Annotated in this window: 58 protein-coding genes and 1 pseudogene (2 of these 59 only partly in view); 24 read left to right on the plus strand and 35 right to left on the minus strand. The window is 51.3% G+C overall.

What is annotated here, in order from left to right:
- A protein-coding gene (locus AC0MA3_RS09795) for a BMP family lipoprotein (RefSeq protein ID WP_379155355.1) crosses the window boundary here: on the minus strand, nucleotides 1-1033 show its 5' portion. The gene continues 47 nt to the left of window position 1, outside the view; 1033 of the gene's 1080 nt are visible here — the first part of the coding sequence; its start codon is at nucleotides 1031-1033; its stop codon lies off the left edge, out of view.
- Between the two features lie 305 nt (nucleotides 1034-1338).
- On the opposite strand from AC0MA3_RS09795, the gene AC0MA3_RS09800 reads away from it, so the two are divergent.
- Nucleotides 1339-1881, plus strand: a complete 543-nt coding sequence (locus AC0MA3_RS09800) for an acyl-CoA thioesterase (RefSeq protein ID WP_379155352.1) — start codon at nucleotides 1339-1341, stop codon at nucleotides 1879-1881.
- Nucleotides 1882-2029: 148 nt separating this feature from the next.
- Here AC0MA3_RS09800 and rplT read toward each other — a convergent pair whose 3' ends face one another.
- From rplT to AC0MA3_RS09820, 4 genes are all read right to left on the minus strand, one after another.
- Nucleotides 2030-2389, minus strand: coding sequence for a 50S ribosomal protein L20 (gene rplT, locus AC0MA3_RS09805; protein ID WP_379155349.1), 360 nt, complete (start codon nucleotides 2387-2389; stop codon nucleotides 2030-2032).
- A 32-nt stretch (nucleotides 2390-2421) separates the two neighbouring features.
- The gene (gene rpmI, locus AC0MA3_RS09810) at nucleotides 2422-2622 is read right to left on the minus strand and encodes a 50S ribosomal protein L35 (RefSeq protein WP_036696104.1); all 201 of its coding nucleotides are present in this window, start codon (nucleotides 2620-2622) and stop codon (nucleotides 2422-2424) included.
- A 57-nt stretch (nucleotides 2623-2679) separates the two neighbouring features.
- Nucleotides 2680-3177 carry a translation initiation factor IF-3 gene (gene infC, locus AC0MA3_RS09815; RefSeq protein ID WP_039301536.1) on the minus strand — a complete coding sequence of 166 codons (498 nt, stop codon included), beginning with the start codon at nucleotides 3175-3177 and terminating at the stop codon, nucleotides 2680-2682.
- A 286-nt stretch (nucleotides 3178-3463) separates the two neighbouring features.
- Complete coding sequence (locus AC0MA3_RS09820; protein WP_379155345.1) at nucleotides 3464-4705, minus strand: glycosyltransferase family 2 protein; 1242 nt, start codon at nucleotides 4703-4705, stop codon at nucleotides 3464-3466.
- Between the two features lie 408 nt (nucleotides 4706-5113).
- On the opposite strand from AC0MA3_RS09820, the gene AC0MA3_RS09825 reads away from it, so the two are divergent.
- Both AC0MA3_RS09825 and AC0MA3_RS09830 read left to right on the plus strand, forming a co-directional pair.
- Nucleotides 5114-5641, plus strand: a complete 528-nt coding sequence (locus AC0MA3_RS09825; RefSeq protein ID WP_379155342.1) for a phosphatase PAP2 family protein — start codon at nucleotides 5114-5116, stop codon at nucleotides 5639-5641.
- Between the two features lie 56 nt (nucleotides 5642-5697).
- Entirely contained in the window at nucleotides 5698-6813 is a 1116-nt protein-coding gene (locus tag AC0MA3_RS09830; protein ID WP_474656026.1) for an MGDG synthase family glycosyltransferase, read from the plus strand.
- A gap of 133 nt (nucleotides 6814-6946) precedes the next feature.
- Here AC0MA3_RS09830 and trmB read toward each other — a convergent pair whose 3' ends face one another.
- Both trmB and AC0MA3_RS09840 read right to left on the minus strand, forming a co-directional pair.
- Nucleotides 6947-7663 carry a tRNA (guanosine(46)-N7)-methyltransferase TrmB gene (gene trmB / locus AC0MA3_RS09835; protein WP_379155335.1) on the minus strand — a complete coding sequence of 239 codons (717 nt, stop codon included), beginning with the start codon at nucleotides 7661-7663 and terminating at the stop codon, nucleotides 6947-6949.
- Between the two features lie 249 nt (nucleotides 7664-7912).
- Nucleotides 7913-8095 (minus strand): hypothetical protein, encoded by a 183-nt coding sequence (locus AC0MA3_RS09840; RefSeq protein WP_379155331.1) that lies wholly within the window; start codon nucleotides 8093-8095, stop codon nucleotides 7913-7915.
- 310 nt (nucleotides 8096-8405) lie between these two features.
- Here AC0MA3_RS09840 and mnmL point away from each other — a divergent pair, with 310 nt between their 5' ends.
- The 5 genes from mnmL to AC0MA3_RS09865 all read left to right on the plus strand — a co-directional run bounded on the left by mnmL (nucleotide 8406) and on the right by AC0MA3_RS09865 (nucleotide 12481).
- Nucleotides 8406-9362, plus strand: a complete 957-nt coding sequence (gene mnmL / locus AC0MA3_RS09845; protein ID WP_379155328.1) for a tRNA modification radical SAM protein MnmL/YtqA — start codon at nucleotides 8406-8408, stop codon at nucleotides 9360-9362.
- Nucleotides 9362-9967, plus strand: a complete 606-nt coding sequence (gene mnmM / locus AC0MA3_RS09850) for a tRNA 5-(aminomethyl)-2-thiouridylate-methyltransferase MnmM (protein WP_474656027.1) — start codon at nucleotides 9362-9364, stop codon at nucleotides 9965-9967. Before mnmL ends, mnmM begins: the two co-directional genes overlap by 1 nt.
- Nucleotides 9968-10360, plus strand: a complete 393-nt coding sequence (locus tag AC0MA3_RS09855; protein ID WP_474656028.1) for a VOC family protein — start codon at nucleotides 9968-9970, stop codon at nucleotides 10358-10360.
- Nucleotides 10361-10405: 45 nt separating this feature from the next.
- Nucleotides 10406-11374 carry a type I phosphomannose isomerase catalytic subunit gene (locus tag AC0MA3_RS09860; protein WP_379155319.1) on the plus strand — a complete coding sequence of 323 codons (969 nt, stop codon included), beginning with the start codon at nucleotides 10406-10408 and terminating at the stop codon, nucleotides 11372-11374.
- Nucleotides 11375-11521: 147 nt separating this feature from the next.
- Nucleotides 11522-12481, plus strand: a complete 960-nt coding sequence (locus AC0MA3_RS09865; protein ID WP_474656029.1) for an alpha/beta fold hydrolase — start codon at nucleotides 11522-11524, stop codon at nucleotides 12479-12481.
- Between the two features lie 244 nt (nucleotides 12482-12725).
- Here the strand turns inward: AC0MA3_RS09865 and AC0MA3_RS09870 are convergent, their stop codons facing one another.
- Nucleotides 12726-14681, minus strand: a complete 1956-nt coding sequence (locus tag AC0MA3_RS09870; RefSeq protein WP_474656030.1) for a B12-binding domain-containing radical SAM protein — start codon at nucleotides 14679-14681, stop codon at nucleotides 12726-12728.
- Between the two features lie 15 nt (nucleotides 14682-14696).
- The gene (gene recQ, locus AC0MA3_RS09875) at nucleotides 14697-16532 is read right to left on the minus strand and encodes a DNA helicase RecQ (protein WP_379155310.1); all 1836 of its coding nucleotides are present in this window, start codon (nucleotides 16530-16532) and stop codon (nucleotides 14697-14699) included.
- A gap of 110 nt (nucleotides 16533-16642) precedes the next feature.
- Between recQ and AC0MA3_RS09880 the strand changes: the two genes are divergently transcribed.
- The 9 genes from AC0MA3_RS09880 to AC0MA3_RS09920 all read left to right on the plus strand — a co-directional run bounded on the left by AC0MA3_RS09880 (nucleotide 16643) and on the right by AC0MA3_RS09920 (nucleotide 25328).
- A complete protein-coding gene (locus tag AC0MA3_RS09880; RefSeq protein WP_474656031.1) occupies nucleotides 16643-18298 on the plus strand; it encodes a spore germination protein in 1656 nt (551 codons plus the stop codon).
- The gene (locus tag AC0MA3_RS09885; protein ID WP_474656032.1) at nucleotides 18246-19346 is read left to right on the plus strand and encodes a GerAB/ArcD/ProY family transporter; all 1101 of its coding nucleotides are present in this window, start codon (nucleotides 18246-18248) and stop codon (nucleotides 19344-19346) included. Before AC0MA3_RS09880 ends, AC0MA3_RS09885 begins: the two co-directional genes overlap by 53 nt.
- A complete protein-coding gene (locus tag AC0MA3_RS09890) occupies nucleotides 19339-20556 on the plus strand; it encodes a Ger(x)C family spore germination protein (protein ID WP_474656033.1) in 1218 nt (405 codons plus the stop codon). The genes AC0MA3_RS09885 and AC0MA3_RS09890 overlap by 8 nt, the downstream gene beginning before the upstream one ends.
- Nucleotides 20557-20574: 18 nt before the next feature.
- Nucleotides 20575-20760: a CLC_0170 family protein gene (locus AC0MA3_RS09895; protein WP_379155297.1), complete on the plus strand. Its 186-nt coding sequence runs from the start codon at nucleotides 20575-20577 to the stop codon at nucleotides 20758-20760.
- Nucleotides 20761-20832: 72 nt separating this feature from the next.
- Nucleotides 20833-21855 (plus strand): RluA family pseudouridine synthase, encoded by a 1023-nt coding sequence (locus AC0MA3_RS09900; RefSeq protein ID WP_379155294.1) that lies wholly within the window; start codon nucleotides 20833-20835, stop codon nucleotides 21853-21855.
- Nucleotides 21856-22045: 190 nt separating this feature from the next.
- Nucleotides 22046-22561 carry a hypothetical protein gene (locus AC0MA3_RS09905; protein WP_379155290.1) on the plus strand — a complete coding sequence of 172 codons (516 nt, stop codon included), beginning with the start codon at nucleotides 22046-22048 and terminating at the stop codon, nucleotides 22559-22561.
- Nucleotides 22562-22589: 28 nt separating this feature from the next.
- Complete coding sequence (locus AC0MA3_RS09910) at nucleotides 22590-22985, plus strand: hypothetical protein (RefSeq protein ID WP_474656034.1); 396 nt, start codon at nucleotides 22590-22592, stop codon at nucleotides 22983-22985.
- Nucleotides 22986-23017: 32 nt separating this feature from the next.
- Nucleotides 23018-23599, plus strand: a complete 582-nt coding sequence (gene dhaS / locus AC0MA3_RS09915) for a dihydroxyacetone kinase transcriptional activator DhaS (protein WP_474656035.1) — start codon at nucleotides 23018-23020, stop codon at nucleotides 23597-23599.
- Nucleotides 23600-23747: 148 nt separating this feature from the next.
- The gene (locus AC0MA3_RS09920) at nucleotides 23748-25328 is read left to right on the plus strand and encodes an oleate hydratase (protein ID WP_474656036.1); all 1581 of its coding nucleotides are present in this window, start codon (nucleotides 23748-23750) and stop codon (nucleotides 25326-25328) included.
- 186 nt (nucleotides 25329-25514) lie between these two features.
- Here AC0MA3_RS09920 and AC0MA3_RS09925 read toward each other — a convergent pair whose 3' ends face one another.
- Nucleotides 25515-26237, minus strand: a complete 723-nt coding sequence (locus AC0MA3_RS09925) for a DsbA family oxidoreductase (RefSeq protein WP_474656037.1) — start codon at nucleotides 26235-26237, stop codon at nucleotides 25515-25517.
- 322 nt (nucleotides 26238-26559) lie between these two features.
- On the minus strand, nucleotides 26560-27846 hold the full coding sequence (locus AC0MA3_RS09930; protein ID WP_474656038.1) for a glycosyltransferase family 4 protein: 1287 nt from the start codon (nucleotides 27844-27846) through the stop codon (nucleotides 26560-26562).
- Nucleotides 27847-28195: 349 nt separating this feature from the next.
- Between AC0MA3_RS09930 and AC0MA3_RS09935 the strand changes: the two genes are divergently transcribed.
- Entirely contained in the window at nucleotides 28196-29128 is a 933-nt protein-coding gene (locus AC0MA3_RS09935; protein WP_474656039.1) for a glycosyltransferase family 2 protein, read from the plus strand.
- On the opposite strand, the gene AC0MA3_RS09940 is transcribed toward AC0MA3_RS09935, so the two are convergent.
- The 3 genes from AC0MA3_RS09940 to AC0MA3_RS09950 form a co-directional block, all read right to left on the minus strand.
- Nucleotides 29125-29529: a hypothetical protein gene (locus tag AC0MA3_RS09940; protein WP_474656040.1), complete on the minus strand. Its 405-nt coding sequence runs from the start codon at nucleotides 29527-29529 to the stop codon at nucleotides 29125-29127. The genes AC0MA3_RS09935 and AC0MA3_RS09940 overlap by 4 nt on opposite strands.
- Nucleotides 29530-29755: 226 nt before the next feature.
- Nucleotides 29756-31849, minus strand: a complete 2094-nt coding sequence (locus tag AC0MA3_RS09945; RefSeq protein ID WP_474656041.1) for a YhgE/Pip family protein — start codon at nucleotides 31847-31849, stop codon at nucleotides 29756-29758.
- Nucleotides 31850-31952: 103 nt separating this feature from the next.
- Nucleotides 31953-32525 (minus strand): TetR/AcrR family transcriptional regulator, encoded by a 573-nt coding sequence (locus AC0MA3_RS09950; RefSeq protein WP_379155261.1) that lies wholly within the window; start codon nucleotides 32523-32525, stop codon nucleotides 31953-31955.
- A 250-nt stretch (nucleotides 32526-32775) separates the two neighbouring features.
- Between AC0MA3_RS09950 and AC0MA3_RS09955 the strand changes: the two genes are divergently transcribed.
- The gene (locus AC0MA3_RS09955) at nucleotides 32776-33885 is read left to right on the plus strand and encodes an FAD:protein FMN transferase (protein ID WP_474656042.1); all 1110 of its coding nucleotides are present in this window, start codon (nucleotides 32776-32778) and stop codon (nucleotides 33883-33885) included.
- Between the two features lie 97 nt (nucleotides 33886-33982).
- Here the strand turns inward: AC0MA3_RS09955 and AC0MA3_RS09960 are convergent, their stop codons facing one another.
- From AC0MA3_RS09960 to AC0MA3_RS09980, 5 genes are all read right to left on the minus strand, one after another.
- Complete coding sequence (locus AC0MA3_RS09960; protein WP_474656043.1) at nucleotides 33983-34696, minus strand: HAD family hydrolase; 714 nt, start codon at nucleotides 34694-34696, stop codon at nucleotides 33983-33985.
- A gap of 2 nt (nucleotides 34697-34698) precedes the next feature.
- Nucleotides 34699-35178 (minus strand): N-acetyltransferase family protein, encoded by a 480-nt coding sequence (locus AC0MA3_RS09965; RefSeq protein ID WP_474656044.1) that lies wholly within the window; start codon nucleotides 35176-35178, stop codon nucleotides 34699-34701.
- A gap of 39 nt (nucleotides 35179-35217) precedes the next feature.
- Nucleotides 35218-35724, minus strand: coding sequence for a metallophosphoesterase family protein (locus tag AC0MA3_RS09970; protein ID WP_379155249.1), 507 nt, complete (start codon nucleotides 35722-35724; stop codon nucleotides 35218-35220).
- A gap of 125 nt (nucleotides 35725-35849) precedes the next feature.
- Nucleotides 35850-37040: an anti-sigma factor gene (locus AC0MA3_RS09975; RefSeq protein WP_474656045.1), complete on the minus strand. Its 1191-nt coding sequence runs from the start codon at nucleotides 37038-37040 to the stop codon at nucleotides 35850-35852.
- Complete coding sequence (locus tag AC0MA3_RS09980; protein ID WP_379155242.1) at nucleotides 37033-37536, minus strand: sigma-70 family RNA polymerase sigma factor; 504 nt, start codon at nucleotides 37534-37536, stop codon at nucleotides 37033-37035. Before AC0MA3_RS09980 ends, AC0MA3_RS09975 begins: the two co-directional genes overlap by 8 nt.
- 462 nt (nucleotides 37537-37998) lie before the next feature.
- Here AC0MA3_RS09980 and AC0MA3_RS09985 point away from each other — a divergent pair, with 462 nt between their 5' ends.
- Nucleotides 37999-38343 carry a PH domain-containing protein gene (locus AC0MA3_RS09985; protein WP_474656046.1) on the plus strand — a complete coding sequence of 115 codons (345 nt, stop codon included), beginning with the start codon at nucleotides 37999-38001 and terminating at the stop codon, nucleotides 38341-38343.
- A 238-nt stretch (nucleotides 38344-38581) separates the two neighbouring features.
- On the opposite strand, the gene AC0MA3_RS09990 is transcribed toward AC0MA3_RS09985, so the two are convergent.
- From AC0MA3_RS09990 to AC0MA3_RS10015, 6 genes and pseudogenes are all read right to left on the minus strand, one after another.
- Nucleotides 38582-39520, minus strand: a complete 939-nt coding sequence (locus tag AC0MA3_RS09990; protein ID WP_474656047.1) for a phosphotransferase — start codon at nucleotides 39518-39520, stop codon at nucleotides 38582-38584.
- A 121-nt stretch (nucleotides 39521-39641) separates the two neighbouring features.
- Nucleotides 39642-39758, minus strand: a pseudogene (locus AC0MA3_RS09995) (DUF2441 domain-containing protein); the annotation flags it as partial.
- Between the two features lie 90 nt (nucleotides 39759-39848).
- Complete coding sequence (locus AC0MA3_RS10000) at nucleotides 39849-41135, minus strand: ATP-binding protein (RefSeq protein WP_474656048.1); 1287 nt, start codon at nucleotides 41133-41135, stop codon at nucleotides 39849-39851.
- A gap of 2 nt (nucleotides 41136-41137) precedes the next feature.
- Nucleotides 41138-42589: an RtcB family protein gene (locus tag AC0MA3_RS10005; protein WP_474656049.1), complete on the minus strand. Its 1452-nt coding sequence runs from the start codon at nucleotides 42587-42589 to the stop codon at nucleotides 41138-41140.
- 19 nt (nucleotides 42590-42608) lie between these two features.
- Entirely contained in the window at nucleotides 42609-42857 is a 249-nt protein-coding gene (locus AC0MA3_RS10010; protein WP_474656050.1) for a hypothetical protein, read from the minus strand.
- 87 nt (nucleotides 42858-42944) lie between these two features.
- On the minus strand, nucleotides 42945-43205 hold the full coding sequence (locus AC0MA3_RS10015) for a YqkE family protein (RefSeq protein WP_379155222.1): 261 nt from the start codon (nucleotides 43203-43205) through the stop codon (nucleotides 42945-42947).
- Between the two features lie 212 nt (nucleotides 43206-43417).
- On the opposite strand from AC0MA3_RS10015, the gene AC0MA3_RS10020 reads away from it, so the two are divergent.
- On the plus strand, nucleotides 43418-43762 hold the full coding sequence (locus tag AC0MA3_RS10020; RefSeq protein WP_379155219.1) for a winged helix-turn-helix transcriptional regulator: 345 nt from the start codon (nucleotides 43418-43420) through the stop codon (nucleotides 43760-43762).
- Between the two features lie 45 nt (nucleotides 43763-43807).
- Here AC0MA3_RS10020 and AC0MA3_RS10025 read toward each other — a convergent pair whose 3' ends face one another.
- A complete protein-coding gene (locus tag AC0MA3_RS10025; protein WP_474656051.1) occupies nucleotides 43808-44311 on the minus strand; it encodes an N-acetyltransferase family protein in 504 nt (167 codons plus the stop codon).
- A gap of 36 nt (nucleotides 44312-44347) precedes the next feature.
- Nucleotides 44348-45193 (minus strand): SDR family oxidoreductase, encoded by an 846-nt coding sequence (locus tag AC0MA3_RS10030; protein WP_379155204.1) that lies wholly within the window; start codon nucleotides 45191-45193, stop codon nucleotides 44348-44350.
- Nucleotides 45194-45361: 168 nt separating this feature from the next.
- On the opposite strand from AC0MA3_RS10030, the gene AC0MA3_RS10035 reads away from it, so the two are divergent.
- The gene (locus tag AC0MA3_RS10035; RefSeq protein WP_474656052.1) at nucleotides 45362-46093 is read left to right on the plus strand and encodes an MBL fold metallo-hydrolase; all 732 of its coding nucleotides are present in this window, start codon (nucleotides 45362-45364) and stop codon (nucleotides 46091-46093) included.
- 86 nt (nucleotides 46094-46179) lie between these two features.
- Nucleotides 46180-47274 carry a M24 family metallopeptidase gene (locus tag AC0MA3_RS10040; RefSeq protein ID WP_474656053.1) on the plus strand — a complete coding sequence of 365 codons (1095 nt, stop codon included), beginning with the start codon at nucleotides 46180-46182 and terminating at the stop codon, nucleotides 47272-47274.
- A 164-nt stretch (nucleotides 47275-47438) separates the two neighbouring features.
- On the opposite strand, the gene AC0MA3_RS10045 is transcribed toward AC0MA3_RS10040, so the two are convergent.
- Nucleotides 47439-48164 (minus strand): queuosine precursor transporter, encoded by a 726-nt coding sequence (locus tag AC0MA3_RS10045; RefSeq protein WP_379155195.1) that lies wholly within the window; start codon nucleotides 48162-48164, stop codon nucleotides 47439-47441.
- Nucleotides 48165-48549: 385 nt separating this feature from the next.
- Here AC0MA3_RS10045 and AC0MA3_RS10050 point away from each other — a divergent pair, with 385 nt between their 5' ends.
- Nucleotides 48550-50238 carry a methyl-accepting chemotaxis protein gene (locus tag AC0MA3_RS10050; protein WP_474656054.1) on the plus strand — a complete coding sequence of 563 codons (1689 nt, stop codon included), beginning with the start codon at nucleotides 48550-48552 and terminating at the stop codon, nucleotides 50236-50238.
- A 144-nt stretch (nucleotides 50239-50382) separates the two neighbouring features.
- Here AC0MA3_RS10050 and AC0MA3_RS10055 read toward each other — a convergent pair whose 3' ends face one another.
- The 7 genes from AC0MA3_RS10055 to AC0MA3_RS10085 form a co-directional block, all read right to left on the minus strand.
- On the minus strand, nucleotides 50383-50709 hold the full coding sequence (locus tag AC0MA3_RS10055; protein ID WP_474656055.1) for a YnfA family protein: 327 nt from the start codon (nucleotides 50707-50709) through the stop codon (nucleotides 50383-50385).
- A gap of 2 nt (nucleotides 50710-50711) precedes the next feature.
- Nucleotides 50712-52319: a cobyric acid synthase gene (locus tag AC0MA3_RS10060; RefSeq protein WP_474656056.1), complete on the minus strand. Its 1608-nt coding sequence runs from the start codon at nucleotides 52317-52319 to the stop codon at nucleotides 50712-50714.
- A gap of 117 nt (nucleotides 52320-52436) precedes the next feature.
- The gene (gene cobS, locus AC0MA3_RS10065) at nucleotides 52437-53243 is read right to left on the minus strand and encodes an adenosylcobinamide-GDP ribazoletransferase (RefSeq protein WP_474656057.1); all 807 of its coding nucleotides are present in this window, start codon (nucleotides 53241-53243) and stop codon (nucleotides 52437-52439) included.
- Nucleotides 53240-53788: a bifunctional adenosylcobinamide kinase/adenosylcobinamide-phosphate guanylyltransferase gene (gene cobU / locus AC0MA3_RS10070; protein WP_474656058.1), complete on the minus strand. Its 549-nt coding sequence runs from the start codon at nucleotides 53786-53788 to the stop codon at nucleotides 53240-53242. The genes cobS and cobU overlap by 4 nt, the downstream gene beginning before the upstream one ends.
- Nucleotides 53785-54846 (minus strand): nicotinate-nucleotide--dimethylbenzimidazole phosphoribosyltransferase, encoded by a 1062-nt coding sequence (gene cobT / locus AC0MA3_RS10075; protein WP_474656059.1) that lies wholly within the window; start codon nucleotides 54844-54846, stop codon nucleotides 53785-53787. The genes cobU and cobT overlap by 4 nt, the downstream gene beginning before the upstream one ends.
- 151 nt (nucleotides 54847-54997) lie before the next feature.
- Entirely contained in the window at nucleotides 54998-56203 is a 1206-nt protein-coding gene (locus AC0MA3_RS10080) for an aminotransferase class I/II-fold pyridoxal phosphate-dependent enzyme (protein ID WP_474656060.1), read from the minus strand.
- Nucleotides 56204-56205: 2 nt separating this feature from the next.
- Nucleotides 56206-56761, minus strand: partial view of a D-alanine--D-alanine ligase gene (locus AC0MA3_RS10085; RefSeq protein ID WP_474656061.1) — the 3' portion only. The gene runs 398 nt beyond the window's last position; 556 of the gene's 954 nt are visible here — the last part of the coding sequence; its start codon lies off the right edge, out of view; it ends in the stop codon at nucleotides 56206-56208.

Below are 56761 nucleotides of genomic sequence, written 5' to 3' on the forward strand. Positions count from 1 at the left end.
ATTCATCAACTTTGGCAAGAATTTCAGCGGATACGTTGGCTTTGGATGTTTCAGGAAGGCCTACACCGTTGTCTTTCAGACCCAGTACAGTTGTAGTGCCGCCTTTGAATGTTCCATCAACGACCTGTTGGGAAACTTTCTTAACCGCTTCGTCAACACGTTTGATCATGGAAGTCAGAGTTACATCGTCGCCAAATTCCAGGGATTGGTCTTTGTCTACGCCGATTACCCATACTTTATCGCCGCCAGCTTTGTTACGGGATTTAGCTTCGTTGAATACACCGTTACCAGTTGCGCCAGCAGCTGGGAAGATGATGTCATTGCCGTCATTGTACAGAGTAGCTGCCAAAGACTTACCAACGTCTGGCTTGTCATAAGCACCTGCATAAGTAACTTTTACGGCTGCATTAGGGTTAACAGCTTTTACACCAGCAATGAACCCTACTTCAAAACGTTTGATTACTGGGCTTTCCATACCGCCAATGAAACCTACTTTGTTGGTTTTGGTAGTCAAACCTGCAACTACACCCACCAGGAAGGATCCTTCATTCTCGGAGAACGTAACGGATTCTACGTTTGGAGCTTCTACCACACTGTCAATGATCGCAAGATTGGCATCCGGATTCTCGGTTGCAACTTTCTTAACAGCATCGCCAAGGTCAAAACCAATACCCCAAGTCAGGTTGTAGCCGCCTTTTACGAATTGGTTAAGGTTTGGCTCATAGTCTGAATTGGATTTACTTTGCAGATACTTGATTTCAATACCGGATTCTTTCTCAAGAGCCTGCAGAGCTTCCCAAGCTGATTGGTTAAACGACTTGTCGTTAACGCCGCCTACGTCGGTAACCAGACCGACTTTGACGTCAGTTTTTGGAGCATCCGTTGGAGCTGCTGTTGCTTCAGCCGGTGCGTTGGTTGCTGTTCCAGCGTTGCTTGCTTCATTGCCGGAGTTGTTATTGTTCTTGCCGCAGCCTGCCAGAATGACAGTGAACGCAAGCAACATAACAAGAGATAGTTGGTATACCTTTTTCATTGAGTGTGATCCCCCTTAAAAAATTGGATGTCTTCTGTGTATTCCTTGGACATACCATTAGATCAAATTATAACTGGTAAAAACCTTAAAATCCAGTCAATTAATGACCTCAGGTCAATAATAATTTGCATTTTTTCACAAGAAACCGTTTACTATCACATCACACGTCAGCAAAACATTCAAACCATGTCAGAAGCGCTCGAATTGCATGGTTGTGGTTAGTACAATATAATTATTATTGCACGGTTATGTGTTTTCTATTATCATGAATGTTTACATAATGTAATAAAAGGGAGTATTGAAAAATGGATGATCAAAACAAACCAGAAGCTGCACCAGACTTCAAATACTGCCGGGAGTCCCGTGTATTCAAAACAGGCCGCGTATTCCCGAATGATGTCAACAATCATAAGACGTTGTTCGGTGGCAAGCTAATGAGCACTATTGATGAAGTTGGATCGATCTCTGCCATGCGTCACTGCCGCACCAATGTGGTTACCGCTTCAGCGGACTCTGTTGACTTCCTACTGCCTATCAGACCTACAGATTCAGTATGCTTCGAGTCCTTCGTCTCCTGGACGGGCAGAACCAGTATAGAGGTATTCGTCAAAATCATATCAGAGAATCTATATACCGGCGAGCGAGCTGTTGCAGCGACATCTTTCCTCACCTTTGTAGCTGTCCATGAAGACGGCACACCGGCACTGGTACCCGCCATCATTGCTGAAACCGATGAGGAAAAGCTGATCAGCGCCTCTGCAAATGAGCGTTCCGAGCTGCGGAAGATTAGAAGAACCAGTAGCAAGCTGCTGGCATCCCAGCTAAGCACCACCAAGTACTGGGAGTAGAGCTTCGCTTAGGGATTCACTCCCTCTTCCAGACACATTGAAACCTTGGCCTTAAGTTCAATTAACTGAAAAACCTTTGCAAGACTCAAAAAAAAGCACCGTCAAACGGGAGATCCCGCAGGCGGTGCTTTTCGGTTACTTCTAATACTTATGCGTTAATCTTCTCTTTGGCAACAACAGCCAGGGAGTTGAATGCGTTAAGATCGTTAACTGCCAGGTCAGCCAGCATCTTGCGGTTCACTTCTACTCCAGCCAATTTCAGGCCGAATACAAGCTTGCTGTAAGACAGGCCGTTCAAACGGGCTGCAGCATTGATACGGACGATCCACAGTCTGCGGAAGTTACGTTTAGTCTGACGACGGTCACGGTATGCGTAAACCATCGATTTCATTACCTGCTCTTTAGCAGTTTTGAAAATGCGGTGCTTGGAACCGAAATAACCCTTTGCCAGCTTCAATACTTTTTTATGTCTACGACGAACTACAAATCCGCCTTTAACTCTTGCCATATTAATAAACCTCCCAAAAATGTGTGATAAAACTATTTCAAGTTAGCGAGTCCTTGTTTCAAACGTCTTACATCCCCAGGGGCCATAACCGGATTTCCGTTCAGTACGCGTTTTGCGCGCTTGGATTTGTGGGAAAGCAAGTGGTTCTTGTGAGCTTTGTAACGCAGTACTTTGCCCGTTCCAGTAATCTTGAAACGGCCTTTCAGACTGCTGTGAGTTTTCATTTTAGGCATGGTGTTTCCTCCTTGAATATTATGCGGCGCCAAATTGCTGTGCAAGTGACTCCAAATTTATTGGGCTTTGGGAGCCAAGATCATAATCATGCTGCGTCCTTCCAGCTTAGGCTGGCGTTCCACAACAGAAATATCTTCAACTTCGTTCTTCACCCGTTCCAAAATCTTCTGACCGATGCTGGCATGTGTAATCTCACGTCCGCGGAAACGTACGGAGCATTTCACCTTGTCACCTTCGCCCAGAAACTTGATAACGTTGCGGAACTTGGTCTGATAATCATGTTCCTCAATGTTGGCACGGAACCAGACTTCCTTGATGTCCACGATCTTCTGGTTCTTGCGTGCTTCTTTCTCTTTCTTTTGTGTTTCATAACGGAACTTGCCGTAATCCATGATGCGGCATACTGGCGGTTTCGCCTGCGGTGCTACGTTGACTAAATCCAGATTAAGATCAATCGCCATCTGCAACGCTTCGCGGATCGGTTTGATACCGATTTGTTCGCCTTCCGCTCCAACCAACCGAACTTCTTTGGCCCGAATTTCATCATTGATCATATGTTCCTTACTGATAATACTCCACCTCCGGATCTACTTGGGAAATCACTTATGCGGTTCTCCATAAAAAAGGGGTGCCGGTAACTCCCGACACCCCGTTTGATCAACGTTCATGAATTATAACATCCATAAAGCATTGAGATCAAAACCAGCTGGCTTAGAGCCAGTCAGGTGAGAAGCCGGTGCTTCTGCTTGCAATCCCTATGTTTTGCATACTTGAATACTATACAACACTATGCACACTGTGTCAACAGTGGCCAAATTCTTTTTTTCCAAAAAATCTTCTTTAAGAAACCTGTTTGCTCTGAACTTCTTCAAGCCGTACGACACGCGTATGCTTGGTATGGCTCCACTGCTTGTTGTTCTGCGTAAAGAACGCATAGAACGTAATGGGATACCAGGAGATCAGGTAAATTGGGAATACCAGTAAATACAGATATACCTTTTTGAACTTCACCTTCTCCAGCGCCATCGCGAGCAGGAAGGTCAGAATATTGGCTCCCACAGCAAAGTAGCTGAGCCACAGTGGCAGGCTACCATAAATATTCGCTATATGCGGGCCTCCGAAGATGGAATTGTCGATAAACATGACTGCTGTCATCAAGAATGTCAGCAACACGATGTAGACATTGACACCATATAGAGCCAGGTCAAATTTCGTCAGACTGCGTTCTTTAATGCTTTGCCACAGCAAAGGAAAGAAATAACGGCGGGCTACAGTAAAGTGACCCTGCATCCAGCGCAGACGCTGTCTGGAGGAAGCCTTGAATGTCAGTGGCTTCTCGTCAAATACCTTGGCATCATAATTAAATCTTGGATAGACGCCTTTGGAGGCACTCCGCATGGTAAATTCCAAATCCTCTACCAGACTTGTTGCTCCCCAGCCCATTTCCTTCAGCAGATTAGTCTCGAAACACATACCTGTTCCACCCAGGAAGTTCGCCATATTGAGATTGTGGCGTGACAGCTGCCAGAGCCGGTTGATATACCAGTAGGACACACCATAAGCCGCAGTGATCCAAGAATCCTCAGGATTCTTGGTATCGATGTAGCCCTGAATAACTTGAGCGCCTGAGCAAAGATCCTTGTTCATCTCCATTAAGAATTCCGTGTGAGCAAGATTGTCGGCATCGAACATGACGACGGCGTCATATTGTCTAGGCATCGCCCATAATTCCTTGAGCATCCATTCAATGGCATAACCCTTACCGCGCAGGTTGTTGTTGGTGCGGACACAGGCATTCATTCCGTGTTCTCTTACAATCTTGGCTGTACCATCCGTACAGTTGTCGCAGATGACAAATACATCGTACAGTTCCTGGGGATAATTAAGTTGTTTCAAATTCTCCATCAGTGCACCGACGACTTCTTCCTCATTGTGAGCGGCAACCAGTACAGCAAATGATTTTTGCGGAGCGATATGTCCCTTATTCTTTTTCTTGTGCAGTCCAAATAACGAAAACGTAAACTGATAGACTGCGATAGCCGCCAAGATCACTTGGAGCGTAACAAACAGTGCGTCTGTCATGACCTTTGATGCCCCCTTTTCAATCTTGATGTTCTTTTTTTTTCTCTCTCTCTGGCATTGCTGACGTTCGTACTGACCCTTTTGTTGCATCCCTTACAGTAAGACCAAGGACTTCCCTTTGTGCTAAGGCAGGCTTGCCTGTATGTGTATACGTCACAAGATACGATCCGGATGCTCTGTATTCGGCTCCTCTTTTTCTCTGTTACCTTATAAACGCGTTCCGCCTGCTTGAATCATTGTACGGCGTAAGTGGTGATGAAGTCAAAACTGTTGATTTCCAAACGAACCCGAGCTTTTACCTTGAAATGGACTACCTTAAAAAAGTATGATAAAGACAGCTTTATGGCATAGACCGGATTGTAGCAGCTGCGCCAACCAACTTCAGCCGGACTATCGGAGGGACAAGATATGAGACATTTATTCATGAAATTGCATCTCTTGGAGCAGCGCCTGTTCAAATGGATTAACGGACGATTGCATAACCCTTTTCTGAACTTTTGGCTTTTTTATCTGACTCATCTAGGCGGAGCCACAAGCGCCATCGGCATTAATCTGCTGATCTGGGCCCTGTCTCCTGAGCCTTTGAGAACTACAGGGCTTAAGGCCCTGACTGCCCTGGCTGTCAGCCATCTGCCTGTTGCCATTGCCAAGAAACTCTATCCGCGTATGCGGCCGTACCTGGCGCTTCCGGGCACGAATACGTTTCACAATCCGCTTAAGGATCATTCTTTTCCATCAGGCCATACGACCGCTATCTTCGCATCTACAGTGCCTTATATGATGGTCTTTCCTGCCCTAACCTTCATACTGCTGCCCCTGGCCTGCATTGTCGGATTTTCCCGGATCTATCTCGGACTGCACTATCCGTCTGACGTTTTTGCAGGGGCAGTAATTGGTTCCGGAGTCGCTGCAGGCACAGTAGTCTTGTGGTTCTAAAGTCCGAGATGTTCTAACACGGCGAATACCCTTTACGAAAACAGGTGGATTATACATTGCGTAAAAAAAGAGTACTATTGCTGTCAGAAGGTTTTGGCGCAGGGCATACGCAAGCAGCTTACGCGTTGTCGAGCAGCCTGCGCAAATTGTCGCCTAATCTGCAAACGAAGGTGCTGGAGCTAGGAAGCTTTCTCAATCCCAAAATGGCACCTTTGATTGTCTCGGCATACCGCAAGACGGTAACCTCAAAGCCCAGGCTGATGGGCTATGTGTACCGTCACCAGAAATCATTCAACCGTCTTACCACACTTGCCCTGCACCGGATATTTTATACACATACGCAAAATATTGTGAAGCAGCTGAGGCCGGACATTATAGTCTGCACCCATTTCATTCCCAGTGCCGTCGTTTCCCGTCTCAAACGGCTCGATCCGGCCTTCAAAGCCCCGCTGATCACCGTTATAACCGATTACGACGCCCATGCGACCTGGATCAGCCCCGAAGTAGACAGATACCTGGTTTCCACTCCCGAGGTCAAAGCCAAGCTGCGCACCCGAAGCGTCACTGCCGCCAAAATCCAGGTCACCGGCATGCCGGTTCACCCGAGCTTCTGGGAGCATCCAAGCAGAGCAGATATTCTCAAACGTTTCACACTGCAGAATATGCCAACTGTTCTGGTCATGGGCGGCGGCTGGGGGATGATGAACGACGAGGTCATTAACGAAGCTTTGGCCGGTTGGCGGGATAAGGTGCAAATTATTTTTTGCGTCGGCAAAAATGAAAAGCTGCTTCATGCGATGCGGGAGAATCCCCTTTACAGCCACCCTAACGTTTCCTTGATAGGCTTCACACGTGAAATTGACAAACTGATGGAAATCTCCGATCTGCTGGTCACAAAACCGGGTGGGATGACCTGCAGTGAAGGACTGGCCAAAGGAATTCCCATGCTGTTTTATGACCCACTCCCCGGGCAGGAGGAAGAAAATTGCCGTTATTTCACAGCAGTGGGACTGGGCGAACCCATTTCTTCACTTCAGGTGGTTGACGCATGGATGGAGCGGCTGCTGTACAGCTATGACGAGGTGCAGGCCAAACGTCAAAGCCTGTTGAAGGAAATTGCCCGCTTTCATCCCATGCAAAGTGCCCAGAGCATTATTGATATGCTGGAATAGCCCGGGCAAGAACTTGAATCTACAGCTATCATATCCTCATGAAATAAAAAGGCAGTCCAGGTGTGGTTCACTGGACCGCCTTTTTATTGTACAGACCGCTTATAAAGCGGAAGTTCTCCGCCACTTGTGCCAATTACAGGCGGTACTTGTCCAGACGCGTAGCTTGATAGCGTTCCAGCGCTTCCGCGCCGACAATCGCCTCGCAGCGGTGAATATTGACACCCCGGCCAAAAAATTTGGTTTCGTACTCTGTCATCACCTGCTCCTCGTTCATCACTCCATCCGGATGCAGGTCAAGAGAGATATTCTTCATCTGCAGACCATAATCGGCAAAAGCATTCAGAGAGAACTCAAACAGGCTCCGCGAATCCGTCTTCAAATGAATCTCGCCAAGCGGACTGAGCAGGCCGCGGTATTTGTCCAGAAAACGCGGATGGGTCAGCCGGCGGCGCGCGTGTTTGCTCTTAGGCCACGGATCGCTGAAGTTCAAGTAGATCCGCTCCAGCTCTCCCGGAGCAAACACTTCCTCCGCATAGTTAATATTGGCAAGCGCCACTTTGAGGTTAGGCGGTGTCTCCTGCCCTGCCGGTTCCCAGACCGCGCGGGCCTTCTCCGCCGCACGCCGGATCAGCTCATCATACATATCAACACCGATAAAATTAACATCCGGATATTTGAAGCTCATCTGGCTGATGAACTGTCCCTTACCCATACCAAACTCTACATGAATAGGTTGATCGTTGCCGAACAGTTCAGACCACCGCCCCTTGAGGCTGCGTGGATCCAATATGACCAGATCGGTCTGTTCTTCCAGACTTTCACGTATTCCTTTTCTTCCGCGTAAACGCATAAGTTTTCCTCCGCTTTCTCTAATACAAACACTGTCACTTGCAATATTGTGCCGAACTTGCCCGCAAAAGTAAAGGGATTTTAACAAGAAAGCAGGCAGAACCCGGGGAATAAGTGAACAGTCTGAAGCTTAAACCTTCTCAGGCTTCAAACAAAAAGGAATTCTCCGCTGGCCTGGATACGGCCGGAACGAAGAATTCCTTCTTGATATATTTGGAATTGGGGTTCGTGTTATCATGCAGCTGACCGTCTACCTTGCAGGAGTTTGAAAATCAAATCTCTTCTCAAAGGCACTGCGGATCTTGCGCTGTGCTTCAGTCTTGATCTTGTGATTGCCATTAAATTCAACGCCCGTCAGCGCAAGCGCTTCGTCGGGAGTCAGTTGCACGTCAATGGAGCCTTTTCCTTCGGCATAAGCCGTTTGAGAATTCATCGTGATCACCTCTTGGTTTTATTATGGACCTTGCGACACGAAATTATGAATTCAAGAAATAGAAATTATAGTTGCTGCAGCGGCTTTTTTACACCCTAAATATAACATAATGTGTAAGCAATATCAAGATGTAAGCGCTGTTATTGGAGTCTATTTTCTACTGCATTTACAGAGGTCTGAATGTTACGCTCATCGCTGATTTTTGATACAATAGAAAGGTTAAATAGAAACGGTACTGTCTCAGCGAGATAAATAAGGATGATGAATGTTGTGATACATAATCCTTATGTTTCATAGAAAGGAGTACTCCATGTCTAACCTTCTACAAACCACCTCTCCATTATTGTGGGGGGATAAACGTTTCCATACCTGGAATTACGAAATGCGCGAGCAGCTGGATGCCAAAGTATTCAAGGTGATGCTGGATGCCGGGTTCACGTGCCCGAACCGCGACGGTTCCATCGCTAAAGGGGGCTGCACTTTTTGCAGCGCAAGAGGGTCGGGGGATTTCGCCGGCAGCCGCCGGGACGATCTGGTTACCCAGTTCAATAACGTACGGGACAGACAGCACTTAAAATGGCCGAATGCCCAATATATCGGCTATTTCCAGGCCTATACGAACACCTACGCTCCAGTCGAGGAGCTTAGAGAATATTATGAAGTGATTCTGCAGCAGCCGGGTGTAGTCGGCCTTTCCATCGCAACGCGTCCCGACTGCCTTCCGGATGATGTGGTCGAATACTTGGCGGAGCTCCACCAGCGCACTTATCTCTGGGTTGAGATGGGTCTGCAGACCATTCATGATTCTACCTCAGAGCTGATTAACCGTGCACATGATACTCAGTGCTATATCGAAGCAGTCCAGAAGCTGCGGCGTCATGGAATCCGTGTCTGTACCCACATTATTCACGGTCTTCCGCAGGAAACCCATGAAATGATGCTGGAGACGGTGTCTGCGGTTGCCAATATGGATGTGCAGGGAATAAAGATCCATCTGCTGCATCTCATGCGCAAGACGCCAATGGTCAAGCAGTATGAAGCCGGGCTGCTGCGATTCCTGGAGCAGGACGAATATGTGAAGCTAATCGCCGACTCTCTGGAAATCCTGCCACCGGAGATGATTGTACACCGGCTGACCGGCGATGCTCCGCGCGACCTGCTGGTCGGGCCGATGTGGAGTCTGAAGAAGTGGGAAGTTCTGAATGCCATTGATGATGAATTGATTGCACGTGATACCTGGCAGGGTAAGTACTGGAGGAAGAGCTAATGGGCTTTATGTCGGTCCTCAGCTTTGCTCATAAATGTATTGAAGACCGCCTCCAGCCAGGCGGCCGGGCCATTGATGCCACCGTGGGCACCGGTGCCGACACGCTGTTCCTCGCCAAAGCGGCCGGTCCGCGCGGCGCGGTGTACGGCTTCGACATTCAGCCAGCAGCGCTGGCACTTGCCGAAGAGCGCCTGCGGCTGGCTTCGGAGGAAGCGCAGGCCGCGCTGGCTCCCGTTACGCTGCTGCTGCGCAGTCATGCAGCCATGGTGGAAGCCGTTCCGCCGGACTGGCGCGGAACGGTCTCTGCGGTGATGTTCAATCTCGGCTATCTGCCTGCGGGTGATGCCGACAAGACAATCATCACCGAGCCGGTGAGCACGCTGGCCGCGCTGGAGGCCGCGCTTGAGCTGCTGCGGCCGGGCGGCATCGTCACAGCGGTGCTCTATCCCGGTCATGAAGGCGGCGATCGCGAAGCTGCCGCAGTGGAAGCCTGGGCGGCGGGCCTTCCATCTCAGAAGGCACAAGCGATCGTCTACCGCCAGCTGCAGCGGGCCACCGCTCCCTATACGCTGGCCATCGAGAAGAAAAAAGGAGCTGATCTGTAAGTGGCCGTAACCAAAATTGAGCACATTGGCATTAAAGTGAATCATCTGGAACGTTCGCTGCAATTTTACCAGGAGGTCATCGGTTTGGAGCTGCAGGACATTCTGGGAGAGCCTGGAGACGGGGTACGTCTTGCTTTTCTAAGCTTCCCTGGCCAGTCTAATGTGGAGGTGGAACTGATTGAGCGGGTCTTTAAAGACCTCCCGCAAGAGGGCAGAGTAAGCCATCTCGCTTTTACGGTGGATGATATTGAACAAGAACACAGTAGAATTGCCGGACTCGGCATACCCGCACTGACCAGTATTTCGACGCTTGCGAACGGCTGCCGTTATTTCTTTTTTGACGGGCCGGATGAAGAAAAGCTGGAGTTTTTTGAATCCACACGCACCATGTAAACCATTTAGAACATTACTCTATAATTTGGAAAGGAAGATGAAGAGATGACTAAGCCTTATCCTTTAAAATTTCAACCGGAGTTCAAAGAACGTGTGTGGGGGGGCCGGGCTCTGGAGAAATTCGGACTTGAACTGCCGGAAGGACACATTGGCGAAGGCTGGATGATCGCTGACCATCCGAACGGGACTTCATCTGTACTTAATGGTGAGCTTGCCGGACAAGGGTTGGATCAGATCCGTGAGCAATTCGGCCAGGAATGGTTCGGAAGCAAAGGCAGCCCGAAGGAGGGCGGACGTTTCCCGCTCCTGATCAAGCTCTTAGATTGTAACGACAATTTGTCGGTGCAGGTTCATCCTACGGATGAATACGAAGGATTGCCTAAGGGAGAATTGGGTAAAACAGAAATGTGGTATGTGCTCGATGCCAAACCAGGTGCCAAAATTATCTATGGCCTCAAAGACGGGGTTACCCGTGAAAGTCTTCGCGAGGCACTGGAAACCGGCAAAGTGATGGACAGCATGCAAGAGATCACTGTTTCGGCCGGCGACGCTTTCTATATCCCTGCAGGAACTGTTCATGCCTTATGTGCCGGAGTGGTTGTAGCGGAAATTCAGCAGAACTCCGATACTACATACCGGATTTATGACTACGACCGTCCGGGTCTGGATGGCAAGCCGCGTGAACTTCATATCGAGGATTCGCTTAATGTGACCGCTTATGAAGGCGCAGGTGCCACCTCCATGAAAACTGATGGGGCTGTGGCCGGAGAGTGGCTGCAAATTGCCTCCTCCCCATATTTTATCGTAGAAAAAGGCGTGGTTAACGGAGAATGGAACCTCTCCACCACCCCGGACAGCTTCACGATTCTCGTGGTCTGCGAAGGCAGCGGACATCTGACCTGGGAAGGGGGCTCCCAGCCTTATTCCGCCGGGGAATGTTACCTGCTTCCATCCACCCTGGGTGCCTACGGAATCGAAGGCCACTCCACTGTGCTCCGCTCGTATCTGCCATAATCCAGGCCTATACTTTCGAAGCAAGTTTTGCACGCAGTTGTCTCCAAGAAGTATTGCTCACAAAACTTAGGCCTATGCTTTCGAAGCAAGTTTTGCACGAAGTTGTCTCCAAGAAGTATTGCTCACAAAACTTTTAGGAGGAACGGTATGAGGGAAAACAGCTTTAAGATGACCGATCCGCTGGGGGTTGCTATTCATGTCTATGAATGGCTGCCTGAGCCGGAGGCTCCGGTGAGAGGAATTGTTCAGATCGCCCACGGGATGTGCGAAACAGCTGTCCGTTATGCCCGGTTTGCAGCGGCGCTCACCGGAGCAGGTTATGCGGTATATGCCAATGACCACCGGGGACATGGACAGACGGCTGGCCGGATCGACTTGCTCGGCGACACCGGGGAGGACGGCTTTTACTGGATGCGCCGCAATATGCTCCAGCTTGCCGGTATCGCCTGTTCCCGGCATGAGGGATTGCCGATCTTCCTCCTGGCTCACAGCATGGGTTCCTTTCTCGCGCAGAAGCTGATGTGTGAAGAAGGCCAGGATGTCTATACGGGATTTATTCTCAGCGGCACTAACGGACCACGCAGCATGCTTCGGCTAGGGGAGTCGCTTGCCGGACTTCAATCCAGACTGCAGGGGTTGCACCACCGCAGTGTTCTGATGAACGGCATTGTTTTTGGCCCGTATAACCGTTCCTTCATCCCGGTAAGGACGGCTTTTGACTGGCTGAGCAGTGATTCGCAGGAGGTGGACCGCTTCATAGCCGATCCATTCTGCGGTGCGGTCTGCACCACCCGCTTCTTCCGCGATTTTTTGCGGCTGCTGCGGGATATCCATTCCCCCAAAACGCTGCGTAATCTATGCAAGGATAAGCCGGTATACTTATTTTCAGGAGCCAAAGACCCTGTAGGTATGAACGGTAAAGGCGTGCTCCGCCTGGCCGGAATCTACCGGAAGAATGGAATATCCGATGTAGAATACAGGTTATATCCTGAAGGCAGACACGAAATGCTCAATGAAGTGAACCGGGATGAGGTGACTGCGGATGTGTTGGCGTGGCTTGTACGCCACCTCCCGGCAGAATCGCTGCTTCAACCCACTGCTAATTAGCGTACTATAAAAGACAGGCTTTCCGGAACTGACGGAAAGCCTGTCTTTGTGTTTTCCCATAACCATATGCATGTGGTGTGATTCCTTGTACAACATTATGCAGCCGGTGCTCTCCTTAAAGAAAGAAATAGACCGCCCCGAAAGGTAACGGTCTACTCCAAACCATTAAGAATAACGACCAGCTATTCTACAGCAGTGGTTGTACAACAGGGCTAAGTTTCCTGATGCACAAGAGATAGACTGACTACAAAGGCAGTGAAAAATACTGTGCACGCTGGCTTTCATCCTGCTGATACATAACGACCAGCAATGTGCTTCCAGCAGTAACCGCCACAGGTTCCGCCAGAGCAATGGAACTCTTGTCTGGTGCATTTAGCACCGGCGCAGAACTCATCGCCGGATTTGCAGCTATCGCCTGAACTGCAGAAGCTACCGAACCCGTCTCTTCGCCGCCAGTTATAATATGGTTAACCGACATACTATCGTCAGCTGTTACGGTCCCCTCAGCTTCAGAAGCCACCGGATCAAAGCGCAGTCCGCTAATCGAATCCAGAACTGCATCCAGCCGGAATGGCAGGACTTCAAGCACTGTGAACTTTTGCAGCTCCCGTTCGCTGAATCCCGCCTCTGCCAGCTTGGCGGACAAGCGCTCGGGATGACTTGTGATTTCCTTCATATAACGGGACCACTCGGATTTATCCAGCGTCATCTCCCACCAGATTTTACGCGGCTTATATTTGTGGCCCAGGAAATAATCCAGCTTCATCAGCCCGGTGATAATGTCCATGGAATCTGTTCCCCGATCCGTCAGAAAGGCATGCAGCCGGGTGAATAGATCCTCCAGCTGGTGTCCGATCTTTTGCCAGCCCCGCTCCTCCCAGTAATCGCCGAACTCCTGGAAGAAGTCAAACGGGGAGGTGAACACATGCCGGATCAGGTATTTGACCGAATGATCCAGCCGATGGCTGTTCCAATATTTCTCCAGCACATCCTCCAGCCGCTTGAGACGGATGATGTCAGAGAAAGACATCACGTGGCTGCTCAAGATTTCGTAAGGAGCGTGCTCCATGTACGTATAATCGTATTTGGCTGCCTGTGCCCGCAGACCGGTACCGCGCAGCATTTTGAGGAATCCGAGCTGCAGTTCTTCCGGCTCCATGGCAAATACATCGTTGAAGGTTTTGCGGAAGGTAGCGTAATCCTCCTGCGGCAGGCCGGCAATCAAATCGAGATGCTGATCAATGTTGCCGCTGGCTTTGATCTTCATGACGGTGCGGGACAGCTTGGTGAAGTTCTGGCGGCGTTTGACCAGCTCATTCGTCTCGTCATTGGTGGACTGCACGCCAATCTCGAACCGGAAGATACCCGGAGGCGCATTCTCGGCCAGGAAGTCCAGCACCTCGGGGCGCATAATATCAGCCGTAATCTCGAACTGGAATACGCAGCCCTGATGGTTGTCGATCAGGAACTGGAACATTTCCATGGCGTAATTGCGGTTGATGTTGAAGGTACGGTCAAGAAATTTGATGACCTTTGCGCCATTCTCAATCAGATAGAGCAGATCAGATTTGACCCGTTCAATATCGTAGTACCGCACCCCTACCTCAATGCTCGACAAGCAGAACTGGCAGTTGAACGGACAGCCACGGCTGGTCTCAAAATATACAATCCGCTTGCCGAGATCCGGCAGATCATCCGGGAACCGGTGCGGTGTTGGCAGGGTATTGAGATCGCTTTTGGGGCGCGGCGGATTCACGATCAGCTCCTCACCCTTGCGGTAGGCAGCCCCGTAGACAAAATGAAACTTGCGTTCATCCCGCAGCTCCTGCAAAAGATGGTGGAAGGTCTCTTCCCCATCCCCATTGACAACAAAATCAATTCCAGCCTCCCGCTGCATCCAGTAGAGCGGCTCATAGGAGACCTCCGGCCCTCCGAGCACAATTGATACCTCAGGCATCACTTGCTTAAGAATCCCGATCAGCTTAACAGTCTCCTCGATGTTCCATATATAACAGGAAAAACCGATCACATCCGGCTTCTTCTGGAATAGGTCGGACACGATATTCATCACGGGATCTTTGATAGTGTATTCTGCCAAATGAATATCCGGGAACTCATGCTCGCTGTACGCCTTCAGAAGACGGATTGCCAGTGAGGTGTGAATATATTTGGCATTTAATGTGGCCAGGATGATCTTCATGCCTTATAACCTTCTTTACATTTCATTTTGAAAAAATTCCAGGAATGGCTTGCCGTACTTCCGGTATTTCACTTCGCCGACCCCTTTGACTCTCAGCATTTCCGCTTCGGTCTGCGGACAAACCACGCTCATCTCGCGCAGGGTCGCATCATTAAAGATAATGTAGGACGGCACATGCTCGCGCCCCGCCAGCTCGCGGCGGATCAGGCGCAGCTGCTCGAACACCGTCTCATTGACAGCCGACGGTGACAAATCGCGGACACGGCTGCGGTCCCGCGAACCGGAAGCCCCTCCGGTGCGGAGTGGACGGGCCACACGCTGCAGCACCTGCCGCTGGCCGCGCAGCACTTCGGCAGCCAGTGGCTGTAGCCGAACCACTGGGTACTGACCTTCGGATAATGCCAGATACCCTTCCGAGATCATTACATTGATGGTCTCCGTAATCTCCTTCTCCGTACGGCTGGACATCGCCCCGTGGGTAGGCAGATTCTCGAAGCCGTACTGCAGCACCTTCTGGTTACGCGAACCTTTCAGTACAGAGGATACCAGGGCCACACCGTAACGCTCGCGCATCCGGTGAATACAGGAGAATATCTTCTGGGCATCCACCGTCATATCTATTAATTCCCTTTCGTCCGTACAAGAGCTGCAGATGCCGCAAGGCTTGTCCCCGTGTTCCTCACCGAAATAATCCAGCTGGGCGCTGCGCAGACAGCGGGTGGTATAACAGTAATCAATCATCTGCTGGAGCTTGCGGTATTCATTGGCTTTGCGGTCTGTGTCCTGGGGATTCTGCTCGATCAGGAACTTCTGCGTCATAATATCCTGGGCGCTGAAGAGCAGAATGCACTGGCTGGGTTCTCCGTCACGTCCGGCACGGCCTGCCTCCTGCACATAGGCCTCCATATTCTTCGGCATATTGTAATGGATGACGTAACGCACATTCGACTTGTCAATTCCCATCCCAAAGGCGTTGGTAGCGACCATGACGCGGATATCGTCGTAAAGGAACCCTTCCTGACTCTCCGCCCGCTCCTGGTCGTTCATTCCCGCATGATAACGGCCGGCGGCGACGCCGGATGCCTGCAACCGCTGATAGAGGTCATCGACCTCTTTGCGCGTAGCTGCATACACGATTCCCGGCTGATTAGCATGCTGGGCCGTATAGTCCATTACGAACTCACGCTTGTTCTCCCCCCGCAGTACAGACATGGCCAGATTGTCACGGCCCAGTCCGGTCATGAAGACTCCCGGCTGGCGAAGCCGCAGCAGCCGGACCATATCCTCCATCACCTCAGGTGTAGCCGTTGCAGTAAAAGCTGCCAGAATCGGCCGCTCCGGCAGCCCCTCTACAAACGGGGAAACGGCCAGATAACTGGTGCGGAAGTCATGTCCCCACTGGGAGACACAGTGGGCTTCATCCACGGCGACACAGGAGATAGACAGACTGCCCATTTCCAGGCGGAACCAGTCCAGCTCCAGCCGCTCAGGAGCCACATAGAGGAGCTTCAGCTCGCCCCGCCGTGCAGCACGAATCCGATCATTTACTTCTTTGCCGCTAAGGGTGCTGTTGATATATGCAGCCGGAATTCCTGCTGTGGTTAGCGCATCCACCTGATCCTTCATCAGCGAGATCAGCGGGGAAATGACCAGGGTAAGTCCTGGCAGCAGCAATGCGGGAACCTGATAACAGATCGATTTTCCCCCGCCCGTCGGCATGATTCCCAGCGTATCACGGCCCTCCAGCAAATTCATGACAATTTTCTTCTGGCCTTCCCGGAAGTCGGGATAACCGTAATATTTTTGCAGTTCAGCCTGCGCCTGTTCCATGGTAGGTGCTTGCATCTTCATCTCTATCATAACTCCTTAAGACTTTCTATCTTTATTTTACATAAAAAAACCCCTACTAACCAACACTTTATAGTGATCCTCCAAACTTCCAGCCCAAAGGAGGCGGCCGAATGCAAGGATGGCAAGAGAAATACGCTTCATATAAACAAAAGCAAAAGCAGCCCTCCCCTATGCCGTCCGTTCCCGGCAATGACAAGATTAGCCTCAGCCTGAAAGATAATATGAAAGCACTGCTTGCCCGGCTCGGCCAAAGCGGAGATCTTGTCGTGCGTGATTTTCTGCTGTTTGGCAGATATGAGGCTGCGCTTATTTTCTTCTCCTCTCTGGTCAATCAGGAGCAGATTCAGGAATATATCCTTAAACCGCTTATGGACCGTTCTGCCGGAAGTCCCGGAATGCCGGACAAGCTTGCTGAGATGTCCCAATATATCTGGAAGGTAGCGGTACAAGTCACAAAAGGAACGACAGAACAAGACGTATCCGCATTGCCTCCCGCCATCGTCAAAGGCCAGCTGATTCTGCTGATAGAAGGTTCAAGTGAAGCTCTTCTGCTGGATATGCGTCAGATCGACATCCGCAGTGTAGAGCAGCCCCAGACGGAACAGGTGATCCGCGGACCGCGGGAAGGCTATGTGGAGAAGCTCGAGAACAACCTCTCTCTCCTGCGCTACCGGCTGCAGAGTACGGACTTCCGGATTGAAATCAGTCCGCTGGGGACACGGACCCAGTCCAGGGTAGCCTTGTGTTATCTGGACAACGTGGCTGATCCGAAGCTGGTAGCCGAGGTGATGCGCAGGATTTCAATTATTCATACCGACGGGATTATCGATGCGGGCTACATTGAACAATTCATCGAAGACCAGCCGTTGTCTCCCTTCCCGCAGGTTCAGAGCACGGAGCGGCCGGACAAAACGGTAGCTTCCCTGCTCGAAGGCCGGATGGCTATCCTGGTGGACGGGTCCCCTTTTGCCCTGATTGTTCCGGCTTTGTTCAACCAATTCTTCCAAACGGTAGACGACTATACCGAACGTTTTATTATGGGCAGCCTCATCCGGATGATCCGCCTGATCGCACTTGCCTTCTCCCTGTTCTTCCCGGCTCTGTACGTGTCTGTGATTTCCTATAATCCGGAGCTGATGCCTACAGATTTCGCCGTAGCCATCTCCGGGGGCCGGGCCGGCGTTCCCTTCCCGGCAGTGCTGGAAGTGCTGATCATGGAGGTGTCCATGGAGGTGCTGCGTGAGGCCACCATCCGCCTCCCGCAGATGATTGGCGGGGCCCTCTCTATTGTAGGCGTGCTCGTCATCGGCCAGGCTGCGGTTGCAGCGGGTCTGGCAAGTCCGATCACTGTGGTCATTGTCGCGCTAACCACGATCGGTTCTTTTGCCACCCCGGCTTATAACGCCGCCATTGGTCTGCGTATGCTGAGGTTCCCCCTAATCCTTCTCGCCGGAATGTTTGGACTCTACGGTGTGATGGTTGGTACAATCCTGATCATCAATCATCTGTTATTCCTCGAATCGTTCGGTGTTCCGTATATGTCACCGTATATTCCCGGCAAATGGCGGGATTGGAAGGATACGCTGGTGAGGGCACCTTTGTGGTGGATGCGCCGGCGTCCCAGCTTTTTGTATACCCAGGACAGTACCAAATTACCCGGCTCTGTTCCTGGAACTTATATAGACCAGATTCTTCAGCAAGGAGGGGAGACCGGTGAACGATTCCCGTCAGATCACGACACTGCGGGCGGCAGCCGTAATCAGTAGCACGATCATGGGTGTGGGAATACTCAGCTTTCCCCGTTACATGGCTGTCGCCGGAAATAGTGCCGGACCTTTTGTAGCTCTCACCGGTATCCTGATTTCGTTCTTCAGCTTCTGGCTGCTTGCCTCCTTATGCCGCCGTTTCCCAAAAGAATCGTTATTCATATTCAGCCGCCGATTAATCGGCCGCCCGCTGGCCATGTTCTTCACGTTGGTTATATGTCTTATTTTCATGACGCTTACCGGTCTTACCGCACGCCAGTTTGGAGATGTCGCCACCAGTGTTTTATTCAATAAAACACCGATTGAAGCGACCATTATTCTGATGCTGCTGATATGCCAGCTGTCCGCCAGGAGGAATATTATTAAATTTTCCTATATTCATTTCTTTTACCTGCCAATGATCATCGGCTCTGTTCTCGTAACAATTCTGATTTCCATGAGGAACGTCGATGTGCTGAATCTGCAGCCGGTTCTGACCGCTCCTACGGCCTCTTTTTGGAAAGGCGCACGTGAAGCCAGCTACCTGTTCCAAAGCTCCTTTGTGATCATCCTGCTGATCCCTTTCATGAAGGTGCCAAAGCAGGCCGTACGTGCAGGGGCATTTGGCATTCTGGGTTCAGGTGCTGTATATCTGCTGATTGCTATAGCATGCATAGGCATGTTCGGCGCTGAAGAAACCAAACTGCTGATTTATCCTACACTGGAAACCGCAAGGTCAGCGGCAGTAGGAGAAGGTTTTCTGGAGCGGCTGGACGCTCTATTTATAGTCATATGGGTAATTTCAGTCTACACCACCATTTACACTACCTATTACCTGTCGTCCTACCTCCTGCAGAATCTGCTTGGTCTGAGAGATCAGCGTATGACCTCTAGTGCGGTGCTTCCTTTACTTTTTGTGATCGCCATGCTTCCGGAAAATGTCTTTGAAACCTACACGTGGTCGCTGGCACTGGGAAATATATCTTTGATATTCATGCTTGGCTACTCCATTCTGCTATGGGTGGTCTATGGGCTGCGCCGCTCTGGAAAGAAGGCCTCTCATGAATAATTTGTTGCGAAAAATAGTCTCGGTAGTATTGCCGGCTGCCATGATCAGTCTCTTCCTTGCCGGCTGCTGGGATCAGGTTGAGATTGAGGACCGGGCATTGGTGCTGGGCCTATCCATTGATACCGTCCCCCCCCAGAAGGCTGCTGAGGAAGAACAGGTTACCCATCTTAAGGATACAGAAATGCCGCATCAAATGATTAGTGTCACAGCGCAGATCGCTGTACCCGGACGTGTCCCGCTTGGCCCGGGCAGCGGAAGTGAAAACGGAAAAACAAGCCCCGTGTGGGTGGTTACAGTGGTGGGACATTCGCTTGATGATGCCATGAACAATCTGCAGCAGCAGATCGCAGATCCCCGGTATCTCGTACATTTGCGGGTGATTGTCATCAGCGAAGACATCGCCCGGGGAAGAATGGACGATCTGGATGACTATCTCCGGCGCAATCCTGAAGTCCGGCGCAGAACCTGGCTCCTGGTATGCGAAGGACGTGCTTCGCAGTTCATGGATGTCAAACCTCCGCTGCAGCGCGTCCCTACACTATACGTGTTATCCATGATGGAGAAGGCAGTAACTTCGGGCATATTCCCCGCAGATTATATCGGCACCTACTGGTCGTCGGATTCCAAATGGGGACAAAGCGCCTATCTTCCTTATGTGGCACTGCGCAACAAAGAGAACATTCTGATTAATGGTCTGGCTTATTTCAGCCAGGGCAAAATGGTCAATACAACTCAGCCGCTTGAAATCGGCGCATTCATGGCAGTTCAGGGTATGGACCCGGGCGGCTACTCCACTCTTTTCAAAACAAGGAAGTACGGTATGGTCATGACCAAAACCAATGAGCGCTATACCAAGGCCCGCAGCTTCATCCGGGACGGTAAGCCTGTTCTATCCTTTGACATTTATCTTGAAGGGGATCTGGATGAGCACTATCATAACCTGAGGCCTGCCGACTCCTCTGCAAGTCTGCATGAGATTGAGCTTGAATTCAAAGAGAATGCGAACGCTGTGATCCGGCGGCTGATACAGCAGACCCAGAAGGATCATGCTGATATATTTGGAATGGGGGAGATTATCCGGGCCCGCCATCCTGCGTATTGGAAACAGCATATTCATAACAAAAATGATTGGGAGGAGCTCTACGGCAGCATCACCGTGGACATTAACCTAGAACTGCACCTGCGGAGAGTCGGACTTAAAAAGACTTAGGAAACGAGGGGAATGCTCATGATCCACCTTTATGCCAGTTCTGCTGCCGTTGCCATATTCTCCGCACTGATGCTGCTCACTGTGGACAGGAATATTTACAAATCCAGCGGATGGGTCCGGGAAAAAAAATTCGCCTCTGCAATCGGATGGTGCTTTGCCGGTATAGCTTTAATCATCATCGCCTGGCGAATAATCATGATCTAGCCGATCCGTAGTATTTCTTCACGGCTCATGGTATATTGAGGAGTACATTATTAGAGGACGGAGAATGCTTCCATGAATACAAGACGAAATCCCAAAGAGGGTTCCAAACGCGGTGCTAGGCCGGGAGTGAACGCTAAAGTTCAGCCTAAGTCCGGTACAAGAGGACCTAATAGCAAAACAGGCGGCAAGACGGGGGCAGCCAAAGCACCGGCGCCCGTTAAATCGTATACGGTGGCCGAACCTGCCGAACTGCTGGCTTTTCTGCTGAAGACCCTTGCAAGCCGCGGGCGAAATTCCGTTAAGTCCATGCTCTCCCGGGGGCAGGTGTCGGTGAACGGCAAGGCAGTGACCAAACATAATTTTCAGCTTCATCCCGGCCAGACCGTTACCATTGACCAGGAAAAGCCAGTCCAGGTACAGGAAATGATCGGACTGACGATTGTTCATGAGGATGACGATCTGATTGTCATTCAAAAGGATGCGGGCTTGCTGTCCATCGCCACCGGCGAAGACAATGAACTGACCGCCTACCGCCAGCTGATGGAGCATGTCCGCCAGAGCAATCCGAAAAACCGTGTCTTTGTGGTACACAGACTGGACCGCGACACTTCCGGTGTGATGATGTTCGCCAAAAGTGAACAGCTCCAGCAAATGCTGCAGAATACGTGGAAAGAAACGGTGAAGGAACGCTCCTATGTAGCTCTTGTTGAAGGTGTCGTCAAAAAACCGGAAGGAACCATCAGCTCCTGGCTGAAGGAAACCTCGACGCTCAAGATGTATTCCAGTCCCCATGAAGGGGACGGCCTGCATGCCGTAACCCACTACAAGCTTATTCAGGCTAACCGCCACTTTTCTTTGCTGGAAGTTCATCTGGAGACCGGGCGCAAGAACCAGATCCGTGTACATCTGTCCGATATCGGACATCCGATAGCCGGGGACAAGAAATACGGTGCAGAGACCAAAGCTGTGGGCCGGCTTGGACTGCATGCCCGTGTGCTCTCCTTCGTACATCCGACCACCGGAGAATTGCTTACCTTTGAGAGCGCCATCCCCAAGACGTTCCTGAAATACTCTGCACCCGCGCCAACGAACTAAAGTCTGTTGCGGAACCGGGGATTGGGCTTGAAATAAATGATTATTTGCTTCTATAAAGGGATGCATCCACAGCGGATCCGCTGGAGATGCATCCCTTTATGTGCTTAGATGGGACGCCGCAGGACCAGCAACATTTTCGCAGCAATTCCCGTCATGATACAATATAGAGAAACTTAAGAAGGTGCCTTATATGTTCCATCCTACTGTCTTTGACAATATTAAAACCGCATTTGAAAATCAGATCTATGACTACGATAATCTGGATGGAATTCTTGTGGTAACGGACCGTACCGATTTGATGAACCTGGCGCTGATGTCCCGGGAGTTCACTCTGTCCTTCAAGCTGACCGGCGGCAGAAATGTGACCTCCGAGGTAGTGCTGCTCTCATCGGTGAAGGAGCTAAGCGACGAGATTCTGGAAACACCGGGCAGCAATCCCGGCTGCGGTCTTCTTTTACGCTTTTATATGGAAATTGATGATGTGGATGTCCAGTGTCCGGCCATTGAGGATGTCCTTACCACCATTTGGGGACCTGATTTCCAGCCCGTTCAATCTCTGAGTTACCTGTACGGCCAGGAAGACGACACCTACAATAACTGCATCGAGCTGCAGTTCAACCGGCAGATTACCGAAGAGCAGATGGAGGATATCCCAAGCCTCTTGAAGTTTCTTTTGCAAAGTGCGGAGGAACTGGAAGAGATCTAATTATTCTTTTGAATGAGGTGAAGAGTTCATGAATTTCCTGCCAACCGCTAAAAGCAAACGCTGGTACATCGCAGTTCCCGTCTACGCACTTGTTCTGTGGCTGCTGCTGATGCTGCACCGCTTTGTCCTGCTGGACAAGGAATTCAGTGTTCTCCTGCTTGGCCGGTATTCCGCACTTGCGCTTGGCGTGTCCATCCTTGTAAACGGCTTCGGCTGGTTCGGCGCAAGGCTGGTCTGGCTGATCACCACGTTAGGGATTCTGACCGGGCTTGGGTTCATGATCGCCTACACCTACCGGGATATGTCCGGATGGGAAGATCTGGCGGGCTTCCTCACGTTTGCAATGTTCACGCTTGGGGGCTTGGCGGCTGGCCTGCTCGCTGAGGGAATCTATTGGCTGGTCAGACACAAGCGCCGCGCATAATACTTTTGGATTACATGATGAGGGGGTAGACCGTGTCCAATTCCCTTTTGACCAAAAAAGCCCTCGCCCATTCGCTAAAAAACCTGATGGAGCATGTCCCGCTGAACAAAATCTCTGTCAAACATCTGGTGGACGATTGCGGGCTGAACCGTCAGACGTTCTATTATCATTTTCAGGATATTTTTGAGCTGCTGGGCTGGATTTATCAGACGGAAGCTGTGGAGAGCATCGCCCAGTACCGCAGCTACAGCACGTGGACAGACGGGTTTTACCGGATTTTTTGCTATATAGGGGCTAACAAGGCCTTTTGCTGCAATACGCTGGACTCTCTAGGGAGAACACATCTGGATGCATATCTGTATGAAGTGACTAACGGCCTGATTATGGGGGTTATTCAAGAGCTGGCGGGTGAGATGGAGGTTAGCACTGCGGACAAGCGGTTTATCGCTAATTTTTATACACTGGCTTTTACAGGACTTGTGATCCAGTGGATGCGGGACGGCATGAAGGATGAACCGAAGCTGATCATCGATAAGCTCAGTGTGCTGATTGAAGGGAATTTTGCCAAAGCGCTGCATCAATATGCCAATGAAAATGGACTGCGCAATCTCTAAAAGGGCGGTTTCCGTCGGAAAACCTTACACTTTGCCATAAGTGACCAAAATTCATACACTCGCAGACTTTTGACCATACCTTGTGCGGCAGCCTTGGTTTACATTAGGGACAGCAATAGAAACAGCAACCCTATGGAGGCGACTCACAGTGAAAAAAGAGTACGGTAACAGCCAGGTGTATTTCATCGGCGGCGGTATTGCATCCCTTGCAGGTGCGGCCTACCTCGTAAGAGACTGCGACTTTCCCGGACAGAACATTCACATTATAGAAGAGATGAAAATCCTCGGCGGCAGCAACGACGGCTCGGGCAGCGGTGAACAAGGTTATGTGATCCGGGGCGGCCGGATGCTGAACGATGAAACCTACGAGAACCTCTGGGAACTCCTGAGCACCATTCCTTCGATCGACCAACCGGGGCAATCGCTGCGGGAGGAAATTACAGCATTCGATGACGCCAATCCCACTCACTCCAATGCCCGCCTGATTAACCGTGAGGGTGAAGTCGAGGATGTACTGTCTATGGGCTTCGATATGGCGGATCGCATGGCCTTGGGCAAACTGATTATCACTCCTGAAGACAAAATGGGCATAGCACGAATCAACGATTGGTTCGGCCCTCATTTTTTCCAGACGAATTTCTGGTATATGTGGGCAACGACGTTTGCCTTCCAGCCTTGGCATAGTGCGGTTGAATTCAAAAGATATATGATCCGCTTCATGCATGAATTCCCGCGTATTCAAACGCTTGAGGGCGTCACCCGCACCCCCTATAACCAATATGATTCCATTATTCTGCCGCTGCAGCAGTATTTGGAGCCCTTCGGCGTAGACTTCACCCTGAATTGTACAGTCACCGATCTGGATTTCAAGGACGGCGATGGCATTACCGTTACAAAAATGCAGGTGCTGCGCCAAGGCGTCCCGGATGTCATTGCGATTGGCGAAGAGGATCGCGTGATTATTACGAACGGCTCTATGACGGAAGGCTCCAGTCTCGGCTCGATGACAGCCGCCCCGCACCTGAACGGCAAGGGCAGCTCCTGGAAGCTGTGGGAGAACATTGCCGCCAAGAAACCGGGTCTAGGCAATCCCTCCCCTTTTGCCGATCATGTGGACGGCTCGAAATGGGAATCGTTCACGGTAACGTTCCAGGACCCGGTATTCTTTGATCTGATGGAAAAGTTCACGCGCAACCGGGCCGGTACAGGCGCACTCGTAACCTTCAAGGACTCCAGCTGGTTCATGTCCGTAGTGCTTGCTTTCCAGCCGCATTTCCGCAACCAGCCGGAGCATGTCAAGGTATTCTGGGGGTACGGACTGTATCCGGACAAGACCGGCGATTTCGTGAAGAAGAGAATGTGCGACTGTACCGGGGAAGAAATCATGCAGGAGCTGATCGGCCACCTTCATTTCGAAGCGCATCAGGAAGAGATTATGGCTACTTCGAACTGTATCCCATGCATGATGCCCTACATTACCTCCCAGTTCATGCCAAGACTGAACAGCGATCGGCCGCAGGTCGTTCCCGCAGGGTCCACCAACCTGGCCTTTGTAGGCCAATACTGCGAGATCCCGGACGACGTGGTATTCACCGAGGAATACTCTGTGAGAGCAGCCAGAATTGCCGTGTATACGCTGATGGGCGTCAACCGCCCTGTAGAGCCGATCAAGCAGCATCAATATGATGTGCGGACACTGTTTACGAGTCTGGTGACTTCGTTCAGATAAAACGCTGAACGTACCCGGAAGCCGCTGCTTCCTGGCTTGCCGTTTGGTCTATAGCAACGCATATGAAAAGCCCCCTAGCCGTCAGTCATTCTAACGGGAGGGGGCTTTGGGTGTATCTCCATTTATGCCATGCCAGCCAACCTGGTCCAAGGCAGGATACCCGGGATCAGATCGGAGATTCTGCAATCAGATACTGCAGGATCCGTCATCGCAGCCCTCGGAATCTGCCGCTTTGGACTGGGGCTTACCGACAACCTTAAGCTCAGGTGTGCTTTTCTCTTCAGCCCAGACGGTATCCAAGACTTCGGAGAACACCGGACCAGGCTGAGCACCTGAAACGGCATATTTATTATTGAAGACAAAGAAAGGCACGCCTGTGATATTCAATCGCTGTCCCTCTGCAATATCATTGTCCACCGCATCTGCATAAGCGTCTGTCTCCAGCATTGCCGTTACATCTGCAGCATCCAGACCCACCTCGGCAGCGAGAGAAGCCAGCTCTTTGTGGTCCGCCAGATTATGTCCATCGGTAAAATAAGCTGCCAGCAGCCGCTCGGACATCTCTGCACCTTTACCTTTGGCGGCAGCATAATGGCCCAAACGGTGACTGTCAAAGGTATTCGTATTCTGCACGGTATCAAAATTGAACTCCAAACCTACACCCCTGGCTTGCTCTGCGAGTTGAACGTTCGTCGCAATCGCTTTCTCCCGGGTCATTCCATATTTGGCAGCCAGCATATCATAAATATCCTGAGTGGCCTGCACCGGGGCACTCGGATCAAGCTGGAAACTGCGGAAGACCACTTCTACCTTGTCTTGGCCTTCGAACTGGCTCAGTGCATTCTCCAGCCGTCTTTTACCAATATAACAGAAGGGGCAGGCATTATCAGACCATACATCTATTCTCATAGGGATTCCTCCTAAAGTTAAGTAACTAAATATATCTCACTTACAATTGTATAGTTAATTAGTGAAAATTACAAGTATATTTATCCCTGCTGCAGTACTATCACCGCATGGCCTCAACTCCGCGCACAAAAAAGCGCCTCTCTCCACAAAGAGCCTGCCATCACCTTATCGTGCTTGGACGATTCGGAAGCTGATGGACACAAGACGGATGGATCACATTTGGAGTGAACCGCCGGCTTACTTTGCAGAGTGTAGAGCGCTATTATGATCGTTATATGTTGCTTTTATACCACTTACACACTTCACTTAAGCTGTTTGCACGTTACACTGGGGTGCTCAGCTCCGGAGCGAAGCCGTCGCCGCCATATTGGGTAACTGAAGGGTCAAGCCCCAGGCTTTCCTGAAGCAGATTGTACAACCGGGCCCCAATGATCTCTTCTGAATAGTCAGAGCGTACGATCTTCAAGGCAGCTTCTCCCATCTCTGCACGCAGCTCAGGATTAGCAAGTAAAGTATCTATTGAGGCGGCAAGCGCGGATGGCTCCAAGCCTTCAGCAAGCAGACCGCTCACCCCATGCTGTACCAGCCCGCGTACCCCCATTACATTAAAAGCCACCGTGGGCAGCCCGCAGGCACCTGCTTCCAGAATGACCAGCGGCAGTCCCTCATACCGTGAAGGCAGTACGAAAAGCTCTGAAACACTGTAATAGCTGGCCAGAATATCCTTGTTGCGGATCGTGCCGAGGAGAATTATGCGGTCCTCAAGATTCTTTTCCCTAATAAGCGACTTCAGGCTCTGCTCATCCGGCCCGCCGCCAGCGATCAATACCTTCAGGTCAGGAATGGCATGCAACTGCTCCATGGCCTGAACCAGCAGAGAATGTCCTTTTTGATGCTCAAACAAACGCCCTACGGTGATCATATATCTGCTGGCCGGGTCCAGTCCAAGCGTTGCCAGCGCCTGCTCCCTGTCTCTTTTGTAAAAGATCTCTGAGTTCACAAAGTTCGGCAGCAGCCGTATCCGGTCCGCGATATGCGGGAAATGGCTAACCATGTTTTTTTGCTCATCTTCATTAAGTGTGGTCAGAAAGGAAGCCTTGTGCAGCGTATGCTTTTTGATGGGTAAGATCCATTTATGAATACTCCCTCCGTGATACGCGGCAATGATGGGAATATTCAACTGCTTGGCCGTTCTAGCCAGCCGTTCAAAACGTCCGGAAGCATACTCCTGGGCATAGATGATGCTGATGCCATCCTCTTGCAGAATCCCGGCCAGATCCTTTTGAATGGTGGAAATATATTGGGAGATGAATTTACCTATAGGCGTCCGGTGGGAGTGCGGGATCAGACAATACGATTTATACAGTCTTCCCACTGGAATGAACTTAATCGTGCAATCCACAATGCCGTGCTGGTAAGTGCGGACCTCATCACCAGTCCGGGTGAAATTATAAATGGTAGTGCGGATGCCTTTGGTCTGCAGAAGACGTGCATAATCGAATGAAAAATCATTATGATACGAACTTACATATTCCTCTTCACTGAGACCCAGACCTTTTACGAAGAAATCTTCAAAGTAATTAGTATGCATAAAGATCCCGACATGCATAACGTCTCCTCCTTAAAGTTTTGATAGCATAAGCTCCATGAATTAGTTTCGCAAAACTGGCTTCGGAAGCTTAGACTTAAGTTTTGATAGCATAAGCTCCATGAATCAGTCTCGCAAAACTGGCTTCGGAAGCTTAGACTTAAGTTAAGCCCAAATAGTTCCAATTACTTAAAATCATCTGCAACTTATTTCCTAATTATTATAATCTTAATTCCTATAAAAAAAAGTAAACGAAAGTGGTATATACGGTCCTACGGAGGGGGAGTACACTGGAATTAACATGGATTATCGGTGATTGTCATATTCTAGGAATGCGGACGTTATAAGCGTCCCGGAAGGAGCCAGCGGCATGCATGATGTGTCTATAGTAATTCCCACGCGCAACCGGATCAAAGATCTTACGTTGTGCATTGAGTCCATCGGCAGACAGACTGAGCTCGAAGATGTCTCGATCGAGCTGCTGATTGTTGACGATGGAGAGATAGAGGAGAAGGTTCTGGAATATTTCCGTAAAGTCCTGGGCCGTATGCCTCAGGCAGAACTTCGCTATTACCGCAAAACCAAACCTGGTGTCTGGCTCTCCCGTTATGAGGCGCTCGGACTGATTGACGGCGATATTCTGCTCAGCTTCGATGATGATGCCGAACTCGATGATCCGCTATACATCCGCCGGATGCTGGATACCTATGCAGCGGACAAGTCGATTGTCGGCGTAGGCGGCATAGCGAAAGGCATGTCCAGCAGCAGATCAGGCAAACTGCTCGGTATGCTCACCTGCCAAATGTCGGCATCGCCAGGCAGATTGTCTGCCAGTACTCTTGCCGGCTCCCTGTTGCTCTGGGGGGAAACCCGGGACACCTTTGAAACGGATTTTTTCCATGGCTGCAATATGTCTTTCCGGGCTTCGGCTCTTAAAGATATGAAGCCTTACCCCTGGATGACCAGCTATGCTGTGGCTGATGATATCTATATGTGCCATCTGGCGAGTAAATACGGCAAGCTTGTAATCAACCCGGATATGAAAATTACCCACCACGAGTCCCCAAGCTCCCGCGACAAGGCGGGACGTGTAGCACGTGCAACAGCGGTCAATCACTATTACCTGCTGAATCTGCGCAAAGCTCCGGTAAAAAATTACGCCGCCCTGCTGTGGACACTGACCTACCTGACCGGCAAGTCGACGCTAAAGCGTAACTTCAATGCAGTATCAGGTTATGTCAGCGGCATCCTCTTTGTACTGAATCCCCGTAAGGATAAGTACCGCGAATATATGCTGGACTAAGCTTGAACCAGCATTCTGGTACATGCTTCTTGACTGGCCCTGGAATGCGGCAGGCGCTTTAATAACGGCATTTTTGCCGTTATTGCGCCGCTTTCCTGCGGTGGGCGCTTCAATAACGGCATTTTTGCCGTTGTTCCGCCGCTTTCCTGCGGTGGGCGCTTGAATAACGGCACTTTTGCCGTTATTGCGCCGCTTTCCTGCGGTGGGCGCTTTAATAACGGCATTTTTGCCGTTGTTCCGCCGCTTTCCTGCGGTGGGCGCTTGAATAACGGCATTTTTGCCGTTGTTCGAGTCATCGCAGCACTCGCCCACGCTTTTCTCCTCGGCTTCATATGCACTTTATCGAATTCGATTGTATATCTTATCGATAACAGAAAAATCTTATTATCTAAATAACGCAAAAACTCCCGTTCCCCTTCAGGGGCGGGAGTTTCTGCTATATGCTTCCATATATGTGCCTGCTTAACGCCTTGTATACTTTTCTGCCTGCTTACCACCTTGTATGGCTTGTCTCCTGCTTATCGCCTTGTATACTTGTCCGCCTGCCCGCTTGGCTTGCCGACTTGCCTGCTTACATGGCTTGTCTATCTGCTTCCTTGCCTGCTGTACCCCTATGCTGCCGGAGGCTCAAACCGTCAGCTCTTTCGGAGCAGCTGCTGTGCGCTTAGTCTGGCGCGCAAAATACAGGAAGGTTAACACAAGGAAAATCACGGCGTAAGTGAGTAAATATACGATTTGCTGTCCCATCAGCCCGTAGTCACCTGTACCGACAATTGCCTTGTAACCGGCGATACTGTGAGTCATCGGAAGCCAAGGATTTACTTTCTGCATCCAAGTAGGCAGCAGTTCCAGCGGAAATGTGCCTGCGCTCGATGTCAATTGGAAGATCATCAGCACAATTGCCAGGAAACGGCCCGGGTTATCCAGCCAGGTAACCAATGCCTGGACGATCATAGTAAAGGTGAAGCTGACGATCAGCGTGAACAGGAAGAAGAGCGGAACGCTCTGAACCTCCAGCTTCAGACCATATAACAAAATTATGTCGGCCAGAACCGATTGAAGAATACTGACCATTACGAAGGTAAGCGTCCGGCTGACGAATCTGCCCATCGGAGAAGCGCCAGGCACATTCGAATCCCGCAGCGAGAACACAGTGGTGAACACCAGCGCCCCTACGAACAGGGCTAATGATAAGAAATACGGTGCAATCCCCAGTCCGTAGTGATCCAGCTTGTGATCCGTTTTCTCTGTCAGCTTCACCGGTTCGGCGAACATGTTGACCGTGTCATCCCCGGATTTCACGCTTGACGTATCCGCTGCAGCCTCGTTCAGCTTCTGCGCCAGCTCACTGCTGCCGCTGGCCAGCTTGCCTGCACCATCCTTCAGTTCGCCCGCACCATCGTTCAGCTTAACCGTACCTTCTGACAGGCCGTTCACGCCTCCAGTCAGCTTGGTCAGTCCTTGCTCCAGCTTCGACGCGCCTTTGTTCAGTGCCGCTGCTCCGGTAGCCAGCTTGCTTCCGCCTGTGCTGGCTTCATCCAGCTTCTTGCCGAAGGCTTGCAGCCCTGAAGCCAATTGAGTGCTGCCATCACTCAGCTGTGCAGCGCCTTGGGCCAATTGCTGTTGCCCCTGGTCCAGCTGCGTGCTGCCGGCCAGCAGTTGCGTCTGCCCGGTATGCAGCTGCTGACTGCCTGCGGCTACCTGCTGGCTTGCAGCCAGCAGTTGCTGGAACTGCTCATTCTCCTGCAGACCAGGCGTTGCCGCCATCATCTGCTCCAGACCTTTGGCCACCTGTTCGGCACCGGTAGCCAATTGGCTGCTGGCCGCTTCGGATGCGGTCAGTCCCTCCTTTAGCTGACTGCTGCCCGCCTTTGAAGCCAGCAGCCCTTGCTGCAGCTTGGCCGAACCGTTCTGTGACTTCACAGCCCCATCCTGCAGCTGCTGATGGGCTTTAGTCAGCTGGCTTAAGCCGCTGGCAAGGTCTGTTGTTCCCTTCGTTAATGTGCCTGAGCCCTGATTCAGACTATACGCGCCGTTATCCAGCAGCTTCAGTCCACTCTGGAGCTCGGTTGTGCCGCTGGCAAGCTTATTCAGGTTGCTCTTAAGCGTGGACAAACCGTTAGTGAGCTTCCCTGCTCCGTCCTTAAGCTCGGTTGCACCGCCTCCGGCATCCCCAAGACCTTCAGAGATCGTATCTACCTGTTCAAACATGCTGCGGGTATAGGCTTCTGTGATCTGGGTCGACAGCTTTGACTTCAATTTATTCATCGCACTGATGCCGATTTGTCCGGCCACAAAGTTATAATCACTGTTCGGCTCGTACACAATCTCAGCCTGGACCGGATGTTCTTCGGTTAAGGTAGTCGCATTCTCCGAGAAGTTGGCAGGAATAGTAATCGTCAAATAATAACGGTTATGGGCCATGCCATCCTCCGCTTCCGCCGCATCCACGAAATCCCATTTGAAATCGCTGTTGTCTTTTAACTCCTCAACAAAATCCTCGCCCACTTTCATAGTCTTGCCCTCGTAGACCGCTCCCTTATCCTGGTTGACCACTGCCACAGGCAGCTTGCCCGTATTGCCATAGGGGTCCCATGAGGCATCTACCAAAAAGCCGCTATACAGCATCGGCAAAGCCGCAACACCCAGCAAAGTGAGCGCAAGCATCGGCTTCGTCACCAGTATTTTCAAATCCTTCAGAAACACAGTCATAGCTTTCATAGCCGTCACCTTCTATCTCTTGTTTGTAAATTAATGAAAATTTTCACAGTCAATCATTACTATTGAAAAAAAATAGCCTTTTACAGGCCGGTTGGCTTGGCTGCTATACGAGAATGCCCTTCGAAATGAACAAAATCATATGTTCTTTAATCCGATTTTTGTCCAGAGGCTCATGCCCTTTGTTCCATTCTGTAGTCAGGGCCAGGTATAAGCGCAGAATCATGAAGGCTGCCACACTTGGGTCACAAGGCTTCACTTCACCCCGCTGAGTCGCCTGCTCAATCTGCTGCTTCAGGAAGTCGAGCGCATATTCTTCCATCCGTTTAACCCCTTCAAGCGCCTGAGCCGTACCGATATCACGAACCTCCTGCGCCAGCTTGACGAACAGTTCATGATCCGAGCGGAATTCCAGAATGGAATCGAGCAGATTGAGCAGCTTCAGAGTAAAAGTAATATCTTCCGAAGCCAGCCGGTTCATAACAGAGGTCAGCTCCTGGGAGGCCTTGTCCAGAATTTCTTCGAACAGCTCTTCCTTCGTTTTGAAAAAAGTATAAATCGTACCTTTGCCTACATTGGCGATCCTGGACACTTGATCCATAGTCGTGGCTTTATAGCCAAACTGCACAAAGGACTTCGTCGCCGCCTGCAGAATTAATGCTTTGCGGTCGATGGACATGGTTCAAGCTCCTTTCTTTCTAAAAGAATCAGTCACATTTTGACTAAATTTTATTTTCGGTCAGTCGGTCATAAACAATTTACCATGTATGTGTCTGTATGACAACAATTTTAATTAAATTTCAGCTAAAAGGGGATTCTCCTCTATTTCTTATGCCCAAAATGTCATGAAAAAAGTATCCATGTTCTGCTGATCTGGGGTATTATAAAAAAGATGTGATTAAAGAAACTAACTTTATGGATGGTGGAATATGTTTAAGAACAAAAAACCAGCAATGGTCCTGCTCGCTCTCGTCATGGTTTGTGCCCTGGCTGTCACAGCCTGCAGCAACAATAAGAACAACGGCAGCAGTTCTAATGAGACCTCTGGCGGTGCAAAGGTATCCACGGATGGTGAAACCAAATCCCTGGAGCAGACGTTTTATATTTATGATACCGTGGTTAATATCAAGATTTATGGTGATAAAGCAGAGCAGAAAAATATGGATGACATCCAGCAGATGCTGGAACGAATGGATAGAGAGTTCAGCCGCACCAAGGAAGACGGGGAGCTGTACGCTGTGAATAAGGCTGCCGGAAAAGAAGCGGTGGTGGTCTCCGATGAAACGCTGGATATTGTCAAGCAGTCGCTGAAATATGCCGAAGAAATGGACGGGCTGTTCGATCCGACGATCGGACCGCTTGTAGATCTGTGGAATATCGGCAGCGGCGGGGAATCGGTTCCCCCTCAGGCGGATATCGACAAAGCCAAAGCCCTGACCAACTATAAAGACGTGATTGTGGATGATGCCGCGAAGACAGTGAAGCTGGCCAAAGAGGGCATGGTGCTGGACATGGGCGGTATCGGCAAGGGCTATGCGGCAGACCGTATTGCTGATTATTTAAAGGAGCAGGGTCTGGACAGTGCGATGATCAACCTTGGGGGCAGCAGCATTATTGCGCTCGGCAACAAGCCTAACGGCTCACCATGGAATATTGGCCTGCAGGACCCTGACCAGAGCCGGGGTACGCAGCTGGGAACGATTAAAATTTCCGACGAGGTCATCGACGCCTCAGGGGTATACGAACGTTTCTTCATGCTGGACGGAGTGCGTTATCATCACATTCTGGATCCGCGTACCGGCTTCCCTTCCCAGAACGGGTTAAAAAGCATTACAATTATGAGTCCCAACGCCACAGACGCAGATGCCCTGTCCACCGGGGTGTTTCTCATGGGTCTGGAGGACGGCATGAAATATCTCGAATCACTGCCGGAGAAGATCGATGCCTTCTTCATCACAGATGACAACAAGATTTATGCTACCTCGGGACTGCGGGAAAGACTGCAGCTGACCGATCCGGGATACACGTTTGCCAATTAAGTATGATTTGTTATGAGAATTCAGCAGATAATAGCAAAAAAGCGGCGGAGCCTTGGCTCGGCCGCTTTTTTGCTGCGCATAGGATAAAGGCTTGGGTTCAAATTAGAGGAAGCTCATTGAATTCCTGGTAACTGGTAAAAATATAACTTGGCTTATGCTCCGTTCCCGGCTGACGGCCACGGGGATTGTACCAGCACACCTTCCAGCCTGCCGCAAGCGCACCAACCACATCATTATCCCACGCATCTCCGACGTAGAGCGACTGCTCAGCCGTTGTCCCCGTTACCCGGTTCACATGGGCAAAGATTGCCGGGTCCGGCTTAGCCAGTCCAACCGCATCTGAGATAAAGATCATATTTTCAGGGATTAGCTTGTCTACGCCCAGTCCGCGCAGCTTGCTCATCTGATGGTCCTGCGGACCGTTCGTTATAATGCCTACCTTATGCCCCATGGAAATAAAACGCTGAAGCTGCTCAGCCACGCCCTCTATCATCTCAATGCTGTACTGACGGCCGATATAGGCTGCCTGCACTTTTTCCGCCTGATCGTGATCGAGCTCTATGCCATATTCCTTAAAAGCCAGCTCCAGCCGCCGCACCCGCGTCTCTTCCAGGGCAAGCTCTCCCCGCAAATACTTCGGCCACAGCAAGTCGCTGTGGTGCCTTACCTTGTAGAATAGATCTGTATAATTCAGATGACTCTCATCCGGCTTCAGCACCTCGCGCACAGCTTCCCGGAAGGGCACCAGATGATCGTAAAGTGTATCATCCAGATCAAAAAATATAGCCAGTTTCTCATTGCTCTTATCCATTTTTACGCTCCCTGCTCTTGTGAAAAAAATAAATGATACGTAATAAATTCATCATCCCGGATGTAGCCGTGCGCCTCATATAGACGCTGTGCTCCGGTATTTTGCTTCATCGTGCTTAATTCCAGACCTTTAGCGCCTGTGCTCCTAGCAAAATTCTCTACAGCCTTCAGCAGCATAGAGCCTAACCCGTTGCCGCGCTGCTCTGCTGTGACAAACAGATCATTCAGAATCCATACCCGCTGCATGGTTACCGACGAAAAGGACGGATACAGCTGCGCGAAGCCTGCTGCCTTCTTGGATGCACCTTGACCTGCTGATGCCATGAACAGGACCGATTCCCCATTTGCAAGTCTTGCCTCCAGGAACCGGCGGGCTCCTTCCAGATCAGCGGGCTGGCCATAGTAGACGCGGTAATCGTCAAACAACGGAGCTATCAGCTCCAAATCCGGCGTCCCCGCTTGTTCCAAATGATAGTTCTCCATAATATGGTCCCGCTTTCCGGCCGTTTCCGCCAACTGTTCTTAATCTCTTGAATCATAGAAAATATGACGTGCACTGATCTTGCCCGCTTCAATATCAAGTAAACCAAAAGAATACTGCTTCTCCCGCCGCTTGTCCGTAGGTGAACCTGGATTGAACAGTAGAATATCACCCTCCTGCCGCAAGAGCGGCTGGTGCGAATGACCGAATAGAATGCAATCCACCTGCTCACCTTCAAAAGCAAGCAGCGCATTGCCGTCGGTTCCCTTACGCGAATAGGGCGCATGTCCATGAATCATCCCGATCCGCTTGTCTTCCAGTGTCACGATCTTGCGCTCCCCGAACCGCCGAATGATCTCCGCTCCGTCGTTGTTGCCGGCAATCCCCTCCACGGGGGCCAGCTCTGCCAGAAGATCATAGATCTCCAGCGACACCCAATCCCCCAGATGGAGAATCATATCCACCTTGCTGAATTCCTCCATTAGCACGGATGGCAGCCCTTTGGCTCTGCTTGAGAGATGCGTATCCGATACCACTCCTATCTTCATCTGCTTCAGCTCCTAATCAGCGAAACCTAATTTTCAGATAATTGTACGATTTGCAGGGGGGAGAAGCAAGTAAAGCAGTTACAGGGAGATTATCACAAAGCGTTAAACCGCCCTATATCAACGGTTCAGTTCCCGCGGTCCCGCCAATTCCACAGGCGTACTTCCCCAATTCGAATATTGCTGACCCAGGGCTCCTCCTTCAGCTTCAACAGCTCCTTCACCGGTCCGGTGACAACAGCTCCGTAGAGCAGAACTCCGTGCTCCTGCAGATACTTAAGCGATCCATCCACTTGGATCATTGGGGCTGCCTTGCGGGCGAGCGATTTATGCTGCTGCAGAAGCTGCAGCGTCTTGATAAAGTTCTCTTCCCGCAGTTTGCCGTCCCCGTAGGCTTCAACGGACGGATACGCCACACTCCTGGAGCTCATGCTTCTGAACCAGCCCGTCTTTTTCTTGGATTCCTGCACAACCTTCGCATCAGACTCATGCCATATGGGCATGTAAGGGAACCCGAGTGGGGTTGTGGCAACCGTGCCTCCGGACAATGGGCCGATATCGGCGGCAAACCACACGGGCAGCAGGTTCAGCGGTTCAAACTTTTTCAGCAGCTCATCTGTCGGGTACAATTGATCACAAGACAAGTAGGCTTCGGCCACAGTGCCTTCGGGAAGCTTTTGCAGCTTCGTCCACTCTGCACGATCATCCACTCCGCTGCCGGAGCCCGCTGCCTTATCCGGGTAATAGAAATAAGTATTCCCGGCGTTCCTCATATCCGTCCAATTCATCATACCTGGACCGGACAATCCGAAGAGATAGTTCTGCGTATATTCTCCGGCATCCACCAGTTCTCCTCCGATTTGCTTCTGCAGTCTTCCGGTTAACTCCATTCTGAAAAAGTACTTGGCGTTTGCGCTGAGGTTTACTGCCGTATTGGGCCGTGAGACGGCTATAGCGGAGGACACAACGTCTCGATAGATGTCCGTCCGGTCACCTGAGTTATAGAATAGTGCAGTAATTATGGTACTGATGATCGTAAAAGCCAGAAGTGCCGCGAGCACGGTAATCGTATTTACAATCCGTGCCTTCCATTTACCCCGGCGGATTATTTTTTTGGCCTTACCTGGCGGCGGAGCTGACTGAGGGAAATGGGTTTCTTTTCGCCACCCGGGGGACTGATCCTCATGCTCCATTTGCTCCTCCAGATAGACCTGATAAGCCTCCAGCTTCTCCAGCTCCTGTTCCACTTCTTGGCGGTCAGCTTCCGGCAGCTTACCTTCACTGTATCTCCGCAGCTTCTCTTTGAAGTCCTCACTCATCGCCGTTCCTCCTCCACTCTAATTCTCTCAGCTTTTGTCTGGCGCGGAATACGAGTATTTTGTATTGGGACAGTCCGATCGCCATGATCCCTGCAGCTTCTAGATAAGACATTCCATACACTTCATGCAGCAAAAGCGCGTGACGTTGCCTCTCCGGAAGGCAATCTATCGACAATGCTACTTCCTCCAGACGTTCCTGTCGCAGGAGCGTTCCCTCCGTAGTCTCCGGGTGGGCCAGCTTGTTGAAATAATCGGCATCTATGCTTATACTCCTCTTCGCCTTACGGGTATCATCCACAAAAGCATTGTATGCAACACGGAACAACCAGGGCTTGACCTTGTCTTCCGGGCAGTTCTCCAGGTAAAGATAGGCACGGTAAAAGGTCTCCTGCATCAGGTCCTCGGCAAGGTGATGATCATGGCAAAGGGAGCGCAAGTAGATGTATATATCCTGAATATAGATCTGATACAGCTCATCCAGTGAATTTGGCTCCATCCCCTCCCCCCTTACCCTATCCACGTATGAATTCGCCAAAAGTTACATCTTAGCCTCTATATTAGGAAAAATAAGGATAGAATTAGACTGGCTTCCCATATAAAAAACAGCGGCAGTCTTAGACTGAAAATAAGCCCTGGACTGTCACTGTTTTATTGGATTAACGCACCCATTGGCGCAGTACATCTTCTGTCGATTAATAAAAAAGACGTACAGGTTAGCCCAAAATACAAACAAAGCGGACTATATATCCATGTATAATTTCTCCTTTAGCTGTTCCCTAAATCGTCAAAAGGAAAATGCAGGATTTGTCGACTGGTGGAGAATATCAAAAGAGTACAAACAACAGTACAGGAGAATTACAATCATGAGGGAAATAATGGCTAATTTGTTTGGCGGTTGATGGGTAATTATTCGGAGGTTAGCATTCCCGAATTAATGAACCAATAGGGCGGTTATCTGATGCCACAGGAAGAAATACGGATGGGCTTAAAGCTGATCCGCGACGCTTTTATTATTACGGATGACAGATTGATTCTGATTGACCACCAGGGCGTTACTGGGAAGAAGACCCGTGTATCTTCGATCCACCTCAGCTCCATTTTTGAAGTCACTATGGAGACGGGAGGCACCGGCTTCGATGATTGCGAAGTTACCCTTCACTACATAACCTCACCTTATCACAAATCCAACAATCTACAGACCGCATTCTATAAATTTGAATTTGGCAAGAAATTCAACGTCCAGCCGTTGTATACCGCATTGGTCAGTATTTCCAATGACAATTACAAGCGCCTGAATTCCTAGTCTGTAACGTATTTATTCATGCACCAAATAAAGGGCTCTACATTTTAGTATGCATACTAATATGTGGAACCCTTTATGTCTTACTATCGTTTTCCGCTAGCTTAACCAAACGACGAACCTTAATCATCGCTTGTTTCTACACAAGAATCCCAAACAAGTGAACTGCAAACACAATAATACTAAGAATCAATATGACTCTCCCACCCTATAACACAAAGAAGTTCCATAGCGCAATTAGCTAATCCATAATAATGTCTACTACTTGTTTCGCGAATGCAGCATAGGATTCAATCAGATCAGGACTTCGATCAATAGCCCACCTGAGGTTATCGAAAGCCCTTAATAACAGATAATGCCTTATGTCAGAAAGGTCTTTTTCACTTATTCCGTACCCGTCTATAAACGCGTTGAATTCTTCAACATTTGGGCTTTCTTCTAGCCCTAGGATCTGGTAATGCATCAATTGAGCAACAGTTGCATGTGGTACCACGCTTACTTTCGCATTCCAATCCAGCAATATTACTTGGTTTGCCTGATTGACAATCGTATTCTTTAAAGAGATATCTCCATGGTTTAAGCCGAAACGGAACGATTCACTCTTAAAATCTTCAAACAGTTCTTTTATTCTCCGCGATTCCATCTGGGTGATTACTCCAAGCTCTATCAAGCGGTCATGTTCAGTCAGACTATTGATATTATGCTGCACATAACCTTGCCAACTACCGTCTGATCCAGCATGAGATGGTGACTGAAACTCACCATGGACTGGATCAATCAGATTTTCCCCATATCCTTTCACTTGAATAGTATGAATAAGTTTGGCATATTCTCCAAGTTTTCTCCAAACTTTAGTCTTGGGTACGGTACTATCTAACCCGTTGTCCCCCTCAACAAAGGCTTGAATCATATATGCGGTATCATCAACTATACCAATGGACAACACCTCAGGTCCCGGAATGCCAACTGCGGCTGCTTGCTCGATACACCATTTTTCTTTAATATAGCTTGGAAATGTATCTTTATCGTTCATACGGACAACAACTTTATGAATCTCTGATTCGACTATGCAAACCTGATTGATGATGCCTTTACCTGTGATCTGATAGGCAGCTTTCACTTGTTCCTGAAGAAAATCGCCTGCAATTCGAGCTGCCTGTATAACTAATGAGTCTTTCATTGTTATTTTCATCCCTCTCAAAAGCCGTGCTTCGAATAGTTTACCACACACTTTTTTAGGAAATACGTATAGAACTTAACTATCCTACCCGTTTAAAGAAAAAGCAACCGGTCGTTTAAGCGGCCTGTTCGATTTTACGGGAGAAAGGAATTCCATCTTCCTTTGGTAAAATATTACCGTCACCTTTAAAAATATTCCTAATAACCCGAAGTTTAACGATCTGTAAAACTTTGCGATGCTCTCAATCTATAGCAAAAAAAAGGAAGCCCTCCGGCTCCCCCTGTAGCACTATAGCTCATCTATAAATACTACTAAAATAATTCCAGCCTCAATAAAATCCGATCGTCGACGATGCGTCCTTCATCCACTCCCGTTTGCGGCCTTTGTCGAGCTCGCCGCGCATCCCGCGGACTAGGGCCTCGACGTCGGCCCGCCCGTTCTCGTGCCATTCCAGCGCGGCGCTGACATACAGCTCGCCGAGCTGGGTCAGGGAGAAATCTGACGTCAAGCGCGCTGCGGCGGCCACGCCCTCTTCACCTGCAAACGCCGTGAAGCCGCGCAGCTTCAGATACTCCAGCCGCAGCTCCTCATCCGGCATCTTGATCTCGTAGGCCCGGTCGAAGCGTCCGGCGCGGTTCATGAGTCCAGGGTCTATTTTCTCCGGATAGTTGGTGGTCCCAATCAGAAAAATCCCTTCCTTGGAGGTAGCCCCGTCCAGCGTATTGAGGAAAAAGGACCGGACCTCCTGCGGCATGGAATCGATGTCCTCGATCACCAGCACCATCGGCGCCAGCCGGGCTGCCGCTTCGAACACCTCATTCACCGATTCGCTGCTGGTATATTCGGTAATCTGCCAATAGACGACCGGACCGGGCACGCTTCCGGCAATGGATTTGACCAGTGTGGTCTTCCCATTCCCCGGGTGTCCGTAGAGCAGAATCCCTCTTTTGTAGGGAATGTCGTAAGTGACATAAAAACTGCGGTCCGAATCAAAAAACTGGTCCAGCGAACGGTAAATTTCTTTTTTGATTCCCGCTGCAAGCACTACATCCTCACGCCCTACAGAACGTGTAATGGGTTCATCTTCACGGAATATCCCGTTGCGTCTGTCGGTGAATACCGTCACCTTATTAATGTTCTGCTCCCGCTGCCGCTTGCGCACATTGCCGAGAAATAACTGCAGCTGCCCGTCGGAGGCGGCAAATACATAATCCTGGAAGTTGATGCCGTTCTCCTGAAATACCGGAACCCGTGCAAGGGCTACCCCCATATCGGGATACGCCAGCACGTTATTGCGAATCGACAAGTGAATGCTATATTCCGGCTGCTCCTTGTCATCGTCATATACAAACGTCCGGTCCTCCAGACGGTCAAAAATCCTTGCCACATGCTCCACGCCGGGATGGCCGCTCTGCACATCATTCTCCAGCAGTTTCCAATATTCACTATTAGGATCGTCACTGGCGTACAGCTCATAACGGACACCATACCGGGTGTGCAGAGCTTCAAGAATGCCATCCACCAGGCGGGCGTAAACATCGTAGCCCTTGATCATACCAGTGTTATTCTCATCGTATTTGTAGATTACAGTATGTTTCCTGTTCTCCTTCTCCATGTTTACTTGGTCCCCTTTATCGCTGCGAGCGGCTTGCATTTGGCCACAACAGTAGCCAGGCCGGCGCCCGTAACGCTCTCTATAATCTCATCTACATTCTTATAGGCTTGAGGTGATTCGTCAATGATAGATTCCAGGGAATGCTGATTGACCACAATCTCATCCTCTTGACCTACCCTCATCGACTTGGAAAAATCACGGACCGACACCAGCCGCTTCGTTGCCGAACGTGAGCGGATACGCCCGGCGCCATGACAGATGGAATAATAATTTTCTTCCCCTCCCGGCTGGCCGACCATGATATAAGATGCCGTACCCATAGAACCTGGAATCAGCGCCGGATGACCGGTAGCTGTATAAGGCCGGGGATTATCCGGGTGTCCAGCCGGCAGTGCACGGGTTGCCCCTTTGCGGTGTACGAACTTAGCCCCCGAAGCAGTCTGCTCCTCCCAGGCATAATTGTGCATCAGATCGTAAAGAGTCCGCAGCTCACATTTGGGGCCGAACACATCGCGGAACCCTTCGCGGACCGCGTAGGCGATCAGATGGCGGTTCACCACCGCATAGTTCAGTGCCGAGTACATCAGTTGGACATAGCGCTGTGCTTGCGGATGTGCAAGCGGAGCATAGATCAGGCGCGGATCGGCGCTGCCCAGCCCCAGCTGGCCCATCACCTTGGTGAAAGCCGGTATGCAGAATTGGTTGACGATACCTCCCCAGGCCCGGGAGCCGGAGTGAATCATTACGACAATCTGCCCGTCGTGCAGTCCCCAAGCCTCAGCCAATTCTTGCTGCTCCTCTGCGACTTCAATCGCCTGAATCTCTACAAAATGGTTGCCCCCGCCCAGAGTTCCAAGCTGGCGGTGCCCCCGGTGCCAAGCCATGTCTGGAAGCTCATTCAGAATCTCCTCATCAAAAGTGAGCTTGCTGATCTCCACATGCGACAATGCGCTCGACTTCTTCGGGGTATAGCTGTCCGGTACATACTTGTTGGGCAGGCCGTGCAGCCCTTTGCGGACAATGTTCTCCAGCCGGATATCGCTGTAAGTCCCCCGCTGCTGCTGCTCCATCGGCAAATATTTCTCAATAGCACGCACCAGCTTCCGGCGCAGCTTCACTTCCCGGAGATCATCCTTATGCAGTGTGGTCAGATGGACGCGCATGCCGCAACCGATATCGCTGCCCACAATGGAGGGAGACACATATCCTTCAGCAGCATCCCATACCGCCGTAGTCCCGATGCAGGTTCCGACGCCTACATGCACATCCGGGGTGTAGCTCATGTATTCGATATTAGGAATTTGCAGATTGTTGTTCGCCATCTCCAGCACCTTGTAATCCAGTGTGGCAAACAGCTGCTCGCTGGCATATACCTTAAGATCCCCACCTGGCAGTGCAAGCTCGTGCTTATAGCAGGGGACATAGCCGCCCGCTTGTTCTTCGTTCATATTCATAATAGTTGTTCAATTCCCTTCAAAGTGTAAGCTGTAAATGTGTGGAGTGAATAAAATGGGTACGCAAAAAGAGCCGCAGATCATCGTTCTGATCCACGGCTCTTCGCAGAGTTACCGTACATAACACCCAGTTAAGGTTCATAACAGCATGCCAGTCACACCTGTTCTGCACGAAATTCAGCAGGACAGGCGGATGCACATCATGTTTCCCGGACGGGGCCGATGAGATCAGATCTTCCATATGCGGTTGTAAGCTGTGTACTTCCAATCATGTCTCAACGACCTCCCTTCAATTTGATAAACCCAATATATACGGACGTTCCGCTCCGTGTCAACCCTTTTACTGGAAAAACGTTTATTTGAATTTGTGCCAATCCTGGCTGCTGTTCTCCAGCAAATGGGCAAAATCATTCTCCAGACGCTTCTGCTCCGCCTTGCGCTGGTCCTCCACCGCCTTGCGGGCAGCCTCTTTTTTGTCGTTCTCTTCAGCCTTGAGTGCATCGCCCTGCGCCTTCAGCTTCTCCAGCACATCACTGCTCAGCAGATCCTTCAGGGTTGCCGGACCCTCCGAAGCGGCGGGGCGCGGCGTATGGATTGGTTTTTTCTTTTTAGCCACTGTCAATCATCCTTTCAGGGACGGTCTGTATCTAAAATGAGCCTAAATCTTACTTATCGGGGCTTTAAAGGCGGTCGCTAACGCTCCTACAGTTCCAAACTTCTCCTCCGTTACTTCAGCCCTTTTGTCAGGATAAAGGTCATATTATATACTTCAAATTTGTTTTAGTTAAAGTTCTTTTCGTTTATAATGTTAATGAAGAGGTGAGCCTTATGAAATCTACAGACTTGTGTCCACGGTTACAAAAAAGCATGGATATCATCGGCAGACGTTGGACGGGCTTAATCATCTATCAGCTTCTGCAGGGACCCCAGCGGTTCAGTGTAATCGAAGCCTCCCTGCCGGTCAGCGGCCGGCTGCTCTCCGAACGGCTCAAGGAACTTGAACAGGAGGGGATTGTCCTTCGTGAAGTATTTCCTGAGACCCCTGTCCGAATCCAGTACTCTTTGACGGATAAAGGACGCGGATTGGAATCGGTGATTCGTGATCTTCAGCAGTGGTCGGATTCATGGATTACCGCCGAAGAGTGCCAGCCTGAGCCCTTCCGCCCGAATTAAGCTTAGGGAACGGTACGACGGACCCAAGAAGTGATTCCCCATAGATTACAGCTTGCGGCCGATAATCACCAGATCACGCAGAATGCCATCCATTTCGGCAACACCTGGCAGCAGGCCCCACTGTTCAAATCCAAATTTCCGCAGCAGCGACAGGCTTGGCTCATTATGGCCAAAGACAAAGCCGACCAGATTCTGCAGGCCAAGACGCGGGCATTCCTCCAGTGCCTTGGCCAGCAGCAGGCTTCCTGCCCCTGTGCCGCGGAATTTTTCATTTACATAGACACTGATCTCCGCTGTGCCATTATAGGCTGGACGGCCGTAAAAAGACTGGAAGCTGAACCAGGCAGCGATTTCTCCGTCTTTTTTGAGAACCCAAAGCGGCCTGTGATGGCTGTTATGTTCATCAAACCACTTCTCTCTTTCCGCTACACTCACCGGCTCCAAATCAGCAGTTACCATCCTTCCTGCAACCGTTGAGTTATAAATATCTACGATAGCCGGCAAATCCCCGGCCACCGCATCTTCGATACTGTAATTCTGCGCTGTCATTGATCCATTCCTCCTGCAAATATATGAATTTCAAAGTTATGGTGCCAGCCCGGTCTGATCCAGACTCCACTGCCACAATTGCGCTGCCGCTGCAGCATCCCGCCCTCGAGGTGACAAGTCCTGAATCCTGCGCCGGTAGTAATACTCCCCGGTCACTTCCCGCAGCTCCGGTGCCGTGGCCAGCCAAATGGCTGTATCTGCCCCCTGCTCCGGCGTCAAAAAGAAGTGGGACAGCAGCTTCAGAACCGAGCGCCCAAAGCCTGTCTCCCGGTTCACCCCGATGCTTGTTCCAACCGCCCCCGGATGCACGGCATTTATCGTAACTCTTGTACCCTGCAGCCGCGAAGCCAGTTCACGTGTGAACAGAATATTGGCCAGCTTCGAGCGGGCGTAAGCCTTCGCCGGATTAAAGCCGTGCGAAAGAGTATGATCATCCAGGTAAAGTCGGCCGATCTTGTAGGCTCCTGAGGCAACTACCACAATCCGTCCCTGTTCCGCCGCAGTCAGCGGCTCCAGCAGCAGATGGGTCAGCAGAAAGTGGCCCAGATGGTTCACGCCCAAATCCAGTTCGTACCCGTCTGCCGTGAGCTGCCTCTTTATCGTAACGACTCCTGCGTTATTGATCAGCACATCAAGCACGGGATAGGTAGCCGTGAATTCATCTACAAAAGCACGGATGCTCTCGAACGAGGCCAGATCGCACAGCATCAGCCTGATATTGCCGGACCCGCTTTGCCGCTTGGCCTCCGCAAGCGCCTCTTCTCCCCGCTTGCGGCTGCGGCAGGCCATAATGACTGCTGCTCCCCGCCGGGCCATTTCAATCGATGTTGCCAGTCCCATTCCGGAGTTGCCTCCGGTGACCAGCACCGTCTTCCCTAACATGAGCAAGTCCCCCTTTCCTCACACAACCTGGCTGGCTGCACGAATCTGGCCTTTTCAAAATACATGATTTAAGATTATGTTACCTCATATCAGGGGATGAAGAAAAGCTCTGCGGCATTATATTCCTACATGGAGGTGAGATCCGGGTATCCTGCTCCCGGAGCAGCTATGAATATTAGTCCAAAGATTATCGTGTTGAACGTACCAATGATATCGCCCATCATGGGACCGACCATGATTTATCCGGTGCTGCTGAAGGATGAGGACGGACTCACACTGATCGATACCGGCATGTTCGGTCAGTCAGATGCTCTCTTACAGGCCATCGAGAACTCGGGAGAGCCGCTCTCAAACCTCAAACGGATTATCCTGACCCATCAGGATATTGACCATATCGGTAATCTTCCGCTGCTGGCCGCGAAGCTTCCCGGTATCCAATTGTTTGCCCATCCGGGGGATCTACCGGTTATCAATGGCAGCCAGCCGATGCTGAAAATGACACCGCAGCGCATTGCCCAGATGCCTCCTGCGTTCCAGGAGCAGATGAACCTGTTTCTGGAACAGCTGACGCAGCTCAGCAGTATTACCGAGCTGCATGACGGACAGCAACTCCCTTGGGGCGGTGGTATCGAGATTATTCACACGCCCGGACATACGCCGGGACATATCAGCCTTTATGTACCGGGAGAGGAGCTTCTGCTCGCAGCCGATGAACTGCGTGTAGTGGACGGACAATTGGCCGGGCCTGCCGAATCCGCCACACCGGATATGCCGCTCGCGCTGCGCAGCCTGCGCAAGCTTGAGGGGCGGAAGATCCGCTCGGTCCTTTGCTATCATGGCGGGCTGTACGAAGGCAGCCCGCAAGAGCTAATTGACACACTGGCTGGAACGCATGAATAGTTAGTACTGTACGTGCACCCCGGAAGGTTATGATCTATAATAAGAACGTTGATTTTTAACGTGAAGCCGAGAGGGGAACCAATGAAATGAATAAGTCTCTAACCACTTTGGAGCAGGGAATGGCTGGCGGGGGCCTGGATGCGCTGCTCGTCACCGATCCGAAGCATGTGTACTATTTGACCGGATTTGCCAGCAATCCGCATGAGCGTTTTCTGGGACTGCTGCTGATCCGTGGCGAGGAGCCGGTGCTCATCGTTCCAGCACTTGATGCCGAAGCAGCAACAGCTGCCTCTTCAGTGACCAAGATTCTGACACACAGCGACACGGACAATCCGTATGAGCTGTTGAAATCATGTTTTGCAGGCTCCACACCCGGAACGCTGGGCATCGAGAAGGAGCACTTTACCGTGAGCCGTTATGAACAGCTGACAGAAGCGGTTCCTGCGGATGCGTTCTTTGATATCGGCCCTATCCTGCGGTCCATGCGTGCGAAGAAAACCCCGGAAGAAGTCAGCCGCATGAAGCATGCCGCTGAGCTGGTCGAAGAGGTGCTCCGCCAAGGCCTAACCCATGTCAAAGCCGGAGTCAGCGAAATTGAGCTGGTGGCCGAGCTGGACTATCTGATGAAAAAGGTCGGCGCTTCCGGCCCTTCCTTCGATACGATGGTCCTCTCCGGTCCGAACACTGCCCTGCCTCATGGTGTGCCTGGCAGCCGGGTCATTCAACCGGGCGACTTCCTGATGTTCGACCTCGGTGTATACGCCGCAGGTTATGCCTCCGATATCACCCGCACCTATGCCATTGAAGAGGCGAATCCCAAGCTGGTCGAAATCTACAACACGGTTCTGGCTGCCAATGAAGCCGGTATTGCCGCTTCCCGGGCCGGAGCAACCTTCGGTTCGGTGGACCGCGCGGCTCGTGAAGTAATTGAAGCCGCAGGCTACGGCGAGTATTTCATGCACCGGGTCGGACATGGCCTTGGGATGGACACGCATGAATACCCTTCACTGCACGGCTTGAATGGGGATTTCATCGACATCGGCAATGTCTTCACCGTAGAGCCGGGTATTTATGTGGCGGGTCTGGGAGGCGTACGGATTGAAGATGATGTCTGGATTACACCAGAAGGCCCTAAGACCCTGACAACGATGCCAAAAGAACTGACAGTGCTGCATTTATAAGCAGCGTCTCAGACTGGTAGCGGTCTCTGCGTACCGTGTTCCAACTTTCGATAGTGAACAGAAGCAATCCAAAAAGCAGCAGATCTGCTCCGGAAGGAGCTGATCTGCTGCTTTTTATTTATGCGATAAGGCACCTGCTGGCGCGCTAATTCCTGCACAAGACTTCAGGAAGCGCTGCGTGAATCTTCGGCCTTAAGGGCAGGCAACTCGTCCTCGGCAAATTTGAAAGAACGGGCGATGTACAGAATTGGTGTTCCTGCACCGGTAAGCAGGAATTTCACGACATACGTAGTCAGCAGAATCTCTAGCCATACCCTCAGGTCATAGGTCCCAGCAAATGCGATGGTGCAGAATATCAGCGTATCGACAAAAGAGCTGACCATCGTACTGCCATTAGAGCGGACCCAAAGCTGTCTCGAGCTGCTGTAGTACTTCCGAATCCACGCATACAACCGGACATCGAGAAACTGGCTGATAAAATAAGCCGTTAGACTCCCCGCCGCAAGACGCGGCATCAGACCAAATATGATCTCAAGCGAAGGTTGGGCGATATCTGTTTCCTGAGGCTCGAAGAACAGCACCATCTGCATGATCACAGTAGTCATGAGCAGTGTGAAAAAGCCAAACCATACCGCATTTCGCGCCTCGGCACGTCCATATTTCTCATTCAGCAGATCGCTGGTCATGTAGAGCGTGACATACATGGTGTTGCCCAGAGTCATCACAATATCGAACGGCATGGCAATCGTCTTGGCGACTTGAATGTTAGCGATCACCGTGGCAATGCCTACCCAAGCATACAGCCCTTTTTTGCCAAAGAGCCTGTAACAAAGCAGATAAAAAGCAAAATTGACAACTACGAACAATATTCCCCACAACAAATTAAACATGAATCTATTATTCCTCCTAGTTTTGGTTACGCGGGATGGTTACGAACCGCGGCATTCTATTTTTGAGAACAAATTATTACTTTACCACAACCAAAGCTAACATGCTATGAAATATTATATTTTCGAAAACGTGAGTTGAAATCTTTATTTTTGCTATACAGCTAAAATATTCGATAAAAATACATAAAATTTCTGAAATTTTTTCAGCGTTTAGCAAATTTTCACTATTCAACCTGAGGTTAATTCTATAGAATAGTTATCAATCACATTCCCGGAAATGATAGCTTCATATATGACCTATACCAACGGAATATATTGCTGCTTGCATTGCCCAAAGCATTGGCATGGGATAGAAAGTGTAATTGAAGGAAAAGGAGCGAATGAAATGTTTCAATTCAAAAAGTCAATTGGCCGTAGATTTACGCTTTTACTGTTCATTGTTCTGTTGCTGTCGTCTGCTCTATTAAGTACCAGTTATTATTTCATATCTATCAATACCTTTGACAGTTATGTGATCCCGCAAATCGACAAAATTCTAACCAGTTCAGCGCAGGATATCTATAAGAATATGAATGCGGCACATGCCCAGCAGACCCTGAACAAAAACGAGCAATCCAAGACAACGATCGAGTTTTATTTTCAGGATAAACGCAAACAGCATGATCTTGAAACGATCTATCTCATCGATTTGAAGGAAGGCAAAGCTACCGTACTCACTGCGGATCACGGAGCGAAGCTGCAGCCAAATGAGAGCATCAAGGTACAACCCGCCATGGAGCAGGCTGCCAAGGGAAAAGCTAGTCTCAGTGAAATTTATAGTGATAGCCACGGAATACATAAGACTGCGTATGTCGGAGTTCCCGGCACTACGATGGTCATCGGAGCAAGTTCGGATGTTGCCTTTGTCCAGGAAAAAATGAACAGTATCCTCTGGATCAGTGCAGGGATCACTTTGGGTGTGCTGATCGTGGGTGTAGGCGCTGCACTGCTTATGACCCGCAGAATCACACGTCCGATCACACAGCTTGCGGCCTACAGCAATAAGCTGGCCGGCGGTGATTTCACCCAGCAGCTCGAGATCAAAGGCAGCGATGAAGTAGGCCAGCTAGCCGAGAGCTTCCGGACCATGAGCGAGAGACTGAAAGAGATGATTGGACATGTACTGGATACCTCGGGCGTTGTGGTCGCAGATTCCAACGATCTGAAGGAACGTACCGACGTCCTGAACGGGATGGCTGAGCAATCTTCCCTGTCTGTTGTGGAAATCGGCAAGGGCAGCACTGCCATAGCGAGCAGCGCGCTGGATAATTCCCGGGCGATGGATGAGATTAATATCGGCATCCAGCATATTGCTTCAGCTGCCGGCGAGGTTACCGAACAGATCATAGAAGCTTCCGATAAAGCTACGGGCGGCAACGACATCGCCCAAAGCGCGGTAGAGCAAATGCGCCACGTGGCCGAAGCTTCGGCGAAGTCACTGGAGCAGTTCCATAGCATGAATGAGCGCTCGATGCAGATCGGTGAAGTCGTCCAGGGAATTACGGAGATCACGAAGCAGATTCAAATGCTCTCGCTGAATGCTTCCATTGAAGCTGCACGGGCGGGCGAGCATGGCCGCGGTTTTGCGGTGGTTGCCGGAGAAGTCCGCAAGCTGTCTGAGCAATCCAAGGAATCGAATGAACAAATCCGTGAGTTCCTGCTTAGCTTGCAGGAGGACATGAACCGGTCGGTGGAAGAAATGAATCAGGTGAACGCAGAGGTCGCTTCCGGTGTAGGCAAAGTGTCTGAAGCCGGAGATGCCTTTAGCCACTTGTTGATTCTCATTCAGAGCATCAACCAGAGCATTCAGTCTGTATCAGCCGCTACCCAGCAAATTTCGGCAGGCACCGAGGAGGTTAGCGCCTCCGTGGAAGAAACGGCTCAGATTACTTCCAAATCGCAGCAAAATGCGGACACGCTTGCCGTGAACTCCGAACGCCAGCGGCAGGAGCTTGAAGTTCATGCACAGACTGTAGAACATTTATACCAGCAGGCCGTGAAGCTGCAGGAAGCGGTACAACAGTTCAAGATTTAGTTAGGCAAGAATGATGTGTATCTCTGCAAAAGCATACAGCAACGGGTGCCGTTCTATGATGGAACGGCACCCGTTGCTGTTTGTGTTACTGCATTTGTGAAAATTATGCATTGGAAGGTGGTGCGGTACCCCAGTCCCTTCCCCTCAATGCCTTGGCGCCCAGAGAATGACAGCCACTCCGATGACACAAATAGAGGCACCGATCCAGTCGTAGAGATCCGGTGTTTTTTTGTCCACCAGCCAGCCCCACAGTACGGCCAGCACGATGAAGACTCCGCCATAGGCGGCATAGACTCTGCCGAAGGACGGAAACTTCTGCAGGGTAGGAATAATCCCGTAAGCAACGAGAATCAGTGCTCCAACCCCTCCATACCAGAGCGGGCGCGATTCGCGCAGCCACAGCCAGACCAGATAACCGCCGCCAATCTCGGCCAGACCAGCAATGATAAAGAGCAGAACCGCTATGACCATGGTTACCTCCCTTGTTGAGTTAATCCCATGATCTCATAGACGGCAGCCATGTCAAGATTCGCACGCACGTTATCCGCCAGCCGGTCAAACTCCTGTTCCCGCAGCGCTGCTGCCGAGAAGGTCCGCGCAAGCGGTGCAAGCCCTTTGGCGAGTCTCAGACCATCAAGCCAGGCTCTGCGCAAGCCGTCATTGTGGAACAATCCGTGCAGATAGGTACCCCAGATCCGGCCATCCGGCGTTCCCCATCCTTCGGACTGTGTACTACCTTCCGCTCCCTTTAGTTGAAAAAGGCTTCTAATCGAGGAGGGGTCAATGTTCGTAGTGGTTCCCATATGAATTTCATATCCCTCAATGGAGAGTTCCGGTACCGTTCCGGGAGGCATTCCGCCCAAGAGCAGAGGATGGTTCTTGCTTATCACGCCGCTCGCACGGACCGTAGTCTTCTGCTGGAGAAAGGAGGTGGACAGCGGTAAAAGCCCAAGCCCTTCCCTTTCACCTGGCTCTGCACTTTCGACCGCATGCGGGTCATACAGCTTCATCCCCAGCATCTGATACCCTCCGCAGATCCCGGCAAGCTGCCGGGTCCCATGGTTCAGAGCGGCTGCGATAGCTGCCGGGAAACCCTGTTCCCGCAGATAATCCAGATCGGCACCTGTGTTCTTGGTCCCCGGCAGGATGATGACATCCGGTGTGCCCAGCTCATCAGCGGCTGTCACATAACGCACAGCCGTATCCGGCTCGTCCTCCAGGGGATCAAAATCAGTGAAGTTGGAGATTCTCGGGTAGCGGATAATGGCGATATCCAGCTCCTGACCCTGTGTTGCCCGCAACCGTCCCGACGTTCCTTCTAGAACTACGGAATCTTCCGCTTCGATCCGCAGATGCGGAAGATAGGGCAGCACACCCAGAACTGGTATACCTGTACGATGCTCCAGCCAATCGAGTCCGGGCTGCAGCAGGGACAAGTCACCACGGAATTTATTGATGATGAAGCCTTTGACACGGGCCCGCTCATGCGGCTCCAGCAGCTCCAGGGTGCCGACCAGAAAAGCAAATACACCGCCCCTGTCAATATCGGCAACCAGCAGCACCGGCGCATCCGCCCAGCCTGCGAGATTCATATTGACGATGTCTCTCGCCTTCAGGTTAATCTCAGCCGGACTGCCCGCGCCTTCCATCAACACGACATCATAAGAATCCCGCAGCCTTCCAAGCGCATCCATCACCGTACTCTTAGCTTCCGGCAGGAATTTCTCCCGGTATTCGCGTGCGCTCAGCGCTGTATGCGGCACCCCGTGCACTACAATCTGCGCACTCATCTCGCCGGAGGGCTTCAGCAGAATCGGATTCATATCTGTGGTCGCAGTTATGCCGAATGCTTCAGCCTGCATGCCCTGGGCACGGCCAATTTCCTTGCCGTCCACAGTGACGTAGGAATTCAATGCCATATTCTGCGATTTGAAAGGCGCTACCCGGTACCCGTCCCGGGTCATTATCCGTCCAATCGCGGCGGTAACCAGGCTCTTCCCGACATCCGATGCTGTTCCCTGAATCATCAGCACAGCCGCAGGCTGGGGCTTCATTTGTATTGGTTCTGCTTGATCTTCCATGCCAAGCCTCCTTGCTTGCTATTGGTCTGCTGCCGGAGTCCTGGCGAAGCAGTCATTCTTACTCAAGATAGGCCGGCACATGGGCCGGCTCTGATAAACACTATAAGGTGCGTTGCGTTACAAGTTATGCTGCAGCAACACCAGCAGAAGCAGGAGCAGCGCCTCCAGCAGTTCGTTCAGCGCGCCGTACACGTCGCCGGTGAGCCCGCCGAGCCGGCTGCTGATCCGCCGCGCGGCAAGCGTGCCGCCGGCCAGCGCCAGGGCCGGCGCCAGGATGGCCGCTGCCAGCAGCTGCGGCCAGGCGCTGTCCTCGCCCAGCGCCAGCGGCGCGGCGGCTGCGGCCAGCGAGAGCAGCATCGCCAGCAGCAGCGTGCGCCGCTCCTGCCGGGCAGGCAGCCCGCCAAAGCTGGCGGCCAGCCCTTCATTGCCGCGGGCGAGCGGGTAGCGGGCCATAGCCCGCACCATGTACCAGCGGCTCCAGACCGGCGGCAGCAGGAGTAGCGGCAGCTCCGCCCAGGAGCTGTCTTCGAGGAATGCCGCCAATAGCGAGGCCTTCAGCAGCAGAAGCAGCACGCAGGCCAGCACCCCCATGGCCCCCACGCGGCTGTCCTTCATAATCTCCAGCATCCGCTCACGCGTCCGGTAGCTGAGCAGCGCATCAGCGCTGTCCATCCAGCCGTCCAGATGCAGGCCGCCGGTCAGTCCCACCCACAGGATGAGGGTGATCACGGCGGCCGGCCAGGCAGGCAGCAGCCAGGCCGCGACTCCTGCACCCAGAGCTGCGCTCAGCCCGATGGCAGCACCAACCAGCGGGTAATAGACCACACTTCGCTGCAGCAGGTCCCGGGAGAAATCCCCGCTACTCTTGACCGGGAACCGCGAAAGAAACTGAAAGGCAGCGGCAGCATCTCCCCGCGCACTCATAACAGATACTCCCTGCTCTTCAGCTCTATTGGAATGCCAGCGGTAACCAGAAAGACCTGCTCGCTGCTCCGGGCCAGCAGCGCATTCATTCGTCCGGCCAGATCACGATACAGCCGGCCAAGCGCATATTCCGGCACAATGCCGTCACCCACCTCGTTGGTAACCAGCACCAGCGTCCCCTGAAAGGACGATACACTGTACTCCAAGCGGGCAATTTCCATCTCCACCCGCTCCTGTCTATCCGCCTGATCCTCTACAGACAACAATACATTAGAGAGCCATAGGGTCAGGCAATCCACAAGCACCGCTTTTCCGCCAGAGAGACGGTCAAGAAGTGCTGGCAGAGCATACGGCTCCTCCAGCGTCTCCCAGGCGCTGCCATCCGCTTCGCGAAGCTTGCGGTGCCGGTCAATCCGTAGCTTCATTTCCTCATCGAAGGCTTGTCCGGTCGCCACATATACGGCCTGCTCTGCCAGAGAGAGCGTCAGCCGTTCGGCGAAGCCGCTTTTTCCGCTCCGCGCTCCCCCGGTTACTAGGATGCTCATTTCCCCTCAGCCCCGGATACTCCGGCGCTCTCAAAGGTAGCCATCTCAGTCATGATCCGGCTGACCGCGTCAATCAGGTGAAGGCTGAGCACGCCTCCTGTTCCTTCGCCCAGACGAAGCCCCAGATCCAGTAATGCTTCCAGCCCCAGGCGCTCCAGCATCAGCTTGTGGCCCTGTTCGTTCGACACATGGGAAGCAATCATATACCCTGTGGATTCAGGCGCAATGGCCTTCGCCACGAGTGCAGCGGCTCCGGAGATGAATCCGTCAAGAATAACCGGTACCCGCAGGGAAGCGGCTCCGAGAATGAGACCGGCCAGACCGGCAATTTCGAGCCCGCCTACCTTGGCAAGCACATCCAGCGGATCTGCCGGGTTCGGAGAATTCACACGAAGTGCACGTGCCACGACATCAATTTTGTGCAGCAGCCGTTCATTATCAATTCCGGTTCCGCGGCCAACAGCAACCTCCGGCGGGATCCCCTCCAGGGCGCACAGGATAGCGGCACTGGCCGTTGTATTGCCGATGCCCATCTCACCAGTGATAAAAATCTCCGTTCCATTCTCTACCGCTTCCCGGGCCACATTCACACCGACAAGTACAGCCTGAAGGGCCTCTTCCCGGCTCATAGCCGGTCCCGCTGCCATGTTGTCCGTTCCCGGCCGCACTTTGCGGTTGATCAGTTCCGGATGCTCAAGCTCGGCATTGATGCCGATATCCACGAACTGCACGCTTGCCCCCGCCTGGCGGGCCAGGACATTGACCGCCGCCCCGCCGGTGAGAAAATTGTAGGCCATCTGCACTGTAACTTCCTGCGGAAAAGCACTGATCCCTTCGCAGCAGACGCCGTGGTCAGCAGCCATTACAACAACGGTTCGCGTGCCGTAACTGGGCTGCGCCTTCTTCGAGATGCCGGCTAGCCGGATCGCCAGCACTTCCAGGCGGCCTAGGCTTCCCGGCGGCTTGGTCAGACTGTTTAGGCGAAGTTCTGCATCCAGTTCGGCTTGTACATCCGGCGGAGCAATCCGTCCGGTAACTTCTTCAATTGCTGATATCATCATTTAGCCTCCTGTTTGTTCCTGCATGAATAGTAGAAGGGCCCCCTTCTCTGAAGAAGAGGGCCCTCTGCTGCGGATCGCCAGCTATTTCGTCACTATTACTCCCTATTTCTTCCTTATGGATTATAGGGGATAGAGATTAATCTTACAATTACATTTTTACCTTCATAAAGCCTTCCATCCGTTCGAGCGCTTCGGTCAGCTTCGCCGTGGAAGCCGCATAGGAACAGCGGAGATGACCTTCACCACCCTTGCCGAATACTTGTCCCGGCACAGCTGCAACCCCTGCTTCCTGCAGCAGACGAAGCGCAAAATCCTCTGAGTTCATTCCGGTATGCTTAATAGAAGGAAAGGCATAGAAAGCCCCTTGCGGCTCATGGCAATGCAGCCCGATGGATCTGAGTCCTTCAACAAACAGCGTACGGCGCTGCCGGAAGCATTCTTTCATTTTATTCTTGTCCGGCAATCCATGGCGCAGCGATTCTATCGCAGCAATCTGGCCCAGCACGGGTGCGCACATCGCCGTATACTGATGAATTTTCAACATTGCAGACAATAGTTCCCGGTTCCCGCAGGCATAACCGACCCGCCATCCGGTCATGGCAAAGGCCTTGGAGAAGCCGCTGATTACGATTGTCCGCTCTTTCATGCCGGGAAGCGAGGCAATACTGACATGATTGCTGTCATAGGTCAGTTCGGCATAGATTTCATCCGAGAGCACGATCAGATTATGGGATTTTACGATTTCTGCAATCGGTATCCAATCTTCATAAGACATGACCGCTCCCGTGGGATTGTTCGGGAAGTTCACCATCAGCAGCTTGGAGCGTGGAGTGATGGCTTTGCGCAGCGCTTCGGCAGTAAGCTTGAAGCCCTGCTCCGCAGTAGCCTCAGCCTCCACCAGCGTTCCCCCGTTCAAATAGGCGATCGGTGAATAAGCAATATAACTGGGCGAAGGAATGATCACCTCATCGCCCGGAGCCGTGAAGGCACGCAGCGCCAAATCGAGGGCTTCACTGCTGCCTACCGTTACCAGCACCTCCTCCAGAGGCTCATATGACAGTCCGAAGCTCTCCTGCTGGTAGCGGGCAATCTCCTCCCTCAGCTCAGGCAGTCCGGCATTCGGGGTATAACCCGTCTCCCCGCGCTCCAGGGCACGGATACAGGCCGCTCTGATATGCTCAGGGGTAGCAAAGTCAGGTTCGCCCACACCCAGTGATATAATATCGTTGTTACCCGCACTCAGGTCAAAAAAAGCACGGATACCCGAAGGCGCTATCTCCCGTACACGCGGAGCAATCCGCTCACTTAGCAGGGTGCTGAGATTCTGTTGCTGAAACGGTTTGTAATTAACCATAGTTAACAGCCCCCTGCCGTTTCTGATACCGCCACCGCAGCCTCTAACCCACGCCGTTCTGCAAGCGAACCCGTGATAATCTCATCCAGCAGCCCGCTGAAGGTATAACCGGCAGCCAGCGCACTTCTTGGCAGCAAGCTTGTTTCGGTCATGCCCGGCAGTGTGTTTACCTCAAGCACATAAGGAATCCCGTCTTTTATCAGCATATCCACCCGCGCATATACCGTGCACTTCAGTGCCTGATAGCAGGTCAAAGCCGCTGCATGCACCCGTTCTTCCAGCTCTGCAGGCAGCTGAATCACCCGCTCCTCCGCACCGCCCAGTTCATATTTGGCACTGTAATCGAACCAGTCTGCTCCAAGCGAACGGATGCCGATGATAGGCAGCAGCTTTCCTCCGAGAATGGGACAGGTGATCTCCTGGCCTTCAGTATATTCCTCGATCAGCACCGAACGGTCGGCGGCAAAAGCCTTCTCCACCGCGCTTCGCAGCTCTGCACTGCTGTTCACCTTCGTCATGCCGATGCTGGAGCCGCCTGAATTCGGTTTTACCATCACA

The organism is Paenibacillus sp. LS-5, assembly GCF_056121505.1.

Bases quoted from the DNA above. Each gene is read 5' to 3' on its own strand.
- AC0MA3_RS09800 (WP_379155352.1), top strand. From the start codon at position 1,339: ATGGATGATCAAAACAAACCAGAAGCTGCACCAGACTTCAAATACTGC.
- rplT (WP_379155349.1), bottom strand. From the start codon at position 2,389: ATGGCAAGAGTTAAAGGCGGATTTGTAGTTCGTCGTAGACATAAAAAA.
- rpmI (WP_036696104.1), bottom strand. From the start codon at position 2,622: ATGCCTAAAATGAAAACTCACAGCAGTCTGAAAGGCCGTTTCAAGATT.
- infC (WP_039301536.1), bottom strand. From the start codon at position 3,177: ATGATCAATGATGAAATTCGGGCCAAAGAAGTTCGGTTGGTTGGAGCG.
- AC0MA3_RS09820 (WP_379155345.1), bottom strand. From the start codon at position 4,705: ATGACAGACGCACTGTTTGTTACGCTCCAAGTGATCTTGGCGGCTATC.
- AC0MA3_RS09825 (WP_379155342.1), top strand. From the start codon at position 5,114: ATGAGACATTTATTCATGAAATTGCATCTCTTGGAGCAGCGCCTGTTC.
- trmB (WP_379155335.1), bottom strand. From the start codon at position 7,663: ATGCGTTTACGCGGAAGAAAAGGAATACGTGAAAGTCTGGAAGAACAG.
- AC0MA3_RS09840 (WP_379155331.1), bottom strand. From the start codon at position 8,095: ATGAATTCTCAAACGGCTTATGCCGAAGGAAAAGGCTCCATTGACGTG.
- mnmL (WP_379155328.1), top strand. From the start codon at position 8,406: ATGTCTAACCTTCTACAAACCACCTCTCCATTATTGTGGGGGGATAAA.
- mnmM (WP_474656027.1), top strand. From the start codon at position 9,362: ATGGGCTTTATGTCGGTCCTCAGCTTTGCTCATAAATGTATTGAAGAC.
- AC0MA3_RS09860 (WP_379155319.1), top strand. From the start codon at position 10,406: ATGACTAAGCCTTATCCTTTAAAATTTCAACCGGAGTTCAAAGAACGT.
- AC0MA3_RS09865 (WP_474656029.1), top strand. From the start codon at position 11,522: ATGAGGGAAAACAGCTTTAAGATGACCGATCCGCTGGGGGTTGCTATT.
- AC0MA3_RS09870 (WP_474656030.1), bottom strand. From the start codon at position 14,681: ATGAAGATCATCCTGGCCACATTAAATGCCAAATATATTCACACCTCA.
- recQ (WP_379155310.1), bottom strand. From the start codon at position 16,532: ATGAAGATGCAAGCACCTACCATGGAACAGGCGCAGGCTGAACTGCAA.
- AC0MA3_RS09880 (WP_474656031.1), top strand. From the start codon at position 16,643: ATGCAAGGATGGCAAGAGAAATACGCTTCATATAAACAAAAGCAAAAG.
- AC0MA3_RS09890 (WP_474656033.1), top strand. From the start codon at position 19,339: ATGAATAATTTGTTGCGAAAAATAGTCTCGGTAGTATTGCCGGCTGCC.
- AC0MA3_RS09895 (WP_379155297.1), top strand. From the start codon at position 20,575: ATGATCCACCTTTATGCCAGTTCTGCTGCCGTTGCCATATTCTCCGCA.
- AC0MA3_RS09900 (WP_379155294.1), top strand. From the start codon at position 20,833: ATGAATACAAGACGAAATCCCAAAGAGGGTTCCAAACGCGGTGCTAGG.
- AC0MA3_RS09905 (WP_379155290.1), top strand. From the start codon at position 22,046: ATGTTCCATCCTACTGTCTTTGACAATATTAAAACCGCATTTGAAAAT.
- AC0MA3_RS09910 (WP_474656034.1), top strand. From the start codon at position 22,590: ATGAATTTCCTGCCAACCGCTAAAAGCAAACGCTGGTACATCGCAGTT.
- AC0MA3_RS09925 (WP_474656037.1), bottom strand. From the start codon at position 26,237: ATGAGAATAGATGTATGGTCTGATAATGCCTGCCCCTTCTGTTATATT.
- AC0MA3_RS09930 (WP_474656038.1), bottom strand. From the start codon at position 27,846: ATGCATGTCGGGATCTTTATGCATACTAATTACTTTGAAGATTTCTTC.
- AC0MA3_RS09935 (WP_474656039.1), top strand. From the start codon at position 28,196: ATGCATGATGTGTCTATAGTAATTCCCACGCGCAACCGGATCAAAGAT.
- AC0MA3_RS09945 (WP_474656041.1), bottom strand. From the start codon at position 31,849: ATGAAAGCTATGACTGTGTTTCTGAAGGATTTGAAAATACTGGTGACG.
- AC0MA3_RS09950 (WP_379155261.1), bottom strand. From the start codon at position 32,525: ATGTCCATCGACCGCAAAGCATTAATTCTGCAGGCGGCGACGAAGTCC.
- AC0MA3_RS09955 (WP_474656042.1), top strand. From the start codon at position 32,776: ATGTTTAAGAACAAAAAACCAGCAATGGTCCTGCTCGCTCTCGTCATG.
- AC0MA3_RS09960 (WP_474656043.1), bottom strand. From the start codon at position 34,696: ATGGATAAGAGCAATGAGAAACTGGCTATATTTTTTGATCTGGATGAT.
- AC0MA3_RS09965 (WP_474656044.1), bottom strand. From the start codon at position 35,178: ATGGAGAACTATCATTTGGAACAAGCGGGGACGCCGGATTTGGAGCTG.
- AC0MA3_RS09970 (WP_379155249.1), bottom strand. From the start codon at position 35,724: ATGAAGATAGGAGTGGTATCGGATACGCATCTCTCAAGCAGAGCCAAA.
- AC0MA3_RS09975 (WP_474656045.1), bottom strand. From the start codon at position 37,040: ATGAGTGAGGACTTCAAAGAGAAGCTGCGGAGATACAGTGAAGGTAAG.
- AC0MA3_RS09980 (WP_379155242.1), bottom strand. From the start codon at position 37,536: ATGGAGCCAAATTCACTGGATGAGCTGTATCAGATCTATATTCAGGAT.
- AC0MA3_RS09985 (WP_474656046.1), top strand. From the start codon at position 37,999: ATGCCACAGGAAGAAATACGGATGGGCTTAAAGCTGATCCGCGACGCT.
- AC0MA3_RS09990 (WP_474656047.1), bottom strand. From the start codon at position 39,520: ATGAAAGACTCATTAGTTATACAGGCAGCTCGAATTGCAGGCGATTTT.
- AC0MA3_RS10000 (WP_474656048.1), bottom strand. From the start codon at position 41,135: ATGGAGAAGGAGAACAGGAAACATACTGTAATCTACAAATACGATGAG.
- AC0MA3_RS10005 (WP_474656049.1), bottom strand. From the start codon at position 42,589: ATGAATATGAACGAAGAACAAGCGGGCGGCTATGTCCCCTGCTATAAG.
- AC0MA3_RS10020 (WP_379155219.1), top strand. From the start codon at position 43,418: ATGAAATCTACAGACTTGTGTCCACGGTTACAAAAAAGCATGGATATC.
- AC0MA3_RS10025 (WP_474656051.1), bottom strand. From the start codon at position 44,311: ATGACAGCGCAGAATTACAGTATCGAAGATGCGGTGGCCGGGGATTTG.
- AC0MA3_RS10030 (WP_379155204.1), bottom strand. From the start codon at position 45,193: ATGTTAGGGAAGACGGTGCTGGTCACCGGAGGCAACTCCGGAATGGGA.
- AC0MA3_RS10035 (WP_474656052.1), top strand. From the start codon at position 45,362: ATGAATATTAGTCCAAAGATTATCGTGTTGAACGTACCAATGATATCG.
- AC0MA3_RS10040 (WP_474656053.1), top strand. From the start codon at position 46,180: ATGAATAAGTCTCTAACCACTTTGGAGCAGGGAATGGCTGGCGGGGGC.
- AC0MA3_RS10045 (WP_379155195.1), bottom strand. From the start codon at position 48,164: ATGTTTAATTTGTTGTGGGGAATATTGTTCGTAGTTGTCAATTTTGCT.
- AC0MA3_RS10050 (WP_474656054.1), top strand. From the start codon at position 48,550: ATGTTTCAATTCAAAAAGTCAATTGGCCGTAGATTTACGCTTTTACTG.
- AC0MA3_RS10055 (WP_474656055.1), bottom strand. From the start codon at position 50,709: ATGGTCATAGCGGTTCTGCTCTTTATCATTGCTGGTCTGGCCGAGATT.
- AC0MA3_RS10060 (WP_474656056.1), bottom strand. From the start codon at position 52,319: ATGGAAGATCAAGCAGAACCAATACAAATGAAGCCCCAGCCTGCGGCT.
- cobS (WP_474656057.1), bottom strand. From the start codon at position 53,243: ATGAGTGCGCGGGGAGATGCTGCCGCTGCCTTTCAGTTTCTTTCGCGG.
- cobU (WP_474656058.1), bottom strand. From the start codon at position 53,788: ATGAGCATCCTAGTAACCGGGGGAGCGCGGAGCGGAAAAAGCGGCTTC.
- cobT (WP_474656059.1), bottom strand. From the start codon at position 54,846: ATGATATCAGCAATTGAAGAAGTTACCGGACGGATTGCTCCGCCGGAT.
- AC0MA3_RS10080 (WP_474656060.1), bottom strand. From the start codon at position 56,203: ATGGTTAATTACAAACCGTTTCAGCAACAGAATCTCAGCACCCTGCTA.